At 60.9% G+C, this 56,164-nt stretch carries 59 protein-coding genes and 1 tRNA gene (2 of these 60 running past the window's edge); 37 read left to right on the forward strand and 23 right to left on the reverse strand.

Features of this window, described 5'->3' with window-relative positions; genetic code table 11:
• A protein-coding gene (locus tag JL474_RS17430; protein WP_123635924.1) for a TetR family transcriptional regulator crosses the window boundary here: on the reverse strand, positions 1-515 show its 5' portion. 127 nt of this gene lie to the left of the window's left edge; only the first 515 of its 642 coding nucleotides appear in the window; its start codon is at positions 513-515; the stop codon falls past the left edge of the window.
• Positions 516-823: 308 nt separating this feature from the next.
• Here JL474_RS17430 and JL474_RS17435 point away from each other — a divergent pair, with 308 nt between their 5' ends.
• Positions 824-1,927 (forward strand): ferredoxin reductase, encoded by a 1,104-nt coding sequence (locus JL474_RS17435; protein ID WP_203143085.1) that lies wholly within the window; start codon positions 824-826, stop codon positions 1,925-1,927.
• 66 nt (positions 1,928-1,993) lie between these two features.
• Positions 1,994-3,076, forward strand: a complete 1,083-nt coding sequence (locus JL474_RS17440) for a fatty acid desaturase family protein (RefSeq protein WP_203143086.1) — start codon at positions 1,994-1,996, stop codon at positions 3,074-3,076.
• A 150-nt stretch (positions 3,077-3,226) separates the two neighbouring features.
• On the opposite strand, the gene hemN is transcribed toward JL474_RS17440, so the two are convergent.
• A complete protein-coding gene (gene hemN, locus JL474_RS17445) occupies positions 3,227-4,648 on the reverse strand; it encodes an oxygen-independent coproporphyrinogen III oxidase (RefSeq protein ID WP_203143087.1) in 1,422 nt (473 codons plus the stop codon).
• A 124-nt stretch (positions 4,649-4,772) separates the two neighbouring features.
• Between hemN and JL474_RS17450 the strand changes: the two genes are divergently transcribed.
• On the forward strand, positions 4,773-6,305 hold the full coding sequence (locus tag JL474_RS17450; RefSeq protein ID WP_203143088.1) for a cryptochrome/photolyase family protein: 1,533 nt from the start codon (positions 4,773-4,775) through the stop codon (positions 6,303-6,305).
• Positions 6,306-6,406: 101 nt separating this feature from the next.
• Complete coding sequence (locus JL474_RS17455; protein ID WP_203143089.1) at positions 6,407-7,642, forward strand: transporter substrate-binding domain-containing protein; 1,236 nt, start codon at positions 6,407-6,409, stop codon at positions 7,640-7,642.
• A gap of 9 nt (positions 7,643-7,651) precedes the next feature.
• On the opposite strand, the gene JL474_RS17460 is transcribed toward JL474_RS17455, so the two are convergent.
• Positions 7,652-9,331: an HAD family hydrolase gene (locus JL474_RS17460; protein WP_131483276.1), complete on the reverse strand. Its 1,680-nt coding sequence runs from the start codon at positions 9,329-9,331 to the stop codon at positions 7,652-7,654.
• 65 nt (positions 9,332-9,396) lie between these two features.
• Positions 9,397-9,963 carry a DUF2845 domain-containing protein gene (locus tag JL474_RS17465; protein ID WP_203143090.1) on the reverse strand — a complete coding sequence of 189 codons (567 nt, stop codon included), beginning with the start codon at positions 9,961-9,963 and terminating at the stop codon, positions 9,397-9,399.
• Between the two features lie 117 nt (positions 9,964-10,080).
• Between JL474_RS17465 and JL474_RS17470 the strand changes: the two genes are divergently transcribed.
• Together JL474_RS17470 and JL474_RS17475 are read left to right on the forward strand one after the other, a co-directional pair.
• The gene (locus tag JL474_RS17470; RefSeq protein ID WP_123635402.1) at positions 10,081-10,239 is read left to right on the forward strand and encodes a DUF2256 domain-containing protein; all 159 of its coding nucleotides are present in this window, start codon (positions 10,081-10,083) and stop codon (positions 10,237-10,239) included.
• Complete coding sequence (locus JL474_RS17475; RefSeq protein ID WP_203143091.1) at positions 10,236-11,759, forward strand: FAD-binding domain-containing protein; 1,524 nt, start codon at positions 10,236-10,238, stop codon at positions 11,757-11,759. Before JL474_RS17470 ends, JL474_RS17475 begins: the two co-directional genes overlap by 4 nt.
• On the opposite strand, the gene JL474_RS17480 is transcribed toward JL474_RS17475, so the two are convergent.
• Positions 11,756-12,676: an AEC family transporter gene (locus JL474_RS17480; protein ID WP_203143092.1), complete on the reverse strand. Its 921-nt coding sequence runs from the start codon at positions 12,674-12,676 to the stop codon at positions 11,756-11,758. The genes JL474_RS17475 and JL474_RS17480 overlap by 4 nt on opposite strands.
• 112 nt (positions 12,677-12,788) lie before the next feature.
• On the opposite strand from JL474_RS17480, the gene JL474_RS17485 reads away from it, so the two are divergent.
• The 8 genes from JL474_RS17485 (at position 12,789) to JL474_RS17520 (ending at position 19,929) form a co-directional block, all read left to right on the forward strand.
• Entirely contained in the window at positions 12,789-13,229 is a 441-nt protein-coding gene (locus JL474_RS17485) for a hypothetical protein (protein ID WP_203143093.1), read from the forward strand.
• Positions 13,230-13,596: 367 nt separating this feature from the next.
• A complete protein-coding gene (gene sufB / locus JL474_RS17490) occupies positions 13,597-15,045 on the forward strand; it encodes a Fe-S cluster assembly protein SufB (protein ID WP_123635398.1) in 1,449 nt (482 codons plus the stop codon).
• 60 nt (positions 15,046-15,105) lie between these two features.
• The gene (gene sufC, locus JL474_RS17495; protein ID WP_123635397.1) at positions 15,106-15,873 is read left to right on the forward strand and encodes a Fe-S cluster assembly ATPase SufC; all 768 of its coding nucleotides are present in this window, start codon (positions 15,106-15,108) and stop codon (positions 15,871-15,873) included.
• A gap of 12 nt (positions 15,874-15,885) precedes the next feature.
• Positions 15,886-17,172, forward strand: a complete 1,287-nt coding sequence (gene sufD, locus JL474_RS17500; RefSeq protein WP_203143174.1) for a Fe-S cluster assembly protein SufD — start codon at positions 15,886-15,888, stop codon at positions 17,170-17,172.
• 5 nt (positions 17,173-17,177) lie between these two features.
• Positions 17,178-18,425 carry an aminotransferase class V-fold PLP-dependent enzyme gene (locus JL474_RS17505; protein ID WP_328797842.1) on the forward strand — a complete coding sequence of 416 codons (1,248 nt, stop codon included), beginning with the start codon at positions 17,178-17,180 and terminating at the stop codon, positions 18,423-18,425.
• A 40-nt stretch (positions 18,426-18,465) separates the two neighbouring features.
• Entirely contained in the window at positions 18,466-18,819 is a 354-nt protein-coding gene (locus JL474_RS17510; protein ID WP_123635395.1) for a HesB/IscA family protein, read from the forward strand.
• A gap of 29 nt (positions 18,820-18,848) precedes the next feature.
• Positions 18,849-19,391 carry a putative Fe-S cluster assembly protein SufT gene (gene sufT / locus JL474_RS17515; RefSeq protein WP_123635394.1) on the forward strand — a complete coding sequence of 181 codons (543 nt, stop codon included), beginning with the start codon at positions 18,849-18,851 and terminating at the stop codon, positions 19,389-19,391.
• Positions 19,392-19,464: 73 nt separating this feature from the next.
• Positions 19,465-19,929 carry a SufE family protein gene (locus JL474_RS17520; protein ID WP_203143094.1) on the forward strand — a complete coding sequence of 155 codons (465 nt, stop codon included), beginning with the start codon at positions 19,465-19,467 and terminating at the stop codon, positions 19,927-19,929.
• A gap of 206 nt (positions 19,930-20,135) precedes the next feature.
• On the opposite strand, the gene JL474_RS17525 is transcribed toward JL474_RS17520, so the two are convergent.
• Entirely contained in the window at positions 20,136-21,326 is a 1,191-nt protein-coding gene (locus tag JL474_RS17525) for a flagellar assembly protein T N-terminal domain-containing protein (RefSeq protein WP_203143095.1), read from the reverse strand.
• 5 nt (positions 21,327-21,331) lie between these two features.
• Positions 21,332-21,871, reverse strand: coding sequence for an LPP20 family lipoprotein (locus tag JL474_RS17530; RefSeq protein WP_203143096.1), 540 nt, complete (start codon positions 21,869-21,871; stop codon positions 21,332-21,334).
• Between the two features lie 274 nt (positions 21,872-22,145).
• Between JL474_RS17530 and JL474_RS17535 the strand changes: the two genes are divergently transcribed.
• The 5 genes from JL474_RS17535 to pntB all read left to right on the forward strand — a co-directional run bounded on the left by JL474_RS17535 (position 22,146) and on the right by pntB (position 29,222).
• Complete coding sequence (locus JL474_RS17535; RefSeq protein ID WP_203143097.1) at positions 22,146-23,378, forward strand: conjugal transfer protein TraF; 1,233 nt, start codon at positions 22,146-22,148, stop codon at positions 23,376-23,378.
• A gap of 99 nt (positions 23,379-23,477) precedes the next feature.
• Positions 23,478-24,623 carry a multifunctional CCA tRNA nucleotidyl transferase/2'3'-cyclic phosphodiesterase/2'nucleotidase/phosphatase gene (locus JL474_RS17540; RefSeq protein ID WP_123635389.1) on the forward strand — a complete coding sequence of 382 codons (1,146 nt, stop codon included), beginning with the start codon at positions 23,478-23,480 and terminating at the stop codon, positions 24,621-24,623.
• Between the two features lie 55 nt (positions 24,624-24,678).
• Positions 24,679-25,857 carry an acetyl-CoA C-acetyltransferase gene (locus tag JL474_RS17545; protein WP_123635388.1) on the forward strand — a complete coding sequence of 393 codons (1,179 nt, stop codon included), beginning with the start codon at positions 24,679-24,681 and terminating at the stop codon, positions 25,855-25,857.
• Between the two features lie 387 nt (positions 25,858-26,244).
• Positions 26,245-27,813: a Re/Si-specific NAD(P)(+) transhydrogenase subunit alpha gene (locus tag JL474_RS17550; protein ID WP_203143098.1), complete on the forward strand. Its 1,569-nt coding sequence runs from the start codon at positions 26,245-26,247 to the stop codon at positions 27,811-27,813.
• An 11-nt stretch (positions 27,814-27,824) separates the two neighbouring features.
• A complete protein-coding gene (gene pntB, locus JL474_RS17555; RefSeq protein WP_123635386.1) occupies positions 27,825-29,222 on the forward strand; it encodes a Re/Si-specific NAD(P)(+) transhydrogenase subunit beta in 1,398 nt (465 codons plus the stop codon).
• 63 nt (positions 29,223-29,285) lie between these two features.
• Here pntB and JL474_RS17560 read toward each other — a convergent pair whose 3' ends face one another.
• From JL474_RS17560 to JL474_RS17570, 3 genes are all read right to left on the reverse strand, one after another.
• On the reverse strand, positions 29,286-29,750 hold the full coding sequence (locus tag JL474_RS17560; protein ID WP_203143099.1) for a tRNA (cytidine(34)-2'-O)-methyltransferase: 465 nt from the start codon (positions 29,748-29,750) through the stop codon (positions 29,286-29,288).
• 175 nt (positions 29,751-29,925) lie between these two features.
• Entirely contained in the window at positions 29,926-30,429 is a 504-nt protein-coding gene (gene secB, locus JL474_RS17565) for a protein-export chaperone SecB (protein ID WP_123635384.1), read from the reverse strand.
• A gap of 165 nt (positions 30,430-30,594) precedes the next feature.
• A complete protein-coding gene (locus JL474_RS17570) occupies positions 30,595-31,017 on the reverse strand; it encodes a rhodanese-like domain-containing protein (RefSeq protein ID WP_123635414.1) in 423 nt (140 codons plus the stop codon).
• A gap of 152 nt (positions 31,018-31,169) precedes the next feature.
• Between JL474_RS17570 and gpmM the strand changes: the two genes are divergently transcribed.
• From gpmM to JL474_RS17590, 4 genes are all read left to right on the forward strand, one after another.
• Positions 31,170-32,717 (forward strand): 2,3-bisphosphoglycerate-independent phosphoglycerate mutase, encoded by a 1,548-nt coding sequence (gpmM, locus tag JL474_RS17575; protein WP_203143100.1) that lies wholly within the window; start codon positions 31,170-31,172, stop codon positions 32,715-32,717.
• An 8-nt stretch (positions 32,718-32,725) separates the two neighbouring features.
• Entirely contained in the window at positions 32,726-33,931 is a 1,206-nt protein-coding gene (locus JL474_RS17580) for a murein hydrolase activator EnvC family protein (RefSeq protein ID WP_203143101.1), read from the forward strand.
• A 92-nt stretch (positions 33,932-34,023) separates the two neighbouring features.
• Complete coding sequence (locus JL474_RS17585) at positions 34,024-35,400, forward strand: S41 family peptidase (protein WP_203143102.1); 1,377 nt, start codon at positions 34,024-34,026, stop codon at positions 35,398-35,400.
• A 2-nt stretch (positions 35,401-35,402) separates the two neighbouring features.
• On the forward strand, positions 35,403-36,242 hold the full coding sequence (locus JL474_RS17590; protein WP_407944069.1) for a divergent polysaccharide deacetylase family protein: 840 nt from the start codon (positions 35,403-35,405) through the stop codon (positions 36,240-36,242).
• Positions 36,243-36,317: 75 nt separating this feature from the next.
• Here JL474_RS17590 and hisF read toward each other — a convergent pair whose 3' ends face one another.
• The 5 genes from hisF to JL474_RS17615 form a co-directional block, all read right to left on the reverse strand.
• A complete protein-coding gene (hisF, locus tag JL474_RS17595) occupies positions 36,318-37,091 on the reverse strand; it encodes an imidazole glycerol phosphate synthase subunit HisF (protein WP_203143103.1) in 774 nt (257 codons plus the stop codon).
• Position 37,092: 1 nt separating this feature from the next.
• Complete coding sequence (gene hisA, locus JL474_RS17600; RefSeq protein ID WP_203143104.1) at positions 37,093-37,830, reverse strand: 1-(5-phosphoribosyl)-5-[(5-phosphoribosylamino)methylideneamino]imidazole-4-carboxamide isomerase; 738 nt, start codon at positions 37,828-37,830, stop codon at positions 37,093-37,095.
• A 36-nt stretch (positions 37,831-37,866) separates the two neighbouring features.
• The gene (hisH, locus tag JL474_RS17605; RefSeq protein WP_203143105.1) at positions 37,867-38,511 is read right to left on the reverse strand and encodes an imidazole glycerol phosphate synthase subunit HisH; all 645 of its coding nucleotides are present in this window, start codon (positions 38,509-38,511) and stop codon (positions 37,867-37,869) included.
• Between the two features lie 97 nt (positions 38,512-38,608).
• Positions 38,609-39,202, reverse strand: coding sequence for an imidazoleglycerol-phosphate dehydratase HisB (gene hisB / locus JL474_RS17610; RefSeq protein WP_123635377.1), 594 nt, complete (start codon positions 39,200-39,202; stop codon positions 38,609-38,611).
• 141 nt (positions 39,203-39,343) lie between these two features.
• Positions 39,344-39,805 carry an SRPBCC family protein gene (locus tag JL474_RS17615; RefSeq protein ID WP_123635376.1) on the reverse strand — a complete coding sequence of 154 codons (462 nt, stop codon included), beginning with the start codon at positions 39,803-39,805 and terminating at the stop codon, positions 39,344-39,346.
• Between the two features lie 411 nt (positions 39,806-40,216).
• Here JL474_RS17615 and JL474_RS17620 point away from each other — a divergent pair, with 411 nt between their 5' ends.
• The 6 genes from JL474_RS17620 (at position 40,217) to JL474_RS17645 (ending at position 45,895) form a co-directional block, all read left to right on the forward strand.
• Positions 40,217-42,427 carry an AsmA family protein gene (locus tag JL474_RS17620; protein WP_203143106.1) on the forward strand — a complete coding sequence of 737 codons (2,211 nt, stop codon included), beginning with the start codon at positions 40,217-40,219 and terminating at the stop codon, positions 42,425-42,427.
• Positions 42,427-43,491, forward strand: a complete 1,065-nt coding sequence (gene mutY, locus JL474_RS17625) for an A/G-specific adenine glycosylase (protein ID WP_203143107.1) — start codon at positions 42,427-42,429, stop codon at positions 43,489-43,491. The genes JL474_RS17620 and mutY overlap by 1 nt, the downstream gene beginning before the upstream one ends.
• Positions 43,492-43,537: 46 nt before the next feature.
• Complete coding sequence (locus tag JL474_RS17630; RefSeq protein ID WP_123635373.1) at positions 43,538-43,813, forward strand: oxidative damage protection protein; 276 nt, start codon at positions 43,538-43,540, stop codon at positions 43,811-43,813.
• 104 nt (positions 43,814-43,917) lie between these two features.
• Positions 43,918-43,993, forward strand: a tRNA-Phe gene (locus JL474_RS17635).
• A 145-nt stretch (positions 43,994-44,138) separates the two neighbouring features.
• Complete coding sequence (locus JL474_RS17640; RefSeq protein ID WP_203143108.1) at positions 44,139-45,326, forward strand: AAA family ATPase; 1,188 nt, start codon at positions 44,139-44,141, stop codon at positions 45,324-45,326.
• On the forward strand, positions 45,323-45,895 hold the full coding sequence (locus JL474_RS17645; protein WP_203143109.1) for a DUF4276 family protein: 573 nt from the start codon (positions 45,323-45,325) through the stop codon (positions 45,893-45,895). Before JL474_RS17640 ends, JL474_RS17645 begins: the two co-directional genes overlap by 4 nt.
• A gap of 208 nt (positions 45,896-46,103) precedes the next feature.
• Here the strand turns inward: JL474_RS17645 and JL474_RS17650 are convergent, their stop codons facing one another.
• From JL474_RS17650 to JL474_RS17670, 5 genes are all read right to left on the reverse strand, one after another.
• Entirely contained in the window at positions 46,104-46,283 is a 180-nt protein-coding gene (locus tag JL474_RS17650; RefSeq protein ID WP_203143110.1) for a hypothetical protein, read from the reverse strand.
• Positions 46,284-46,286: 3 nt separating this feature from the next.
• The gene (locus tag JL474_RS17655; protein WP_203143111.1) at positions 46,287-46,847 is read right to left on the reverse strand and encodes a hypothetical protein; all 561 of its coding nucleotides are present in this window, start codon (positions 46,845-46,847) and stop codon (positions 46,287-46,289) included.
• A gap of 107 nt (positions 46,848-46,954) precedes the next feature.
• Entirely contained in the window at positions 46,955-47,128 is a 174-nt protein-coding gene (locus JL474_RS17660; RefSeq protein ID WP_203143112.1) for a hypothetical protein, read from the reverse strand.
• Positions 47,129-47,269: 141 nt separating this feature from the next.
• Complete coding sequence (locus tag JL474_RS17665) at positions 47,270-47,551, reverse strand: hypothetical protein (protein WP_203143113.1); 282 nt, start codon at positions 47,549-47,551, stop codon at positions 47,270-47,272.
• A gap of 82 nt (positions 47,552-47,633) precedes the next feature.
• A complete protein-coding gene (locus tag JL474_RS17670) occupies positions 47,634-47,936 on the reverse strand; it encodes a hypothetical protein (RefSeq protein WP_203143114.1) in 303 nt (100 codons plus the stop codon).
• Positions 47,937-48,110: 174 nt separating this feature from the next.
• On the opposite strand from JL474_RS17670, the gene JL474_RS17675 reads away from it, so the two are divergent.
• A complete protein-coding gene (locus JL474_RS17675; protein ID WP_123635368.1) occupies positions 48,111-48,299 on the forward strand; it encodes a hypothetical protein in 189 nt (62 codons plus the stop codon).
• Positions 48,300-48,305: 6 nt separating this feature from the next.
• Positions 48,306-49,067: a hypothetical protein gene (locus JL474_RS17680; protein ID WP_203143115.1), complete on the forward strand. Its 762-nt coding sequence runs from the start codon at positions 48,306-48,308 to the stop codon at positions 49,065-49,067.
• A 16-nt stretch (positions 49,068-49,083) separates the two neighbouring features.
• On the opposite strand, the gene JL474_RS17685 is transcribed toward JL474_RS17680, so the two are convergent.
• Complete coding sequence (locus JL474_RS17685) at positions 49,084-49,707, reverse strand: DUF2959 domain-containing protein (protein WP_236012344.1); 624 nt, start codon at positions 49,705-49,707, stop codon at positions 49,084-49,086.
• A 244-nt stretch (positions 49,708-49,951) separates the two neighbouring features.
• Between JL474_RS17685 and JL474_RS17690 the strand changes: the two genes are divergently transcribed.
• Positions 49,952-50,185: a TIGR02647 family protein gene (locus JL474_RS17690; protein ID WP_123635365.1), complete on the forward strand. Its 234-nt coding sequence runs from the start codon at positions 49,952-49,954 to the stop codon at positions 50,183-50,185.
• 90 nt (positions 50,186-50,275) lie between these two features.
• On the opposite strand, the gene JL474_RS17695 is transcribed toward JL474_RS17690, so the two are convergent.
• Entirely contained in the window at positions 50,276-50,470 is a 195-nt protein-coding gene (locus tag JL474_RS17695) for a hypothetical protein (RefSeq protein WP_123635364.1), read from the reverse strand.
• A 721-nt stretch (positions 50,471-51,191) separates the two neighbouring features.
• Between JL474_RS17695 and JL474_RS17700 the strand changes: the two genes are divergently transcribed.
• The 5 genes from JL474_RS17700 to astE all read left to right on the forward strand — a co-directional run bounded on the left by JL474_RS17700 (position 51,192) and on the right by astE (position 55,353).
• Entirely contained in the window at positions 51,192-51,962 is a 771-nt protein-coding gene (locus tag JL474_RS17700) for an ABC transporter ATP-binding protein (protein WP_123635363.1), read from the forward strand.
• Between the two features lie 122 nt (positions 51,963-52,084).
• Complete coding sequence (locus JL474_RS17705; protein ID WP_123635362.1) at positions 52,085-52,840, forward strand: transporter substrate-binding domain-containing protein; 756 nt, start codon at positions 52,085-52,087, stop codon at positions 52,838-52,840.
• A gap of 57 nt (positions 52,841-52,897) precedes the next feature.
• Positions 52,898-53,602, forward strand: a complete 705-nt coding sequence (locus JL474_RS17710) for an ABC transporter permease (protein WP_123635361.1) — start codon at positions 52,898-52,900, stop codon at positions 53,600-53,602.
• Positions 53,603-53,606: 4 nt separating this feature from the next.
• Positions 53,607-54,326 carry an ABC transporter permease gene (locus JL474_RS17715; RefSeq protein ID WP_123635360.1) on the forward strand — a complete coding sequence of 240 codons (720 nt, stop codon included), beginning with the start codon at positions 53,607-53,609 and terminating at the stop codon, positions 54,324-54,326.
• 10 nt (positions 54,327-54,336) lie between these two features.
• Positions 54,337-55,353: a succinylglutamate desuccinylase gene (gene astE, locus JL474_RS17720; protein ID WP_203143117.1), complete on the forward strand. Its 1,017-nt coding sequence runs from the start codon at positions 54,337-54,339 to the stop codon at positions 55,351-55,353.
• A 485-nt stretch (positions 55,354-55,838) separates the two neighbouring features.
• Here the strand turns inward: astE and JL474_RS17725 are convergent, their stop codons facing one another.
• Positions 55,839-56,164, reverse strand: the final stretch of a protein-coding gene (locus tag JL474_RS17725; RefSeq protein WP_203143118.1) for an efflux RND transporter permease subunit. 2,707 nt of this gene lie beyond the right edge of the window; only the last 326 of its 3,033 coding nucleotides appear in the window; its start codon lies off the right edge, out of view — the gene reads right to left on this strand; its stop codon occupies positions 55,839-55,841.

Consider the following 56,164-nt stretch of genomic DNA (forward strand, 5'->3'; position numbering starts at 1 on the left):
AGGTCGGTCAGGGTGAAGGCGACCGTGCGTACCACCAGATCGCAGGTCAGCTCCAGATCGCCGTCACTCAGATGCTCCGCCAGGCGCATGCGGCGCAGGTCGTTGGCCAGTTCGCTGGCGAAGAAGCGCATCTCGCTGCGGATGGCATCCTGTACGGCGCGGCTTTCTCCGGCCAACCCCTGGGCCATGAAAAAGAAGAAGCTGCGGTTGGCTTCCACGTGGCTGATGAAGATGGTCACCGACTCCTCGATCAGCTTGTCCGCCTGCAGCACGTTGCCCCGCGCCTCGCGCATCATGCGGCGCAGCACCAAACCCAACTGGTCCACCAGCTGCAAACCCAGATCGTCCATATTGCGGAAATGGCGATAGAACGACGTCGGCACCACACCAGCCTGGCGGGTGACTTCGCGGATACCGAGACTGGCGAAGTGCCGGCCCTTGCCCACCAGGGTGAGGGCCGCCTCCATCAGTTTGTCCCGGGTTTCGCCGGGTTTGCGTCGCTGTCGCTGGGTCATCGTGTGCGTCCTGACTACGGGCCTGACTGCCGGACCGCTCTCGGCCCGCAATGGACAACGAGTGTACACAAATCACCAGGCCTGCGGAAATAAAGGCTGTCATTACGGGCCAAACGCCAATCACCCACCGATCGCACCCACCGCGGTACGGCCCTGAGGCCGCTTGCCACAAGGCATCGGGCGACATCCCGGTTGCGCCCGCACGGACCCCATTCCCCGTTGACACCCGGAATCATCAATGTGTACAGTCGTTCACATCTTGTGAACACTTGTACACACCACCATACATCGGTGAGGAGAAACACATCATGCTGTCGACACGAAACACACACGCATCCCTGCGCTGGCTCGGCAAGCAACTGTTTAACCGTGAGGATCCCGGCGCCTTTTTCGACCCGCTGCTGGCCGTCCTCAATCCCATGTGGGTACGCGGCTTCGTGCCGGCCCGCCTGCTGGAAGTGACCGACGAAACGGCCGACACCCGCAGCTTTCGTCTGCGGCCGTCGCCCCGCTGGAAAGGCTTCCGGGCCGGCCAGCACATCAACATCATCCTGGAAGCGGACGGCGTGCGGCATCACCGGACCTTCACGGTCGCCAGCGCGCCGCGTCAGTGGGACACCGACGGCACGATCACCCTGACGGTGAAACGCCACCCGGGTGGCCGCATGACCAACTGGATGCACGATCACCTGACGCCCGGCACCATCGTCGGCATCAGCCAGGCGTTCGGTGATTTCGAGTTGCCGGAAGCGGACGTCCCGCTGCTCTACATCGCCGGCGGTAGCGGCATCACGCCGGTGCTGAGTCACCTGATGACCCTGGCCGACCGGGACTTCCGGGCACCGGTCACCCTGCTCTACTACGTGCGGACCCAGGCGGACGTGATCGGCGCAGAGATCCTGTACGCCCTGGCGTCCCGCTGGCCGGCGTTGACCCTGCACGTCTACCGCACGGAAGAGGAAGGCAAAACCGCCTTCCTGAACGAAAGCCACCTGGACACCGTGCCGGGCCTGCGTGCCCGCCAGGTGTACCTGTGCGGCCCGAAAGGCCTGATGGATCTGGCCGGTGACCTGCTACATTCATTCGGCATCAAGGACGACCAGATCCAGACCACCTTCTTCAGCGCGCCGTCTGCCGTCCCGGCGGACACCCCGCTGGGGGGCGCCGTCACCTTCGGCCGCAGCGACAAGACCGTCGACGCCGAAGGCGACGCGCCGCTGCTGGAGATCGCCGAGGCTGCCGACCTGAAACCGGCCTTCGGCTGTCGCATGGGCATCTGCCATCAGTGCAGCTGCCGCAAGACGGAGGGCACCGTCGTCAATCGCCTCACCGGCAAGGCTTCCGGCCCCGGCGAGGAAACCATACAGCTGTGCATCTCCGTGCCCCAGGGTCCGGTCACCGTGGACCTTTGATCATTACCCGCACAGCCCCCTGAACAGATGAGATGGCCGGCAGACCGCTGGCCTGAGGAGAGAGACATGACACAGCAACTGACGCAACAACAGTTGGACGAACTGGCAAAAGACCTGGACGCCATCCGCGATGAAGTCCGGGCCGACCTGGGCGAGCGCGATGCGCGCTATATCCGTCGCATCATCCGCCTGCACCGGACACTGGAAGTCGGCGGTCGGGTGCTGATGCCGTTCGGTTTCATCCCGCCGGTGTTCGTCGCCGGGGTGGCCTCGCTGGGCCTTGCCAAGATCATCGAGAACATGGAAATCGGCCATAACGTGATGCACGGCCAGTACGACTGGATGAACGACCCGTCCCTTCACTCGCAGACCTACGAGTGGGACACGGTCTGCACCGGCGATTCCTGGCGCCAGACCCACAACTACGAGCACCACACCTACACCAACGTCATCGGCAAGGACCGGGACTACGGCTACGCGGTACTGCGCCTGAGCGACGACGAGAAGTGGCACCCGCTGCACCTGCTGCAGTTCATCAACTACGTCATGCTGACAGTGTTTTTCCAGTGGGGCGTGGGTCTGCACGAACTGGAAAGCGAGCGGATCCGCCGCCGCGAGATCAAGCTGTCGGACAAGAAGGGCTTCCTGAAAGACTTCTTCCGCAAGGGCGGCCGTCAGGCGTTCAAGGATTATGTGTTCTTCCCGCTGCTGACCTTCCCGGTCTTCCCCATCGTGCTGGCCGGCAACGTCTGCGCGAACCTGATCCGCAACCTGTGGTCGTCCACCGTGATCTTCTGCGGCCACTTCACCGAGGATGCGGAGACGTTCACAGAGGCGTCCATCGAAGGCGAATCCCGGGGCCACTGGTACCTGCGTCAGTTGACCGGTTCCAGTAACTTCACCGGCAGCAAGTGGGTGCACATCCTGAGTGGCCACCTGAGCCACCAGATCGAACACCACGTGTTTCCGGACATCCCGGCCCACCGCTATCGCGAGATCGCGCCGCGGGTGGAAGCGATCTGTCACAAGTACGGGCTGAAGTACAACACGGGCAGCTTCGGCAAGCAGTACTGGACCGTGCTCAAGCGGATCGGGCACTACTCGCTGCCGGACCGGGTGCGGATGAAGCTGGAGGCTCAGGCAACTTAATTCGCCTGAATCCCCGGGGGCATTTCTCCCCCTCTCCCCCGGCCCCTCTCCCGCCAGGGGCGAGGGGAGCTCATGCCGCTAACTCGGGGTAAGAACGCCCTCTCCCCTGGCGGGAGAGGGTCGGGGAGAGGGGCTGGAGCTTCAGGCCACCTAAATAATCCGCGAAAACCGCTGCCCCACCCCTTTCGCCCGATAGGCGTCGAACACCTGGCAGATGGCCCGGATCAGCAGCCGTCCCGGCTCGTGCACCACCAGCTTTTTCTCACCAATGCTCACCAATCCATCCAGCTCCATCACGCAAAGCCGTTGCAATTCCTCTTCGAAATAGGTGCCAAACGAATGGTGCCAGTTGGATTCAAACCGGGCGTATTCCAACTCGAACTGGCAAATCAGTTGACCAATGACCCAACGGCGAATCCGGTCGTCTTCCGTCAGCGCCACGCCCCGAATGGTCGCCAGCTCGCCCGCGTCGATCCGGGCCTCCCACGCCTCCAGGTCGTGAGCGTTCTGGAAATAGGCGTGCCCGGTCTGACCGATAGCGGATACCCCCAGTGCGACCAGGTCGCAGTCGGCGTGGGTGGTGTAGCCCTGGAAATTACGATGCAGGCGTCCTTCCCGCTGGGCAACCGCCAGGGAATCGTCCGGCAGCGCAAAATGGTCCATGCCGATGTACTGGTAACCGGCGTCCAGCAGCCGGTCGATGGTCTGGTGCAGGATCGTCAGTTTGTCGGCCGGTGACGGCAGCGTCTCATCCTTGATACGGGTTTGTGGAAAAAACCGCTCCGGCAGATGGGCATAACTGAAAACCGACAGGCGATCGGGGCGCATTTCGATCACCGAATCCACCGTCTCGGCAAACGATGCCGGCGTCTGGTAGGGCAAACCGTAGATCAGGTCCAGGTTGATGGAGCCGAATCCCCGCTTCCGGGCCTCTACCATCACCTCCTCGACCATACGCTGGGGCTGCAGTCGGTTGACCGCTTTTTGCACCTGCGGATTGAAATCCTGCACGCCCAGACTGATGCGGTTGAAACCGAGTTCGGCCAGTTGGGCCAACGTCTCTTCAGCCAGCTCGCGAGGGTCGATTTCGATACTGAAATCCCGGATTTCACCGGTCTCCAAATTGAATATCTCACGATAGCCCGCCATCAGGTGCTGCATCGCCTGACGTGGCAGGAAGGTCGGGGTGCCTCCGCCCCAGTGCAATTGACTGACGGTTCGTTTCGCACCAAACAGGTCGGCCTGCAACCGCGCCTCTCGCAGTAGCCGTTCGACGTAGGGCATCGCCAGATCGCGCTTGCGGGTGACCACTTTGTTGCAGGCGCAGTAGTAGCAAAGCCGGGCGCAGAACGGCACGTGCGTGTACAGGGACAGGTCCCGTCCGCTTGCCGCGCTGGACCGGGCTGACTCGGCCATGTCGGCGGCCGTGAACCGGTCGGTGAACTCCACAGCCGTGGGATAGGACGTATAGCGCGGGCCGCTCAGGTCATAGCGCCGGATCAGCGATTCGTTCCAGAAAGCGGTGGACGGGGACACAGGGGATTCTTGGCAAAAGGCGGACTGGACGGGCATGGCTCATTCCACATCAATGATTGGCACGATGCAGTCTACGCCGCTGGACGGATGTCACATTGACTTGGATCAGCATGAACCGGGAAAGGCCTGACGGCGTATCTTCGTCCCAAAGGAGATTCCGATGCGCCACCTGATCCTGATCCTCGGCGACCAGCTGACACCGGACATCAGCGCCCTGCGGGAGGCCGATCCCGAACAGGACGCCATCGTGATGGCGGAAGTCAGCGACGAGGCGAGCTACACCAATCACCACAAAAAGAAGATCGTCCTGCTTTTCAGCGCCATGCGGCATTTCGCCCGGGAACTGGAAAACAACGGCTGGACCGTGCATTACCACGCCTACGATCCCGACAGCCCGCATCACAGTCTGCTGGATGTGATCCGCGAACGGGTCGGGCAAGATCAACCGGAGAAGGTCATCACCACCGAATGCGGCGAGTACCGCCTGGACGCCGCCATTCGCCAATGGCACGAGTCGCTGAACGTCCCGGTCGAGATCCGTCCCGACGACCGCTTTATCGCAACCAAGAGAGAATTTGCCCGCTGGGCCGAGGGCCGCAAACAATTGCGCATGGAATTTTTCTACCGGGAAATGCGCAGGAAGACCGGCCTGCTGATGACGCCCGACGGCAACCCCGAAGGCGGCGAATGGAATTACGATGCGGACAACCGCAAGAAGTGGACAGGCAAACCACCGGCGCCGGCCTCGTTCCGGGTGGAACCGGACGCCATCACTCGCGACGTGATCGAGCTTGTGGACGACACCTTTTCCGATCATTTCGGCACCACCGACGACTTTCATTTCGCCGTCACGGCCGGGGATGCCGAAGCCGCCCTCGCCCACTTCCTCGACTTTGCCCTGCCCTGCTTCGGCGACTACCAGGATGCCATGTCGGACCAGGAAGACTGGCTGTTCCACTCGATCCTGTCGCCCTACATCAACTGCGGCCTGCTGGACCCATTGGGCGTATGCGAGGCGGCCGCCCGGCATTACTATAGCGGCCAGGCACCGCTGAACGCGGTGGAAGGTTTTATCCGCCAGATTATTGGCTGGCGGGAATTCGTGCGCGGCATCTATTGGCTGCTGATGCCGGAATACGCCAAGGAAAACCGGCTGGGCAATGACCGCGACCTGCCCTGGTTCTACTGGACCGGCGAGACCGGCATGCGCTGTATGCACAAAGCCATCGACGCCACCCGACGCAACGGCTACGCCCATCATATTCAACGTCTGATGGTGACCGGCAACTTCGCCCTGCTGGCCGGCGTCAAACCGGAAGAGATCTGCGATTGGTACCTGGCGGTCTACGCCGACGCCTACGACTGGGTGGAACTGCCCAACACCCTGGGCATGGTGATGCACGCCGATGGCGGCTACCTGGGTTCCAAACCCTACGCCGCCAGCGGCAAATACATCCAGCGCATGTCGGACTACTGCAGTCACTGCCGCTACAACGTCAGCGAGGCAACCACCGAAGACGCCTGCCCGTTTAACGCCCTGTACTGGCACTTTATCCACAGGCATCGGCGCGATTTCGAGGGCAATCCGCGCATGGGCATGATGTACCGCAACTGGGACCGGCAGAAGCCCGAGCGGCGGGACGCCCTGCTGGCCCGGGCGGAATGGCTGCTGGAGAATCTGAACACACTGTAATGCAGTGATGATCCCGATACGCTCACAAATTCATTGCAGGTGCTAAACTTTCGGGCACAAGAAAAACGACTTTTGACGCGTTTTGAATCCACGGATCGGGTATGAAGTTCTGCGCTCCCTACATTCTGCTCTTGGGCTGTCTGGCGGCGACATCCGCGCTGGCCACGCAGCCGTTGCAAATTTATGCCCCCGAAGCCGCCCCCTATCAATATGAAATGGCCGGCGAAGTTCACGGCACCACGGTGGAAGCCCTGCGCTGCGCCCTGAATGAAACCAGCTGGCGCCCCGAAGTTCATATTGTGCCGCAACGGCGCGGCATCCATTCCCTGCGAACCGGCGTGATTGATGGCTACATGGCCATTACGCCCTCCGACGACATCGACCAGTTTGCGACGTTAAGCGCGCCGCTGGCGCTGGAGAAGTGGTACCTGTACTCCCGGGAACCCGTCAGCCTGAGCAAGGCCCGCCTGGGCGCCATTGCCGGCAGCAACGAGTCGATCTGGCTCCACAAGAAGGGACTGACACCCCGCATGCAGGTGTCGTCGCTGGGGCAACTGGTCGCCCTGATCGAGCGTGACCGTATTGACGCCATGGTCGTCGACCAGCGCGTGATGGAGCGTTACCTGAAAGACGCCCGCGACAACCGCTCCGCACCGCGCGTTCAACTGCAACGCCAGTTCATCCGGTTTGCGCCATTGGGCCTGTATGTGGGGAAGAATTTCCTGGCGGCGCACCCCCGTTTCCTGGCGCGGTTCAACGACAACCTCGACGACTGCGTCAGCTCGGGATTCCAACTGGAGGACAGCGAGCGCCAACTCATCCAGCGGCAGTCCACTACCCTGCTGGACCAGGCGATCAGCGAACTGGCGATCCAGGACACCCTGAGCAACCCGCCCCCACCCAGCACCCTGGCCGACATCCTGATGATCGACGAACTCTGGCAGGCCTCCACGGCCGACGCGCCCAGTGAGGAGGCGCAGCACGTCCTGGAGCGCCCCCTGTCCAAGGCACTGCGCCAATGGCAGGAACAGCAACATGGCCGGGTGACGGAAACCATGGTGATGGACGCCCAGGGCTCCCTGGTGGCCTCCAGCCAGATGACCAGCGATTACTGGCAGGGGGATGAAGACAAATTCCGCGTGGTCGCTGCCGATCCGGGCGACGGTTTCTACATCGGCCCGGTCCGCTACGATGCGTCGGCGCAACACTTCCAGGTGATCGCCTCCCGCGCCCTGCACGATCCCCGCAGCGGCGAGCTGATCGGCGCCGTGGCACTCGGGATCGATATCGAGAAGGCCTTAAGTGGCCAGGTCCTGGCAGACGTCACGTCGCCTTAATCCTACCGGTCAGGGGGGACCCACTTCGCAGGCCAGCACCAGCGCCCAGAATTCCGAGAAATCATTAACCACCACGTCCGGCTTGTGGGGGTGACGATGGGTGCCCGGGAAAATATTGTGCAGCCACGGCAGATCCCACAGGGCGCCGTTGAAAAAGACGCCCGTCATCCCCGCACGCTTGGCGGCAATGATGTCGGTGGTGCTGTCACCGACATACCAGACGCGGGGCCCCACCGGATAATCCAGTTTTTCCGCGGCCAGGATCAATTGATCCGGATGCGGTTTGCGCAGGGGGGTGTCGTCGCCACACACCTCGGTATCGAACAGATGCTGCCAACCGGTGCCCTCCACCGCTGCCAGTTCGTGCTCGAAGAACTCCCGGTCCCGGTTGGTGATCACGCCCACCCGGATGCCCAGGTTACGGATGCCACGCAGCATCTGGCTGACCTTGGGTTCGAACGCCGTGACCGTCCCGTAGTGATTGCGGTAGTGCCGGTTGAATGCGGTGTGAGCGATGGCCTTGGCATCCTGATCGTCGCCGAACAGCACCTCGAAAATGTCCGTGCGTGAGATCTTGCGGTCTGCCCGCACCTTGGGATGCAGTTGGGCGTATTCGCGTACATAGGCGACCAGGCGGGCGTCCTCCGGTGTCTTGCTGTCCTCCGGTTCCAGCAGGCGCTCCATCAGTCCCAGCTGACGAAACTCCGGCAGCATGTCGTCCACGGCGTGGTACATGGCATCCAGCGTGTCCACCAATGTGGCGTGCCAGTCGAAGAGAATGGCCTCCGGCCGGACCAGTTTCGCCACCGCGGGATGCCAATCCGGCTCGACCCTTGGCTGGGGCGTCACAGGCGGCGGATAGGCCGCTGGCCGCACATCGGCAACCGCCCGCCGGAACGCACCGCCAGGGAACGCCGCCAGCTCGTCCATCAGGCTTTCGAAACTCTCGAGCACCAGGGACGGCCGATCCTGTTTGCGGAACCAGCTGTCGATCTTCTGCGGGTCCCAGCCCGAGCCGTTATAGAACACCGCGGTGATGCCGGCGTTATTGGCCGTAACCATGTCGGTGTAACCGTCGCCGACGTACCAGACATGAGCATCCACCGGCAGGCCGACCTTATCGGCCGCGCTCTGAATCATCTCCGGATCCGGCTTGTAATGCACCACATCGTCGGCGCAGACGGTGGCATCGAACAACTCAAGCCAGCGACCGTCTTCCAGGGTGCTCAGCTCGGTGTCGAGGAATTCCCGGTTGCGGTTGGTGGCCACCACGAGCTTGATGCCCAGTTCGCGGCAGGCCAGAAGGTAGTCCACGATGCCCTCCTGGAAGGGCTTCACCTGACCGAAGTATTTGCGATAACAGGCGTTGTAGGCCTCGTGCGCAATGGCCTTGGCTTCGCGGTCGTCGCCAAAGATGGCGTTGAAGATATCGGTTCTCGACACCCGACGCTCCGCCAGGATGCGCGGATGCAGTCGCCGGAAGATACGGATGTAGCGCACCAGCCGGGCATCCTCCGGCGTATTGCATTGGTCTTCGGGCAGCAAATGCTCGACCAGCCCGAGATCTTCAAGCTGGGGCAGCATTTCCTCCATCGCGCTGAACATGGCGTCGTGGGTGTCCACCAGGGTGCCGTGCCAGTCGAACAGCAGGGCGTCGGGCACGGCGAGTCCGTCATCACGGGTCCGCAACGGCGTATCTCCTCTTGAATGATCCCCGGGGCCGAAGGCACCCGGGTTTCCTGGAAAGATAGTGTCTATCGCGCCGGTTTGCCGGTGCTCTCCACCCGGGTAATCCGGCCATTTCGGAAAGTCACAACCCGGCGAAACTCGTTGCGCCCGAATTCGTACAGCCACTCTTCCTGCGGATAGGCGGCGGTCAGCCCGCCGTCGTTCCGGTTGTCCTGGTAGGGCACGATCCACTCCACGTGCCTGGACAGTGGATCGCCACAACGGCGCACAATCTCGAATTCGTTCATGCCCTCGCGCAGATCGTTGGGTTTGCAATCACCGGCAGCACCGGGCAGGAACCCATACCCCATGCTTTCTTCCTTGGTGAGCTTGCCGTTGCGGAACACCAGCCGTCTGACGAACCCACTGGGACCGGGGTTGTAGTACCAGTGCTCCACCGTCTGGACAATGCCAATGCCGGGCAACGACGCCTCGGGATACACCGCCACGTAGTCCGGTTGGCCGCAACGTTCTTCGACCTCCACCGGCCAGTCGCCCACATCCACGAGGCCGGTGCCACAACGGAATGCCGCCTGGGACAGCGCTGGCCAGATCGCCAGCAGAGCCAGTGTGAAGGTTATCGTCAGTCGCATGATGCCTCCCCGGACATACTCATCTCTTTTCGGAGTGTGGCACGGTCGGACCGCCCGGTCATCCGTCGACCGGAACACCACGTAGCTTTGACAGAATACGCACAGGATCGTCGCCCGATGCACCGCAAAAACCATCTCCCCGAAAAGCACTGCGCCGTCTGCGGCCGCCCCTTTGCCTGGCGTCGCAAATGGGCCCGCGACTGGGATCAGGTGCGTTACTGCAGCGAGCGTTGCCGACGCCATAAGCATCAAGCCGGCGAGGCAAACGCCCGATGACCACCGTCGTCTGGTTCAAACGCGACCTGCGCGTGGCGGACCACGCCCCCTTGTTGGCGGCCGTCGAACGGGGCGAGCCGGTTATCCCGCTCTACGTGGTCGAGCCGGAATACTGGCAACGTCCGGATACCAGCGAGCGGCACTGGGCGTTTATCGCGGACAGCCTGTCTGAACTGGACACGGCATTGCGCAAGCGGGGCAGCCAGCTGAGGGTGCAAACCGGAGCCGTGGTCGACGTGCTGCACTTATTGAAACAGGCCACCGGGTTCACCCACCTGTACGCCCATGAGGAAACCGGCAACGACTGGACCTTCCAGCGGGACCGGGCGGTCATCGAATGGTGTGCCGGGAACGGCGTCCAGTTTCAGGAGTGGCGGCAGTTCGGCGTGGTCCGCCGTTTGGCCGACAGGGACCTGTGGGACGATGCCTGGCAGCAGCTGATGCGACAACCCGTGCTGGAAGCACCGGCGCAAATTCCGGCGCCGCCCGGTGTTCCAGGCGCTTGTGACCTGACGACACCGACACTGGCGGATACCCTCGCCTGCCCCGGCCGACAGAAAGGTGGCATGTCCGCGGGCGAAAAACTGCTGGACAGCTTCCTGGCCCGGCGCTGCATTGGCTACCAGTACAACATTTCCAGCCCCAACTCGGCGGTCAAAGGGTGCTCGCGGCTGAGCCCGCACATCGCCTACGGCACGGTCAGCCTGCGATCCATCTATCAGCAGACCAAAGCCAACGGCGATCATCCGTCCAGCTTACCGAGGCGACAGACCAGCCTGCGCAGCTTTCGCTCCCGCTTGCACTGGCACTGCCATTTCATCCAGAAACTGGAAGACGAACCCAACCTCGAATTCCGTGCCATTCACCGGGAATTGGAAACGCTCAAGCAGGGCCCCAACGATGGCGAACGGCTGGCGCGATGGGCGGAGGGGCAAACCGGCTGGCCGCTGGTGGATGCGGCCATGCGGGCTCTGCGGGAGACCGGCTGGATCAACTTCCGCATGCGCGCCATGCTGATGGCCGTGGCCAGCTACCAGCTCTGGCTGCACTGGCGCGATCCGGCCCTGCACCTGGCCCGCCTGTTCACCGACTTCGAGCCGGGCATCCATTACCCCCAGGCCCAGATGCAGAGCGGCCTGACCGGCATCAACGCCCTGCGCATCTACAACCCGGAGCTGCAGTCCCGCAAGCTGGATGCGAATGGCACCTTCATCCGCCGCTGGATTCCCGAGCTGGAAGGCGTGCCGGATGAGTTTATCCACAGCCCCTGGCACATGACCCGGGACCAGCACGCACTTTATGGTGGACAGTTATACACAACGCCGATCTGTGACCATGAACAGGCCGCCCGCGAAGCCCGTCAGGCGGTGAGCGAGTTTCGCAAGAATCACGTCACACGGGCGGAAACCGACCGGGTCCTCAAGCGCCACGGCAGCCGCAAGGGCCCGCGCCAGAATCGGCCGAAGGTGCGAGGCAAGCAGCAGGACGACAGCAACCAGCTGTCACTGTTCGGTGATTAGGCCAGGAAGATGGCGACCATCACCGGGATATACGCCAGCGCAAACAGCGTGCTCAGCAGCGTGGTGCCCGCCGCCTGGCGCGGTGACGCCTCCAGCAGCGTGGCGATGACCACGGTATTGGCAGCAATCGGAGTGATGGAGACCAGGAAAATGGCCCGGTAGACCGCCTCGTCGTAGAAGCCGAACCAGTGACTGTCGGCCCACCAGAACAGCAGAGCCGCGACAGGCCAGACCACGAACTTGCCGAAGAAGGCGAGCCCGGTGAAGCGCACATTCCCCAACAGGCCCCGGAAATTCAGGATACTCATGCCCACGATCATCATCCCGAGAATACTGTAGGCCCCACGCAGGTTGTCGAACAGGGGCTGGAACACGGCCGGTATGGCCACGTCACTGAGATTGAGCACGACACCCAGCAGGAACGCGTAAATGGCCGGCAGGCGGACCACCCGGGCCAGACAGTCCCGGGCGCTGTAGCGCCCTCGCCCGGCCAGGTAATAGCCCACGGAGTTCTCGAACAGCGTGGTGCCCAGCATGCAGACGATGTAGAGCGCCACACCCTCCTCACCGAACAGCAACAGCGCCACGGGAATGCCGAAGTAGCCGGTGTTCCCCGTGCCCACCGCCAGCGGGATGATGCTGGCCGTGCCGTCCGAAAGGATGCGCTTGCCGATGGCCAGGTGCAAAAGACTCACGCCGGTACAGAAACCGAACACGATCACCGGCATCAGCAGCACTTCCGGCGTCAGCGGCGCGGCCATGACCCCGGAGAAAATCACCGACGGCGTCACGATGTAGAGCATGATGCCGGCAATATGGCGACCACTGGCCTCCAGATAGCGCCCTGCAACCCAGCCCAGTGCCACGGTGATGTACAGCGGCAATAGCTTCACAAACAGGGACAGGACAACGGCCATGGGGCGGAACAACCTCTGGAAAACGGATTGAGTCACAGCGTGACGGGCAAAGGAGGACTAGCATAGAGTATTCAGACGACTGAGCCACCCCCGTTTACCCTGGACACTGTTCATGCTGTTAAAGATCGCCCGCGTTGCCAGCCTCCTGCTTTTCGCTCTCACTCTCCCCGCTGCCGCCGATACCCTGGCCAGCCCCGACGCCATCAAGACCCAGACCCAGGCCTTCATGACGCAGGTGAAACAGGGCGAAGTGGCGGAAGCCTATGCGGGCCTTGCCCCCTACCTCGGCGTGCCCCGAAAGCCGTTCGATGCCTCCGCCAAGGAAGCCGACACCTACTTCCAGAAAGTCTTCGATCGCGCCGGCAGGACGGTGGGCACATCTCGGGTCAAACGCGAAGCCATTGCCGACGACTTCTACCGGGAAACCTGGCTGCAGAAATTCACCGAGGCCGCCATGGCGTGGCAGTTCACCTTCTATCAGGCGGATCAGGGCTGGAAACTGGTGGGCATCAGTTACACCACGGACATTGAATCGCTCTATGCGCCTTATTAGCGCCGGCCGTTCCGATCACGACAGACAGTAACCAAACGCCCCCGGATGCGTTATAATGCGCGGCTTTCCGGGTGGCTCCGGCAACCCGAAAGTCCGGCGAAGGCCCTGCCCGCAGAGACCTCAGGTACGACCATTTAATACCTGACTATTTTACTCTGATATTGTACAATCCTCCCCCAGAAGACCCACCATAAGAACGACAAGGGCGTCAGCATCGACCGGGGAACCGATCACCGGCCGGTAACGTAACGCCTGTAGAAAACGGGGAAGGCAGATTTCCGGGCATGGCAACGGCCATGGCCAACACGCAAATAGAGCCTGCAGGCCATCCAACGTGCCTGCATCTGAGAGAGACGGAGCGACGATCATGGCGAACACCGACAAACAGGTGAACGAGCTGATCAAACGGGAATACGAACACGGGTTCGTGACCGAAATCGAAGCCGAAACGTTTGAGCCCGGCCTGAACGAAGACATCATCGGGCGCCTTTCCGCCATCAAGAAAGAGCCCCAGTTCATGCTGGACTGGCGCCTGAAAGCCTACCGTCGCTGGCTGGAAATGGACGAGCCGAACTGGGCGCATGTCGGCTATCCGAAAATCGATTACAACGCGATTTCCTATTACTCGGCGCCCAAGCGTAAAGAGGACATGCCCCAGAGCCTCGACGACGTCGATCCGGAACTCCTGAAAACCTACGAAAAACTGGGCATCCCCCTGCACGAGCGTGAAAAGCTCGCGGGCGTTGCCGTTGATGCGGTGTTCGACTCGGTTTCTGTCGCGACGACGTTCAAGGAGCCGCTGGCCAAGGCCGGTGTCATCTTCTGCTCGATTTCCGAGGCGATCCAGGACTATCCGGAACTGGTGCAGAAATACCTGGGCTCCGTGGTACCGGCGGGCGACAACTTCTTCGCCGGTCTCAACTCGGCCGTGTTCTCCGACGGCACCTTCGTCTACGTGCCCAAGGGCGTGCGCTGCCCCATGGAGCTGTCGACCTATTTCCGCATCAACGCGGCCAATACCGGGCAGTTCGAGCGGACCCTGATCATTGCCGACGAAGGCAGCTACGTCAGCTATCTGGAAGGCTGCACCGCCCCCATGCGGGACGAAAACCAGCTGCACGCCGCCGTGGTGGAACTGGTCGCCCTGGACGATGCGCAGATCAAGTATTCGACCGTCCAGAACTGGTACCCGGGGGACGAGAACGGCAAAGGCGGGATCTTCAACTTCGTCACCAAGCGCGGCGCCTGCATTGGCAAGAACTCCAAGATCTCCTGGACGCAGGTCGAGACCGGCTCTGCCGTCACCTGGAAATACCCGAGCTGCGTGCTGCGCGGCGAGAACAGCGTGGGCGAGTTCTACTCCGTGGCGCTGACCAACAACTACCAGCAGGCGGATACCGGCACCAAGATGGTCCACCTGGGCAAGAACACGTCCAGCACCATCATCTCCAAGGGGATTTCCGCCGGCCGCTCCAGCAACGCCTACCGCGGGCTGGTCAAGTTCGGACCCGGCGCGGAAGGCGCGCGCAACTTTACCCAGTGCGACTCGCTGCTGATCGGCGATCAGTGCGCGGCCCACACGTTCCCGTACATCGAGAGCAAGAACAAGGGCGCCATTGTCGAGCACGAGGCGACCACGTCCAAGGTGAGCGACGAGCAGATGTTCCTGTGCCGCCAGCGCGGTATCGATCCGGAACAGGCGGTCTCCATGATCGTCAACGGCTTCTGTAAGGAAGTCTTCAAGGAGCTGCCGATGGAATTTGCGGTCGAGGCCGGCAAGTTGCTGGAAGTCAGCCTCGAAGGGTCCGTAGGTTAATCAACGCCTGCTATCGCACACGCACACAGAATTCAGGAATTCAGAGAGAGACCATCATCCATGCTGAGCATTCGTAACCTGCACGCCGCCGTCGATGGCAAGGAAATCCTCAAGGGGATCGACCTGGAGATCAAACCGGGCGAAGTCCACGCCATCATGGGTCCGAACGGCTCCGGCAAGAGCACCCTGTCTGCGGTCCTGGCCGGCAACGAAGCCTACGAGGTGACCGAAGGTGAGGTCCTGCTCGACGGCGAGAACCTGCTGGACAAGGAAACCGAAGAGCGCGCCCGCGATGGCATCTTCCTGGCATTCCAGTACCCGGTGGAAATTCCCGGCGTCAGCAACCTGCAGTTCCTGCGCACCGCGGTGAACGCCATGCGCGTGCATCGCGGCCTGGAAGAGCTCAGTGCGGTGGACTTCATGAAGCTGGCCAAGGAAACCACCAAACAGGTGGACCTGGACCCGGCCTTCCTCAAGCGCGGCGTCAACGAAGGCTTCTCCGGCGGTGAGAAGAAGCGCAACGAGATCCTGCAGGCCCTGCTGCTGGAACCGCGTCTGGCGATCCTGGACGAGACCGACTCCGGTCTGGACATCGACGCCCTGAAGGTCGTGGCCGACGGCGTCAACGCCCTGCGCTCCCCGGAGCGCGCCGTGCTGATGGTCACCCACTACCAACGCCTGCTGAACCACATCGTACCGGACTACGTGCACGTACTGGCCGGCGGCAAGATCGTCAAATCCGGCGGCCGCGAACTGGCTCTGGAACTGGAAGAGCGCGGCTACGGCTGGCTCGGCATCAAGGACAGCGACGAAGTCGAGGCTGGCTAAGGGGTAGTTATGATGAAAGCAGCACCGACCCTGTCCAGCGCTTTCCTCGAAGCGGCAGGCAGCAAACTGCCGGCACCGCTGCAGGCTTTGCGCGAACAGCGCGGCAAGGCCCTGGCGGACATGCCGCTGCCCACGCGCAAGACGGAAAACTGGAAATACTCCAGCCGCTACCTGAAGCTGACGGACGAACTGGCCGCCAGCCTGCCGGCCGGTCGCAACTGTGGCCCGGGCCTGGCGGTGGACGGCTACCACATCGTGATCCATAACGGTGTGCTGGTCCCGGAAGCCAGCGACTTCCCGGACGTGGACGGCATCGAGATCCGCAGCTTTGTCGATCTGGACGACGAGACCGCCCAGCAACTGGCCGATCGCCTGGACAACACGCTGGACAACAACGCCGTGCAGATGGCGCGCCTGAATACCGCGCGCTTTGAAGACGGCCTGTACATCCGGCTGCGCCAGGACGCGGTCCTGGATCGCCCGCTGTTCGTCATCTTTGAAGCGGACGCGGAAGCGGCCGGCTCGGTCTATCCCCGCATCTACGTGGACGCGGGCGCGAACAGTCAGATGACCCTGGTGGAAGAATACATCTCCACCGGCGACCAGACAGCCCTGGTGGATGCGGTTACCGAATTCAGCCTGGCGGATGGTGCCAACGTCACCAACGTGCGCCTGTCGCTGGAGGGCGAGAACATCCATCACATCGGCGCCACTGGCGCCCGCCTGCTGGGCCACGCCCGACTGGACAGCCATTGCGTCGGCTTTGGCGGCCCGCTGCGCCGTCACGACCTGCAGGTGCGCCTGGAAGCCCCGGGCGCCAACTGCCGCCTCAACGGCGTCGCCGTCACCCAGGACAAACAGCATTTCGACAACCACACCACCGTTGAGCACGTGGCGCCGCACTGCGACAGCGAGGAAACCTATCGCAACATTGCCGCGGACGAGTCCCACGCGATCTTCAATGGCCGTATCCACATCCATAAGGATGCGCAGAAGTCGAATGCCAACATGAGCAACAAGAACCTGCTGCTCTCCACCGGTGCGGAAATCGACACCAAGCCGGAACTGGAAATCTACGCCGACGACGTCAAGTGCGCCCACGGCGCCACCGTTGGTCAACTCGACGAGACTGCCCTGTTCTACCTGGTCTCCCGCGGCATCGACCGCCGTGAAGCCAACACGCTGCTGAGCATGGCGTTCATCAACGAGCTGATCGAGCAGATTCCGGTGGAAGCCGTACGGGAAACCGTACAAGCGCGCCTGAACCGGTTTATCGAACAAGCGTTCGAAGGAGCCTGAACACCATGACGGATCTTGCGGCAGCCCAAAAAACCCTGGACGTAAACGCCGTTCGCAGGGACTTCCCGATCCTGGCCGAAACGGTCAATGGGAAGCCCCTGGTATATCTGGACAACGGCGCCTCGGCCCAGAAGCCCATCGCGGTCCTGGACGCCATGGAGCGCTATTATCGCGAGTGCCATTCCAACGTGCACCGCGGCGCCCACACCCTGGGTGACCGCGCCACGGCGGCGTTCGAGGGCGCCCGCGAGACCGTCCGTCACTTTATCAACGCGGCCAGCACCCGTCAGGTGATCTGGACCCGCGGCACCACCGAAGCCATCAACACCATCGCCAACGGCCTGGCCGACCGGCTGCAACCAGGTGACGAAATCCTCGTCAGCACCATGGAGCATCACGCCAACATCGTGCCCTGGCAGATGGTGGCCCAGCGCACCGGCGCCAAGGTGCTGCCGATCCAGGTCACGCCTCAGGGCGAATTGGACATGGACGCACTGGACGGCCTGCTGCAAAGCAACCGCGCCCGCATTCTTGCCGTGACGCATGTGTCCAACGTGCTGGGCACCGTGAACCCGGTTCGCGAACTGATCGCCAAGGCGAAAGCGAAAGGCGTGCTGACCGTGATTGATGGCGCCCAGGCCGTGCCGCACTACCGGCCCGACGTCCAGGCGCTGGACTGCGACTTCTATGCCTTCTCCGGCCACAAGCTGTTCGGCCCGACCGGCATCGGCGTGCTCTATGGCCGCGAGGCGCTGCTGGAAGAGATGGAGCCCTTCATGGGAGGGGGCGAGATGATCGAACGGGTCTCCTTCGAGCGGACCACCTGGAACACCCTGCCCTACAAGTTCGAAGCGGGCACACCACCGATCGCCGAGGCGGTCGGACTGGGCGCGGCCATCGACTATGTCGAGGGCCTGGGCCGCAACGCCCTGGAGACCGCCGAACAGGCCCTGCTGCAGCGGGCCAACGAATTGGTGGAGACCGTACCGGGCATGACCGTGATCGGCACCGCGAAAGAAAAAGTGCCGGTGCTGTCCTTTAAAATCGACGGTCTGCACCCCAGTGACATAGGGACCCTGCTCGACCAGCAGGGCATTGCAATCCGTACCGGCCATCACTGCGCCATGCCGCTGATGGAGTTCTTCTGTGTGCCGGGCACCGCTCGCGCGTCCTTTGCGTTCTACAACACGCTGGACGAAGTGGAGCAGTTCTTTGCGGCCCTGCAGAAGATCCAGCGACTGTTCGCAGAGTAAAACCAGATTGATTGCGGATTGAGACATCGGGAGGCGAAACATGACGGCTGAAACCTTTACCCCCAGCGTTGGCGTGACCCTGACACCGGCCGCCATCGCCCACGTGCGCAAGCAGCTCGCCAGCAAACCGGAAGCCCGCGGCATTCGCCTGGCCATCCGCAAGAGCGGCTGCTCCGGCTTCATGTACGAGACCGAGTGGGTGACCGAACAGGGCGACGACGATGCGATCTTCAATTTCGAGGACGTCGACGTCTATGTGGCCCGCAAGGATCTGCCCGTCGTCAACGGCACCGAAATCGACTTCATTCGGGAGGGCCTGAACTCCATGTTCCACTTCCGCAACCCGAATGCGACAGCCGAGTGCGGTTGCGGCGAAAGCTTCTCCATTTCCTGATTCACTGATTAGCGAGGCGTATCCGATCCATGGCCGAACGCGAAGTTGTCCTGACCAAGCGCGAAGTGGAAGCCCGGCTGGTGCCCTCCGGCACTGAAATCATGATCCCGGCCGACACCTTCGTCACCATCACCCAGTCCCTGGGCGGCACCTTTACCGTGGCCGTCAACGGGAATCTGGCGCGGGTGGAAGGCCATGACGCGGACGCCCTGGGCAAGGAACCGCCCCAGAGCAGCTACGACACGCCGGAAGACGGCACCGTCAACGAGAACCAGGTCTGGGAGGCCATGCGCAGCTGCTACGACCCGGAAATCCCGGTCAACGTGGTGGAGCTGGGGCTGATCTACGACTGCCAGATCACCAACGACACACCCGACGGCAACCAGGTCTACATCCTGATGACCCTGACCGCCGCCGGTTGCGGCATGGGTCCGGTGATTACCGACGACGTCAAGCGCAAGGTGGAGCATGTACCGAACGTGGACAAGGTCACCGTGGAACTGACCTTCGACCCGCCCTGGAACAACGACATGCTGTCGGACGAAGCCAAGCTCGAGCTGGGGATGCTGTAGGCATTCCCTTGCACCACCGCCGCCGATGCGGTTCACTGCTCACCAAACCCGACCAACAATTCCCTGATCCGTTATGACTGCAGCCGCCCAACAATTCCTCGACAACCCGCTCGGCCAGGGCGTTACCCTCGACGACGTCAACGAAGCCTTCGAATTCCTGGACGACTGGGAAGAGCGCTACGCCTACATCATCGACCTGGGCAAGCAACTACCGGCCTTCCCGGACGATGAAAAGGTGGAAGAGAACTACGTGCACGGCTGTCAGAGCCAGGTGTGGCTGATCCACTACCTGGACCCGGACAGCGGTCGCCTGTTCCTGATGATCGACAGCGACGCCATGATCGTGCGCGGTCTGGCCGCGATCATTCTGATCGCCCTGAACGGCAAACTGCCGAGGGATCTGCTGTCCGTGGATGTGGACGAGCTGTTCGAGCGCCTGGACCTGTTCCGTCACATCTCCCCGACGCGTGGCAACGGCCTGCGGGCAATGGTCGGGAAGATTCGGGATATTGCGGCTAAAGAGGAAACCGGGGCCTAAGTCGAGCCACCAGGCCTGGCACCTCTCCGCAGGTTGGGCTGACGCAGGAAGCCCAACAATACCAGACTCACGCAGCATGTGCTGCCGAACCGACTGCTCGTTGCCTGCCACAACGGCTCGTATCGGGGGCATTTGAGGCCTCCCGTGTTGGGCTTCCTGCGTCAGCCCAACCTACCAGCGTCACAACACCGAGCGCTGGCTACGGGTCACCAGATAATCGCAATATCGTCCCGCTGCAAATTCTTGATCCCGCCCTGCTCCGGCATCAGACCGCTGCTGAAGTCCGGGTGGACGTGATTGACGGTCATGGTGACCTCGGCATCGCGCAGCTCCGGTGTGGTGCCCGGCGAATCGAAGAACTGGTAACTGCGATAGAGTTGCAGCTTGTCGCCCGGCCGCAGGCCCGCCGTGGCACCGGAGCGCAGGTAGACCTGCTGGCCGTCGACGCGGCTGATCCGGGTAATGAACGGCTGACAGGCCAGGGCCTGATTGACCGCCTGCTCCATGTCACCCATCACCTTGCCCACCGCCTTGCCATAGTCCGTGTCATTGAACGCCGGCGAGCCGAACCCGACGGACGCCGTCATATCCTCATTCCAGGTGCCGCTGGTCACAAACCGCTTCTGATAGACCGGTGAACCACTGAAGCCGTCATACACCATCAGGTCCGCCACGAACTGACGTTCCTGGTTTTTCAAGCCCAGCCCCCGGGACATCCGATCCAGAATCGACGTACCCCAGGCGGTCGGGTCCGCCAGCGACATGTCCCGGATCACGCCGGTGACGACAAACTGCACGTCCAGCTCCTTGGCCAGTTGAATCACGTTCGTCAGACTGTTGTCGAAACGCTGCTGCGTCGGCGCATTGCCAATATCCGGGAAAAGCTGCACCTGGGTGGCACCGAACACCTGAACGGCGCCATCGCCCTGCAAACGGCCCAGTAGCTGCTGCGGCAATACTTCGCCGGCATCGCTGATACGCCCCATTCGGGCGTCGCCGGGATTCAGCATCGGGAAACCGGTAATCGCCACTCTTTTTCGCAGGCGCGCCGCGTCCCGGGCGGCACACTGCTGGCCGCGGGACATGTCCGCCTCCACCGTCAGGCGCAGCAGGTTACCGCGACGCTGCTCCTCAATGATCCGAACCTGGCGTGCCTGAGCCCGGGAGGCCACGGTCAGGCGCGAATCCGTGAGCACGCCGTTTTCCATCGTATCCTGGCTGGACACCTGCGCCTCGTACTGCAGAGCGGCGTCCCGCAAAGCGGCATTTCGAGCCTCTTCCCGCGCGGCATTCATATCACCGTTAACAATCACTGCCTGACCGGTACCCTGCACCCACGCCGCCGAGACAGCGCCACTGAGCAACAAGCCAACCAGTAACAGAATCCCTCGCCTCATGCCGATCACTCCAGGTAATAGAGGGAGTCGACGTTGTCGGCGGCCACATCGCCCCGGCGGTCATTGCCGGACGGCATGGGAATCGCGCAGCGCTCGGCCACCTCACGGTCGTCAGACATGGCCACGCAGGCCCGGAAGCGCGGTTCCAGCTTGAGCTCCATCACCGACTCAATCACACCGTCACTATGCTCGTTGACGGCGACCAGCTTGGCGCCGCGGATGTAGCTGTCGACATAAGCCCGGAAGTTGTCGTTGTGCAGCACGAAGTCGTTGACCGTGGAGCTGCCATAGACCACCGTCCCGTATACCCGCTCGGCCAGGGCGCGATAGGCATCGAGCTTGGAAGCACGGCGAGCCAGCAGGCGCTTGCGGGTGTCGAGGCGATCATCCGCACTGTTTTCATAGGTGCCGAACCCACTGACTCGAACCACTATCGGCTCCAGTCGCTCTGGATCGATGTTCCTGCCCTGAGTGCCCGAGCCTGACGTGGCGCAACCGGCCAGACCAACCGCGGCAAGACTCAGGATCATCAAAAAACGCTTCATCTTTTTCTCCGGCGAAAATGCAGCTTTGCCACCCACCATGAAAAAATCACGCCAGAAGCGCCAAGCCGCTGACAGCACTGGAATAAACCCGTCAAACCTGGAACCCGTTGGCGGCAAGCGGCAAGAGCTGTCCGCCCGGAGAACCCGGCCACAGGATCGCAAAAAGCCACGTCCCGTAACCGTCTGGTCACACAACCGGCGGGCCGCTTGAACTATAGTGCGGGACACTTCCGGGAGGAAGCTCGACAACCAGAACAATGGGAGAAGTCACCCAATGAAGCACGCACGCCTTGTCCTGGCGATTGGCCTCGCGGCCACCACCGGGACTGCAATTGCCGGGCCGCAGAGCTTTACCACGGCCCGTTCCTTTGCCATGGGAGGCACCGGTGTCGCCGTGGCGCAACCCGCGTCCGCCAACACCGCCAACCCGGCCATGATGGCCATGCAACAACACGACTGGGCCAATGATTTTGGCCTGATCCTGCCGTCGGTGAACGCCCGCATGGCAGACGATGAGAAAGTCGTCGACCAGATTGACGACATCCAGGACACCATCGACCTCCTGAACCAGCAAGTGGATGCCGCCAACTTCACCGGCGTACAACAGAGCGCCGGGCGCCTGCAGAACCAGCTGGTGGAACTCGACCGCGATACCGTGCGGGCCGACGCCGGCGTGGGTATCAGCGTGGCGGTTCCCAGCTCGTCGATTTCCGTCGGCGTGTTTACCGACGCCACCCTGCGCGCCACCGGCCGCGGCAACGTGGCCGACAGCGACATCGCCCTGCTGGAAGCCATCAAGAACAACCCGGCCCTGGCCGCCGGTATCGATGACATCGGCGATCAGCTCAATTCGGACGGTACGGTGATTGCCGCCGCCCAGGGCGAAGTCGGGCTCAGCCTGGCCAAGGCGTTTACACTGGCGAACGACAACACGCTGTCGATCGGCGTGTCCCCCAAGTACGTGCAGCTGCGCACCTTCGAGTACGTGCAGGAAGTCAGCGACTTTGACGACAGCGACTTCAACGCCAGTGAATACGAGACCAAGAAAAACGGTTTCAACGCCGATCTGGGCACGGCCTATCGCTTCGGTAAAAACCAACACTGGACCGCCGGACTGAGCGTGCGCAACATCATCCCCATGGAGCTGGATTCGAAGTCCGGCCGCACCTACGAACTGGATCCGAAAGCCACCGTAGGCATCGCCCATCGCGGCGACATGCACGTCCTGACCGCTGAAGCGGACCTGACCAAGAACAAGGCATTCGGTTACGGGGATGACACCCAGTGGATTGCCCTGGGCGCCGAGTTCGACGCGTTCCGGGCCGTGCAGCTGCGTGCCGGTGTCCGCCATAACCTGGCCAGCAACGACAACAACGACGGCATCGAGGAGACCACCCAGTACACCTTCGGTCTGGGCTTCTCGCCGTTTGGCGCCCACCTGGAAGTGGCCGGCCTGTTCAGCGACACCGAAGTCGGTGGCGCTGTGGAGCTTGGCGCGGCTTTCTGACGACCGCCATAATCCGCCACACCGGTCCCGCAGCGGGCCGGTGTTGCTCACGCCCCCGTTGATCCTGATAATCCCGTTGACGCAACGACAGGATCACGCATGAATATCTATCTCGTAGGTGGCGCGGTACGCGATGCCTTATTGGGCCGCCCGGTCAAGGACCGGGACTGGGTCGTGGTCGGCGCCACGCCGGAGGACATGATCCGCCAAGGCTTCCGACAGGTCGGCGCGGACTTCCCCGTCTTCCTTCATCCGCAGAGCAACGAGGAATATGCCCTGGCCCGCACCGAACGCAAGCGCGGCCACGGCTATCACGGCTTCGTGGTCCACAGCGCGCCCGACGTGACCCTGGAAGACGATCTGCGCCGCCGCGATCTCACCATCAACGCCATGGCCCAGGCCGAGGACGGCTCCATTGTCGACCCTTTCAACGGCCAGGCCGATCTGGAAAAGCGCCTGCTGCGGCACGTGTCCCCCGCGTTCGCCGAAGATCCCCTGCGCATCCTGCGGGTAGCGCGCTTCGCCGCCCGTTTTGCACCGCTGGGTTTCTGCATTGCCGAAGAGACCCGGGCACTGATGCGCACGATGGTAGAAGCCGGCGAAGTGGAGCACCTGGTGCCGGAGCGCATCTGGCAGGAAATGCAGCGCGCGCTGCTGGAAGCCTCGCCGACGGTCTTTTTCAGTGTGCTGCAGGACTGCGGCGCGCTGGCAATCCTGATGCCGTCACTGGCCACCGCCATGGAACAGGAACCGGCACCCAACGCGTTGCGCGCCCTGCAATTTGCCAGTGAACTGAGCGAGTCGCTCACCATCCGCTTCGCCGCGTTGACCGGTAGCCTGCAGGATGCGGCCGGCGTCGACAGCCTGTGCGACCGGTTAAAAGCGCCGAACGATTGCCGTGCCCTGGCCACGCATCTGGCGGCCAACGCCGATGACCTGCTGGGCGAGGCCCGTAACGATCCCGGCCTGTTGCTGGCCATCCTCGACCGATGCGATGCCTGGCGGCGGCCGGAGCGTTTCGATGAGCTGCTGGTCGCCATCCGGGCTGTGGGTCTGGCGCGTCGTATCGACTTCAACCCATTGCCTATCCAGGATGCGGTGAGAGCCGCCAAGGCCGTCGATCCCCGTACCCTGATGGATGAAGGGTATCAGGGCAAGGAACTGGGGCTGGCCATCCGGCGTCGACGCCACCAGATCATCAGTGACAGCCTGGATCTGACACGTTCCGGCGGCATGGAACCTTAGTGCCCCGGAATTCAGTTACAATGCCGGGATAAATCTTATAACGGGAGAAAGCATCATGCGTGACGTTGTCATTGCGGCGGCCCGCCGAACGGCCATTGGCACCTTCGGTGGTGGCCTGTCGAGCCTGCGTGCTGACCAGCTTGGGTCAGCCGTGATCAAGGCCCTGCTTGAGGAAACCGGTATTGCTGGCGAACAGGTCGACGAAGTGGTCCTCGGCCAGGTCCTGACCGCGGGCTGCGGCCAAAACCCGGCCCGCCAGGCGGCCATCAACGCCGGTCTGCCCGCGGGCGTTCCGGCACTGACCATCAACAAGGTCTGCGGTTCCGGCCTGAAAGCCGTTCACATGGCCGTCCAGTCCATTCGCTGCGGCGACGCCGACCTGATCATCGCCGGCGGCCAGGAAAGCATGAGCCAGGCACCCCACGTGCTGCCCAACAGCCGCAACGGCCAGCGCATGGGCGACTGGAAGCTGGTCGACACCATGGTCAACGACGGCCTTTGGGACGCCTTCAACGGCTACCATATGGGCATTACCGCCGAAAACATCGTGGAAAAATACGGCATCTCCCGGGAAGAGCAGGACAATTTTGCCGCAGCGTCCCAGCAAAAAGCCGCTGCCGCCCGTGAAGCCGGTTACTTCGACGGCCAGATCGTGCCGGTCACGATCCCGCAACGCAAAGGCGATCCGCTGGTCGTGGACAAGGACGAAGGCCCGCGCGCCGGCGTGACCGGCGAAAGCCTGGCCAAACTGAAGCCGGCCTTCAAGAAAGACGGCTCCGTGACGGCGGGCAACGCGTCGTCCATTAATGATGGCGCCGCTGCGGTCGTGGTCTGCAGCGCTGAAAAAGCCCAGGCCCTGGGACTGACGCCATTGGCCACCATCCGCGCCCATGCCAGCGCCGGCGTGGACCCGCAGATCATGGGCACCGGCCCGATTCCCGCCACCCGTCGCTGCCTGGAGCGCGCCGGCTGGTCCGTCGACGACCTCGACCTGATCGAAGCCAACGAGGCCTTCGCCGCTCAGGCCATCTCCGTCAACCGGGACCTGGGCTGGAATACCGACAACGTGAACGTCAACGGCGGCGCCATCGCCCTGGGCCACCCGATTGGTGCGTCAGGTTGTCGCATCCTCGTGACCCTGCTGCATGAAATGCAACGCCGGGACGCCAAAAAAGGTCTGGCTACCCTCTGTATCGGTGGCGGCATGGGCGTCGCGCTGGCCGTCGAACGCTAACCTTTTGAGGTGCCAACAGGCCGGTAGCACTCTCGCTGCCGGCCCTGCTTACTCCGCTTGTCCCGATTAACCGCCTCCCCACGTCAGACCGGCTATCCACGCGCGTCAGACAATGATTCATAATCGCCATTCTGTCTAAAAAACACCCAAAGCGGTCAATTAATGTCTATACGTATTTACCGACTTATGGTACAACCGCACCCCCTCGCCAGATGAGCGATTCCGGCGAGTAACGGTGATGTCCGAAACTGCCGGATCGACTCAGGGAATGAAAAACTCGGAAAAAGAATAATTTGGATAGACAGATATCCTGGCCCGCTTCGTGTAGGCTATGCGGCCAAATAAAAAACGGACACCCGTAACAGACGTCAATAGAGAGATTTGCACATGAAAATTGGCATCCCCAAGGAATGCCATCCCGGCGAAAACCGGGTGGCAGCAACGCCGGCGTCCGTCGGCAAGCTGATCAAGCTTGGCCATACGGTCGTTGTCGAAACTGGTGCAGGTGACGCCGCGAAGTATCATGACGATGCCTATCGCGAAGCCGGCGCCGAGATTGCGGAAAACGCACGCGACCTCTGGTCCGCTGCAGAATTCATCCTGAAAGTCCGCGGCCCTGGCTACAACAAAGAGGCCGATCTGGACGAGACCAGCCTGATCAAGGACGACAGCTATCTGCTGAGCTTCCTGTGGCCGGCACAGAATCCTGAAATGCTGGAGACACTGGCGTCCAAGAACGTCACCGCCTTCTCCATCGACGCCCTGCCCCGCATCAGTCGCGCCCAGAAAATGGACGCCCTGAGCGCCATGGGCAACATCGCCGGCTACCGCGCGGTGGTTGAAGCCTCCAACCGCTTCGGCCGCTTTTTCACCGGTCAGGTTACCGCGGCCGGTAAAGTACCGCCCGCCAAGGTCATGGTCATCGGTGCCGGTGTCGCCGGTCTGGCGGCCATCGGTGCAGCCCGCAGCATGGGCGCCATCGTGCGCGCCTTCGATACCCGCCTGGAAGTGAAAGAACAGGTGGAAAGCATGGGCGCCGACTTCCTGGAGCTGGACTTCGAGGAAGACGGCAGCGGCAGCGGCGGCTACGCCAAGCAGATGAGCAAAGAGTTCATCGAGGCGGAAATGGCCCTGTTCATGGAACAGGCCAAGGAAGTCGACATCATCATCACCACCGCCCTGATCCCGGGCAAGCCGGCCCCGCGCCTGATTACCGCCGACATGGTTCGCGCCATGAAGCCGGGCGGCGTGGTCGTGGATCTGGCCGCCGAACAGGGTGGCAACTGCGAGCTGACCCAGCCGGGTGAAGTCGCGGTCGAGAACGGCGTCAGCATCGTCGGCTACACCGACCTGCCAAGCCGGATGGCGAGCGTGTCCTCCGACCTGTACGCCACCAACCTGTGGCACCTGCTGGGCGAACTCACGCCGGAGAAAGACGGCGAGATCAAGGTCAACATGGAAGACACCGTCATCCGTGGCGTGACCGTGACCCACGAAGGCAAGGTCACCTGGCCGGCCCCGCAGCCGGAGAAGCCTGCGCCCAAACCGGCCCAGCCAAAGCCGGCCGCACAACCGGCCAGCGACGAGGCCGAAGACGGCAAATCCGGCGCCAAGGCGTTCTGGAAAGGTGCCCTGCTGGTCGCCACCGTCGCCGCCCTGTACGGCATCGGTGCCTACGCACCGACGTCCTTCCTGTCCCACTTCACGGTTTTCGTGCTGGCCTGTTTTGTCGGCTGGCAGGTGATCTGGAACGTGACAGCATCACTCCATACCCCTCTCATGAGTGTGACCAACGCCATCAGCGGCATCATCGTGATCGGCGCCGTCCTGCACCTGGCCCAGGCGCAGAACCTGGTGATCGGTATTCTCGCGTTCTTCGCGGTGCTGATTGCCTGTATCAACATCGGCGGGGGCTTCCGGGTCACCTACCGCATGCTCAAGATGTTCCATAGGTAAGGAGAGCGACCATGTCACAAGGATTAATTACAGTCGCCTACGTGGCCGCTAGTGTCCTGTTTATTCTGAGCCTGGGCGGCCTGAGCCACCAGGAAACCGCCCGTCGCGGTAACGTCTACGGCATCGCCGGCATTCTCATCGCCATCGCCGCCACCATGGCCGGCATGGGTGCGGGCTGGATGATGACCCTGGTGGCCATCGCCATCGGTGGCGCTATCGGTATCGTCATCGCCAACAAGGTGGAAATGACCCAGATGCCCCAGCTGGTGGCCCTGCTGCACAGCTTCGTGGGTCTGGCTGCGGTGCTGGTCGGCTTTGCCGGCTTCGTCGAGCCGCTGGTCGACACCCACGGTGCGGAGCACACCATCAAGCTGGTGGAAGTGTTCGTCGGCATCTTCATCGGTGCGGTGACCTTCACCGGCTCCCTGATTGCCTGCGGCAAGCTGGACGGCCGTATCGCCAGCAAGGCACTGACCCTGCCGGGTCGCCACCTGATGAACCTGATCATCATCGCGGCCTGCATCGGCCTGGGTGGCTGGTTCCTGACCACCGACAGCATGGTCGAAGGCCTGCTGGCCCTGGCCATCATGACCGCCCTGGCGTGCATTCTGGGTATCCACCTGATCATGGCGATCGGTGGTGCGGACATGCCGGTTGTGGTGTCCATGCTCAACAGTTATTCCGGTTGGGCGGCGTCCGCCATCGGCTTCATGCTGGGCAACGACCTGCTGATCGTGACCGGCGCCCTGGTGGGCAGTAGCGGTGCGATCCTGAGCTACATCATGTGTAAGGCGATGAACCGCTCCTTCGTGAGCGTCATCCTGGGCGGCTTCGGTCAGACCAGTTCCAGCTCCGCTGCGGTGGACGGCGACCTGACCATCAACGAAACCTCCATCGATGAAGTGGCCGACGAGCTGCGCAACGCGGACTCCGTGATCATCGCACCGGGTTACGGCATGGCCGTCGCCCAAGCCCAGAACGCGGTCAGCGAGATCACCCAGTTCCTGCGCAAGCGGGGCGTCAACGTACGCTTCGCGATCCATCCGGTGGCCGGTCGTCTGCCGGGGCACATGAACGTGCTGCTGGCCGAGGCCCACGTGCCGTATGACATCGTGCTGGAAATGGATGAGATCAACGAAGACTTCCCCGAGACCGACGTGGTCCTGGTGATCGGTGCCAACGACACCGTCAACCCGAGCGCCGCGGAAGACCCGGGCAGCCCGATTGCCGGTATGCCGGTTCTGGAAGTCTGGAAAGCGCGCCAGGTCGTGGTCCTCAAGCGGGGCATGTCCGCCGGTTACTCCGGTGTGGAAAACCCGCTGTTCTTCAAGGAGAACACCCACATGCTGTTCGGCGATGCTCACGAGAGCACCAGCCGCCTGCTCAGCAACCTGACCTCAGGCGACTGATAGAGCCGCCTCAGAGAGACCGTGTGGGAACGTCGCGAACGCGGCGGTTCTCACACGGTCTTCTCAGATACCCCCTTTAAACCCGACCTGACGCCAGGCCTCGTAACACACGACAGCCACCGCGTTGGAAAGGTTCAGACTCCGGGAGGTGTCACACATCGGCAGGCGCAACGCCTGCTCGATAGCAGAGCCGCCGCGGATGTCCGCGGGCAGACCGGCGGTTTCGCTACCAAACAGCAGGCAATCCCCCGCCTCGAATGCCACCTCACTGTAATGCGTGCTCGCCTTTGTGGTCATGGCGTAGATCCGCTTGCCCGGCTGCTTCGCCAGGAAGTCCTCGAAATCCCGGTAACGGCTCACGTTCGCCAGGTCGTGATAGTCCAGCCCCGCCCGACGGAGCTTGCGCTCCTCGAAATCGAAACCCAGCGGTTCGATCAGATGCAACTGGAAGCCGGTATTGGCGGCCAGACGGATAATGTTGCCGGTATTGGGGGCAATCTGGGGTTCATGCAGGATGATATGGAACATGGCGACTCTGGAGCGTTAACAGACGGCCCTAATGGCCCAGGTTTACAGGAGAGCCCAAAGATACGCCAACGGCCGCGTGTTGGGAAACGGGACAGTCAGTCTGGCAGAGAGGAACCGGGAGGTTTCGGGGATGAAGGGGCGGGACCGGCCGGAAAGCCGGTCCCGGGAGGCAAGATCAGTGCTTCTGCTCTTCGGTGGCCTGACCGGCCGCTTCTTCCTGCTGACGCTTGAGCGCCTGGGCGTAGATCGCGTCGAAGTTCACCGGCGCCAGCATCAGGCCCGGATAGCTGCCCTTGTTGACGATGGTATCGATGGACTCGCGGGCGTACGGGAACAGGATGGTCGGGCAGTAGGCGCCCAGCATCTGGCCCAGCTGCGGCCCTTCGATGCCCTTGACCATGAACACGCCGGCCTGCTGGATTTCGACGATATAGGCCACCTTCTCTTCGATCTTGGCGGTAATCGTCATGGACAGGACCACTTCGTACTGGTTGTCGCTGACCTTGGTGTGCGAAGTGTTCAGATCCAGGTTGACCTGGGGCTGCCACTGTTCCTGGAAAATGGTCGGCGAGTTCGGGGACTCGAAGGACAGGTCCTTGATGTAGATACGCTGCAGCGCAAACTGGGGCTGGTCCGGGTTTGCGTTTTCGTTGCCTGCTGCCTGCTGATTCTCAGCCATTTTCTTTCCTTCCGGTTCTTGTCTGGGAGCGCACCGGGAGTGCCCTCCGGTCTGATTATTGTGAGCGGGTACTGTGAGAGGGCCTCACTATACCCGCTGTCAGGGGATATCGATGTGAAACAGTGCGCCAAGTGGGCGGGGAATTCAACTGGCGCACTTGAAGGATTATTTCTTCTTGCGCTTCAGCGGCAGGTTGCTGCCCTGCCACTCGGAAATGCCGCCGGCCAGGCGCACCACATTGCTGTAACCCGCCTCGTTCAGCTGCTTGACCGCCGTTGCGGAATGCTGGCCCATCTTGTCCGCGACGATGATCTGCTTGTCCTCGTATTTCTTGAGTTCATCCATCCGCTCTTTCAGGGAATTGAGCGGAATGTGCAGGGAACCGACGATATGACCCGTGCCGTATTCCTTCTTCTCGCGGATGTCGACCACCACGGCTTCGTCCTTGTTCAGCAGGCCGATCGCCGACTGGGCGGTAATCTTCTTGCCCCCACGACGCATCTCCAGCAGGGCCAGCGCCACCAGCATGAGAATGAAAAGCGTGGCGAGCACGTAATGATTGGCAACAAATTCAGGGAGCTTTTCCAGAAAGTTCATCAGTACAACCTGCGGGGCCTGCAAACGAAATTGATGCGCGATTATACACATCCGTAACGCTTGACAGAAGGCGGCCCACATAGCCTGAGTCGTTCAAAAAAGGTAGACTCGGCACTCCATTCCCATTTCCATCGGACCAGGCAATGACCGCAATGCGAAAGACGACTGCACTGATAATTCTCGACGGCTGGGGTTATCGCGACCCTTCTGACGACAATGCCATCAGCAATGCCAACACCCCGTTCTGGGACAAGCTCTGGCAAGAGCAGCCGAAAACGCTGATCAACACCTCCGGCATGTTCGTTGGCCTTCCCAAGGGCCAGATGGGCAACTCCGAGGTCGGTCACATGAACCTGGGCGCGGGTCGCATCGTCTACCAGAGCCTGACCCGCATCGATAAAGACATCGCCGATGGCGCCTTCGCCGACAACCCGGTGATCACCCGTGCCATCGACAAGGCCGTAGAGAAAGGCAAGGCCGTTCACCTGATGGGCCTGCTGTCTCCGGGCGGCGTCCATGCCCACGAAGACCATATCCTGGCGGCCGCCGAAGTGGCCCGCTCACGGGGCGCCAAGGCCGTCTACGTTCATGCCTTCCTGGACGGCCGTGACATGCCGCCGCGCAGCGCCGAGCCTTCACTGAAAAAAGTGGACGGCAAACTGCGGGAAATGGGCGTGGGCCGCATTGCCTCCCTCGTTGGCCGCTACTTCGCGATGGACCGCGACAACCGCTGGGACCGCGTCGAAGCCGCCTACAACCTGCTTACCGCCGGCAAAGGTGAATTCACCGCGGACACACCGGTCGAAGGCCTGCATGAAGCCTACGAGCGTGGCGAGAACGACGAGTTCGTCAAGGCCACCCGCATCCAGGCCGCCGGCGAGCCGGACGCCTTCGTGCAGGACGGCGACAGCATGATCTTCATGAACTTCCGCGCCGACCGCGCCCGGGAAATGACCCGCGCCTTCGTCGAGGACGATTTCGACGGCTTCGAGCGTGAGCACCGCCCGGCCCTGTCGGATTTCGTCATGCTCACCGAGTATTCCGCCGACATCAAGACGTCTTGCGCCTACCCGCCCGAAAAGCTGGTCAACAGCCTGGGCGAGTACATGGAAAAGCTGGACAAGACGCAGCTGCGCATCGCCGAGACCGAAAAATACGCCCATGTGACGTTCTTCTTCTCGGGCGGCCGCGAGGAGCCGTATAAAGGCGAAGATCGCATCCTGGTGCCCTCGCCCAACGTGGCCACCTACGACCTGCAGCCGGAGATGAGCGCGCCGGAAGTGACCGACAAGCTGTGCGACGCGATTCGCAGCGGCAAGTACGACCTGGTGGTATGCAACTACGCCAACGGCGACATGGTCGGCCACACCGGCAGCTTCGAAGCCGCAGTCAAGGCGGCCGAGTGCCTTGACCAGTGCCTGGCGAAGATCGATGCCGCGCTGAAGGACGTGGACGGCCAGGCCCTGGTCACCGCGGACCACGGCAACTGCGAACAGATGACCGACCCGGAATCCGGCCAGATGCACACCGCCCACACCACCGGGCCGGTGCCGTTGGTGTACATGGGCAGCCGCAAGATCCACCTCAAGGACGACGGCGCCCTGAGTGATGTGGCCCCGTCTCTGCTGACCCTGATGCAGCTGGAACAGCCGGCTGAAATGACCGGTCATTCACTGATCGAACAAGACTAGGACTCAGTGTGACCCACGCGGCCATCCGGCAGTGCCGCCCCGACTCCCGATCCAGCCTCCCGACGCGCGTCCTGCGCGCCGGGTTGCTGCTGATCGCCCTGCTGTCTCCCCTCCCTGCGACAACCTACGCGCAGGACGCCGACTCCGTTTCTCCGGAGCAGATTGAAGCGCTCAAGGAACAGATCGCCGACATCGACGACTGGCTGAAAGACGCCGAAGCCGACCGCGGCGAACTGGAACAGACCCTGGCCAGCACCGAGCGCAAGATCGGCCAGCTCAAGAAGGAACGCCGCTCCCTGCGTCAGCAGGCGGCCGAGCAACAGACCGAAATCGACAAGCTCAAGGATCGCGAGCGGAAACTGGAGAAGGAGCTTGCCGCCAAGCGCGAGGCGCTCAAAGCCCAGATCCGGACCGCCTGGATGGCCGGCGACGCGCCCGCCCTGAAAGTCCTGCTCAACGAGATCGATCCGCAGAAGCTGTCACGGATCATGACCTACCACGAGTACCTGAGCAAAGACACCGTCAGCCGGCTGGAAGCCTTCAACCGCACCCTGGACGATCTCAAAACCACGCGCGAACAAAGCATCGCCGCCCAGCTCAAACTCAAGAAAACCGAAGCCGCCGTCGCCGAACGCCAGGACAAGCTGGAGGACCAGCACAAAACCCGCGAACGCACCCTGGCCCTGCTGAAATCGGACATCTCCGACAAGAAAGGCAAGCGCCAGGATCTGGTGGCCGACCGGGAACGCCTGGAAAAACTCCTGAAGGAAGTGGAAGCCGCGATTGCCGACATTCCCACGCCCAAAGAATCACAACCTTTCTCAAGTTTGCGCGCTAAACTCCCGTGGCCAACCCGTGGTAAGGTAATTATCGGCTATGGCGAGAGCCTGCATAATGGGCGCCTGCGCCACAACGGCCTGCTCATCGCCGCCCAGCCCGAGGCCGAGGTTAAAGCCGTCCATTACGGACGCGTCGTTTTCGCCAACTGGTTGCGCGGCTTCGGACTTCTGACCATTATTGACCACGGGGATGGTTACATGAGCCTCTACGGTCGTAATTCGAGCCTGCTCAAGAGCCCCGGAGAATGGGTCAGGGCCGGTGAGACCATCGCTATCGCGGGCGAGGGCGACAAGGATTCGAGCGCCCGGCTCTATTTCGAGATTCGGCATAACGGCAAGCCACAGAACCCAATGAGGTGGCTGGCCCATAAATAAGGTGAGGGATGCGCCGTGAGAACACACTGTATTGCTGTCTTCCATTGCCTACCCACCGTGACAATAAAACACCGCGAGTACAGGAACACTGCATGAAACTGGCCAGACGTACCGCCGCTACCGCTCTTCTCTGCGCTTACAGCCTGTTGACCCTACCGGCGCTGGCGCTGGCAGACACCGATCCCGAAACTGGCGAAACCATTCTCAAGGGCGAAGCCAACGGCAAGGATGTGACCGTTCGCCTGCCCAACCCGGAAAAGCAGCTGCCGCTGGATGAACTGCGCAAGTTCACCGAAGTGTTTGGCCGCATCCGCGAAGCCTACGTCGAGGAAGTGGACGATACCACGCTGCTTGAGAACGCCATCAAGGGCATGCTGTCCGGCCTCGACCCTCACTCTGCCTACCTGGAGCCCCAGGCCTACGAAGAGCTGGAGGAAAGCACCAGCGGCGAATTCGGCGGCCTGGGCATTGAAGTGGGTATGGAAGACGGCTTTGTCCGCGTCATCTCTCCCATCGACGACACCCCGGCCCAGAAAGCCGGCGTGCAGGCCGGTGACATGATCATCAAGCTGGGTGACCAGCCCGTCAAAGGCATGAGCCTGGAAGAAGCCGTCAACCTGATGCGCGGCAAGCCCGGCTCGACCCTCAAGTTGACCATCGTGCGGGACGAACAGAGTGCGCCCATCGAGATCGACGTCAAGCGCGACGTGATCAAAGTGGCCAGCGTTAAATCCCGCATGCTGGAGCCGGGCTACGCCTACCTGCGCCTGACCCAGTTCCAGGCCGAAACCGGTCGTGAATTCGTCGAAGCCATCGACAAGCTGGAACAGGACAACGGCGGCAAGCTCAGCGGCCTCATCATTGACCTGCGCAACAACCCGGGTGGCGTGCTGCAGGCGGCCGTGGAGTCCGCGGATGCGGTGCTGGATGAAGGCCTGATTGTCTACACCGACGGCCGTATCCAGAGCTCCAAGCTGCGTTTCAGCGCCCAGCCGGGCGACGAGACCGATGGCGCGCCGATCGTCGTGCTGATCAACGGCGGCTCCGCGTCGGCGTCCGAGATCCTGGCCGGCGCCCTGCAGGATCACCACCGCGCCGTGATCATGGGCACCGAATCCTTCGGCAAGGGCTCGGTCCAGACCGTCATCCCGCTGGACGAGACCCACGCCATCAAGCTCACGACTGCCCGTTATTACACCCCCAGCGGCCGCTCCATCCAGGCCAAGGGCATCCACCCGGACATCGTGGTCAAACAGGCCCGCCTGACCGAGGTGGACAACCAGCCGTTCTTCACCGAAGCGGACCTGAGCGGCCACCTGGAAAACGGCACGGAAGACGGCAAGACCGACGACAAGACCGCGAAAGCGGCGAAAGACGAACTGGTGGCCAAGGACTACCAGCTACGCACAGCCCTGAACCTGTTGAAAGGGCTGGGAATTCTCGGCAAGAGCAAAGAGAGCGCCCAGTGAGATTGAGCCGTACCTGCCGGGCGCTTCTGGCGCCCGCGTTGCTGTGTATCGCCCCGGTGCTGGCAACGCCGATCCAGGCTGCACCGCGCGGCGAACAGCCGCCGCCCACCATCGCCATCATTATCGATGACATGGGCCACGACAAAGTTCAGGGCGAACGCCTGATCCAGCTGTCCCAGCCGATCACCCTCGCCTTCCTGCCGTTCCGGCCCCATACCACGTCGCTGGCCCGGGATGCCCATGCCAACGGCAAGGAAATCATGCTGCACGCGCCCATGGCGAACACCCATCACATCGGCCTCGGCGCCGGTGGCCTGGACGCCAGCATGGACGAACGCGCCACCACCATGAGCCTGCGCCATTCCCTGCAATCCATCCCCTACGTGCAGGGCGTGAATAATCACATGGGTAGCCTGCTCACCCAGAACCGCCAGCACATGGACTGGGTCATGAAGGAGCTGTTCCACTACCCGCTCTACTTCGTGGACAGCCGCACCATTGCCGGCACCGTGGCGGCCAAAAGCGCCAGCGATCACGACGTGCCCAACATGAGCCGTGACGTGTTCCTCGACAATGAACAGACCGAGGAAGCGGTGGATCGGCAGTTCAAACTGCTGGTGGAAACCGCCAAGCGCAACGGCACCGCGATTGGCATCGGCCATCCGCACAAGGTGACGGTGGATTATCTGGTGAAGCACCTGCCGGAGCTGGATGCGCAGGGCATCGCCGTGGCCACGGTCAGCGGCCTGTGGGCCATGCGGCACAACAATGCGCCGATGTTTGTGGATGTGAAGCAGCCGGTGCAGACGTCGCTGGCTAAAGGCCGGGCTTCGGACAACTAGTCAAGGCTGGAAAACACAGAAAAGCGGGTTGTGCTTGATGCGGCTCGCTTGGCAAGCCGCATCCATGGAGCGGACTTAAAGCCGAACCTCAATCCCTTGCTCATGCATGAACTGCTTCGCTTCGGGAATCGTGTGCTGACCGAAGTGGAAGATCGACGCCGCCAGCACCGCATCGGCACCGCCCTGGGTCACGCCGTCCGCCAGATGCTGCAGCTCGCCCACACCGCCTGAGGCAATCACCGGCACCACCACCGCATCGCTGATCGCGCGCGTCAGGCCCAGATCGAAACCGATCTTGGTGCCGTCACGGTCCATGCTGGTGAGCAGCAACTCGCCGGCGCCCATCTCGACCATCTTCTTCGCCCATTCAACGGCGTCCAGCCCCGTCGGCTTGCGGCCACCGTGGGTAAAGATCTCCCATCGCGGCGTTTCGCCTTCGGCACTGATCCGCTTGGCGTCGATGGCGACCACGATGCACTGGCTGCCGAACCGCTCGGCGGCCTCGCGCACGAACTCCGGGTTGAAGACCGCCGCCGTGTTGATGCTGACCTTGTCCGCGCCGGCATTGAGCAGCTTGCGGATGTCTTCCACGGTGCGTACGCCGCCACCGACGGTCAGCGGGATAAAGACCTGGCTGGCCATCCGCTCGACGGTTTCGTAGGTCGTATCGCGGCTTTCGTGACTGGCGGTGATGTCCAGGAAGGTGATCTCGTCCGCGCCCTGCTCGTTGTACTTGCGGGCCACCTCTACCGGGTCGCCGGCGTCGCGGATATCGACGAAGTTGACGCCCTTGACCACCCGGCCCTTATCGACGTCCAGACAGGGAATGATGCGTTTGGCCAGGGTCATCTCATTTCTCCTGCTGATCGCACCAGGCCTGGGCTTCTGCCACATCCAGGGTGCCTTCGTAGATGGCCCGGCCGGTGATCGCGCCGAGGATGCCACGATCCGCTTCCGCGGACAGGCGCTGGATGTCGTCCATGTTGGTGACGCCGCCGGAGGCGATCACCGGAATCCCGCAGGACTCCGCCAGGTGCGCGGTCTGCTCGACGTTCACGCCCTGCATCATGCCGTCGCGGCTGATGTCGGTGTAGACGATGCTGTCCACGCCGTCGTTGGCGAACTGCTTCGCCAGATCCGTCGCCTTCACTTCGGAGACTTCCGCCCAGCCGTCCGTCGCCACCAGACCGTCTTTGGCGTCCAGGCCCACGATGATGTGGCCCGGGAACCGCTTGCACATCTCGGTGACGAACTCCGGCTCCTTCACGGCCTTGGTGCCAATGATCACCCAATGCACGCCCGCCTTCAGGTAGGCCTCGATGGTCTCAGCGGAACGGATGCCGCCGCCGATCTGGATCGGCAGGTCCGGGAAGCGCTTGGCGATGGCATTGACGATCTCACCGTTCACCGGTTCACCGGCGAAGGCGCCGTTCAGGTCCACCAGATGCAGGCGACGGGCGCCGGCGTCGACCCAGCGGGCCGCAACGTCGACCGGATTCTCGGAGAACACGGTGGAATCATCCATCCGGCCCTGGCGCAGGCGCACACATTTTCCGTCTTTGAGGTCGATGGCGGGAATTATCAGCATGGTGTTATCAATCCAGTTCGGTGTGGAGGTCAGCGCTTACTGACCCGACCATTGTACGAAGTTTTTCAGCAGCTGCAGACCGGCCCGGTGGCTCTTCTCCGGGTGGAACTGCGTGGCGAAGACGTTGTTGCGGGCGACGGCCGCCGCCAGATCCACGCCGTAGTGCGTGCGACCGGCAATGTCCGGATTGCCTTCGGCTTCGGCGTAGTAGCTGTGAACAAAGTAGAAGCGCTCACCGTCGTCGATGTCGTGCCACATCGGGTGATCCTGGGTCTGCCAGACCTGGTTCCAGCCCATATGCGGGACTTTCAGGCGCTCGCCCTGCTCGTCCTTCAGGTGGGTGCCGAAGAAGCGGACTTCCGACGGGAACAGGCCGATGCCGTCCACGCCATTGTTCTCTTCACTGCGGGCCATCAGCGCCTGCATGCCGACGCAAATGCCCAGCAGCGGGCGGCCTTCGACGACCAGGTCTTTCACCAGCGCATCCACACCCTGGCGGCGGATCTCGGCCATGCAGTCGCGCATCGCGCCGACGCCCGGCAGGATCACGCGATCGGCCTCGCGGATGATGGCTTCGTTGTCGGTGACGTGGACGCGCATGTCCGGCGCCACGTGCTCGACCGCCTTGCTGGCCGAATGGAGGTTACCCATGCCGTAATCGATGATGGCAACGGACTTCATAGTCAGGACAACTCCGGAAAGCAGCGGCCGGCTGGGTTGCCCTCAGCCGGCCGGGATAACAGATAGGGTGACAGAACCCGCGTCAGTACGGCCCGCCTCAGAGCGAGCCTTTGGTGGACGCGATCACACCCGCCATGCGCTCATCCGGCTCGATGGCCATGCGCAGCGCGCGACCGAAGGCCTTGAACACCGTCTCGATCTGGTGGTGCGTGTTCTTGCCCTTCAGGTTATCGATGTGCAGCGTCACCATGGAGTGGTTCACGAACCCGTGGAAGAACTCCTCGAACAGGTCCACATCGAACCCGCCGACCGTGGCACGGGTGTAAGGCACCTCCATGCTCAGACCAGGGCGGCCCGACAGGTCGATCACGACCCGCGACAGGGCTTCATCCAGCGGTACATACGCATGACCGTATCGACGGATGCCTTTCTTGTCGCCCACAGCCTTGACGAACGCCTGGCCCAGCGTAATGCCGATGTCCTCAACCGTGTGGTGGTCGTCGATGTGCAGGTCGCCCTTGGACACGATATCCAGATCCACCAGCCCGTGACGGGCGATCTGATCCATCATGTGCTCCAGGAAGGGCACGCCGGTATCGAAGTGGGACTCGCCGGTGCCGTCGAGATTAATCGACACCGTAATCTGGGTTTCGAGGGTATTGCGTTCTACCCGCGCCTTGCGTTCGGCCATGGGGACTCCAGTGAATAAAGCCGGAAATTGTGACAGCGCAGAGTATACCGCGTTATGTCGTCTTTCTCACTTTATTGAGGCGATAGCGTGGAATGGCGAGAACCGGCGCAGCAGGGCGCCACGCCGGTCGGAGAAGGCCGCCTAGAAGGCCTTCTTCAGGTTGTTCATATACGTGTCCACCATGCCGTTGAACTCGTGCTTAACCACCGGGCTGATGGCCAGCTTGAGCAGGCTCGGCAGCGGCAGGGTCAGCTCCGCCGTGGTCTGGAAACTGGCGCGGGTCACGTCATCGCCCTTGGCAGACAGGTTCCAGGAGCCGCGCACAACACCGTTGCCCTCGCCCTTCACCGGCTCCCAGGTGATCTTGCCGGCGTCTTTGTCGGCGACGTACTTGCTGGCATAGACGGACTGGATGGAGTGCTTGTCCACACCGATCTTTTCCATTTCCCAGCGGTAGACGTTGTCGCCCAGATCCACCAGTTTATCCACTTTGGGGAAGTAACTGGCCGACTTCGGCACGTCTGCCAGCAGGTCGAACACCTCGTCGTAACTGCCTGGAATATCGATTTCCCGATTCAACTCAATAGCAATCGTGATGGCCACCCGAAACTCCTTAACTTGCGTTGTCTTTATTGTGTCGGGCGCTCTGGCCCTGGATACGTGATGCGCGGCATTCTGACGAAAAGTCGTACGCCGTCAATCGTTATTTTGTTACCTAATCATTTCAGGGCGATGCTTTCTGCCCCGATGTCGCTCTCTGCAGAGTGTACCGGGATTGGTGGTCAAATGAACATTCTGAAAGATTGTCGGTATACACGGCCTGATCGGTGGGCTGATTGAATCCTGTGTCGTATGCTAATCGTAATACGACGTTGTAAAACTGTTGTGCTTACGCGGTGTTGAGACACTCCGCGCTCACATTCAATGATTGGCCGGCCCTGCCTGCACCGAATGACCGGCGCCCGCGAGCCGCTCCGGGCCAGCCATCAACATAGCCGTAAGGATACTGCTGCCATGAAAGCGCTTCGCTACCTGCTGATTGCCGTCGTCGCCGTCATCGTCCTGATCGCTGCCGCGGTCGTGATCGCCACGATGGTGCTGGACCCGAACGACTACAAACCCCAGATCGAGAAAATCGTCGAGAAGAAAACCAACCTCGACCTGTCGCTGAACGGCGACATCAGCTGGTCGTTCATCCCCATCGGGCTGGAAGTGAACGACGTGGATGCCAAGCTTGACGGCGATCAGTTCGTGAAGCTCAACCTGCTGCGGGCGGAAGTGGACTTCTGGTCGCTGATCAGCATGTCGCCGGCGGTCGACACCTTCACACTCGACGGCCTGGACGCCCGTCTGGTCAAGAACAAGCAGGGCCAGGGCAACTGGGAACGCATCATGCCGGAGGGCGAAGCGAAACCGGCTGACGAACAGACCGCCCAGAAAGAAGAACCGGCTCCGGCAGAAACACCGGCGGCGGATCAAGGCGGCAGCGAACCGCTCAAGTTCAACGTCGAGGAAATCGCCATCACCAACGCCCAGGTGCACTACTCGGATCAGGGCACCGGCCAGTCCGTCACGCTCGACGACTTCTCGCTCAACGCCAGTGACATCACCTTGGGCCAGACCTTCCCGCTCAGCCTCGGCTTCCATTTCGCCACCAACGAACCAGAGTTGGACGTGGTCGCGCAGATCAAGGCGCAACTGAACGCCAACGAAGCCCTCAACCAGTTCCAGATGCAGGACCTGGACAGCAGCTTTGAGCTCAAAGGCGCGGCCGTCGGCGGCAAGACCGTCAACGCCAGTTTCACCGGTAACGCCGCCGCCAACCTGGAACAGGAAACCGCGTCCCTCTCCGACTTCGTTGCCAAACTGGCCGGCCTGGAGCTGAGCGCGGACCTCAATGTGGCCGGCTTCGGCGACAAGCCCAAGCTGGACGGCAAGCTGTCCGTCGCTGAATTCTCCATCCGCGACCTGATGGACACGCTCGGCCAGGCGCCGATCGAAACCAGTGATCCGGACGTGCTCAAGAAAGCGTCCTTCTCCGCCGACATCGGTGGCAAGCCGGGCCAGATCGACCTGAACAACCTGCAGCTCAAGCTGGACGACACCACCTTCAAGGGCAGCTTCGGACTGGGTCTGGCCAACACCGCCATCGACCTGAAACTGAAAGGCGACAAGATCAACGTCGACCGTTACCTGCCGCCGAAGTCCGACCAGCCGGCCGCCGAAACCGCCAGCAGCGACAACAGCGGCGCCCCGGCGCCGGGCAGCACCAAGGCCCCACCGGAATCCGACCTGCTGCCGCTGGACACCCTGCGCGGCCTCGACCTGGACGTGGATCTGGGCCTGGGCGAACTGGTTGCCAGCAACCTGACCATCACCGATATTCAGTCAAAAATCTCCGCCAAGAACGGCCTGATCAAGGTCGACCCCTTCGCCGGCAAGCTGTATGAAGGCGACTTCAACGTGCAGGCCACGCTGGATGCGCGCAAGGACAACCCGACGTGGAAGATCACCGAGCGGGCCAACAACATCCAGACCCTGTCGCTGCTCACCGACCTGGCGGACATGAAGCTGCTTTCCGGCGCCGCCAACCTGACCGCCGACATCACCACCCAGGGCAATCGCCTATCCGCCCTGCGCAGCAACGCCAAGGGCGACATCAAGTTCAACCTGGACAAGGGCAGCTTCAACAAGATGAACCTGACGAAGATGGCCTGTCAGGGCATCGCGCTGGCCAACCAGGAGAGCCTGACCACGACCGACTGGGGCGACTCCACACCGTTCAACGACATGCACGGCGTGCTCAAGATCGACGGCAACACCGTCAAGAACACCGACCTGACGGCCGCCCTGGCCGGCATGGAGCTAAAGGGCGGCGGCACCGTCGACCTTGCCAAGAGCGACCTGGATTACGAGGCCGGCCTGCGCGTTGTCGGTGAGATCCACCGCGACGAAGCCTGCCGCGTCACCAAGTACGTCGAAAACGTGGTGATTCCTGTAGAATGCCGCGGCGACATTTCCGGCGATCCGGCCAAGCTGTGCTCCTTCGACGGCTCGCGCTTCCGCGACACCCTCAAGGACATGGCCGCCAACGCCGCCAAGAAAAAGGCAACGGAAGAAGTGAACAAGGCCATCGACGAAAAACTGGGCGACAAGCTGAACGAGAAGCTGGACAAGGACACCAGCGACAAGGTGAAGGGCGCGCTCAAGGGGCTGTTCAAGTAATGGCCGACAGCGTCGCCGACCGGCTGCTGGCGTGGTATGACCAGCACGGCCGCAAAAACCTGCCCTGGCACGAAGAGCGGACACCCTACCACGTGTGGGTGTCCGAGATCATGCTGCAGCAGACGCAGGTGACCACCGTCATCCCCTACTACGAGGCCTTCATGGCCCGCTTCCCGGACGTGAAGAGCCTGGCCGAAGCGCCGGTGGATGACGTGCTCCAGCACTGGTCGGGCCTGGGCTACTACGCCCGCGCCCGCAACCTGCAAAAAGCCGCCAAGGCGGTGATGGCCGACCACGGCGGCGAATTCCCGAAAGACCAGGAACAGCTCGAAGCCCTCACCGGCATCGGCCGCTCCACCGCCGCCGCCATCCTGGCCCAGGCCCACGGCATCCGCGCCAGCATCCTCGACGGCAACGTCAAACGCGTGCTCGCCCGCTACCATGCCGTCCACGGCTGGCCGGGCCAGACCGCCGTCCTGCGCGCGCTGTGGGAGCACGCCGAGCAGCACACGCCCCACGAGCGCGTGCGGGACTACACCCAGGCCATCATGGACCTGGGCGCCATGGTCTGTACCCGCCGCAAACCGGACTGCGACCACTGCCCCTTGGCCGACGACTGCGAAGCCAGGGCCCAGGGCCTGACCACTACCCTGCCCGAGTCCAAACCGAAGAAAGCCAAGCCGGAAAAGGAAACCTGGCTGCTGATGATCGAGGACGACGCCGGCAATCTGCTGATGGAACGTCGCCCGCCCAGTGGCATCTGGGGCGGCCTCTGGAGCCTGCCAGAGCTGGACACCGCCATCACCCTGGACGAACTGCCGGAAGTGGCCGAACGCGAACTGGGCATCGCCTGCGACGACGCCCAGCCCCTGAGCGCCTTCCGCCACACCTTCAGCCACTACCACCTGCACATCCACCCGGTGCGCCTGCGCCACGCCGGCACTGCCGCCGAGATGGACAACGCCGACCTGGCCTGGCAGCCGCGGGAAGACGCGCCCACGCTGGGCATCCCCAGCCCGATCCGCAAGCTGTTAACCCAGCCCGAGCAAACCACCCTGCTCTGATTCTGTTACCATCGCCGGAATTGAAGACACCCCGAAAGGAGCCGACATGAGCCGCACCGTATTCTGCCGCAAGTACCAGAAAGAGATGGAAGGCCTCGACATGCCGCCCATGCCCGGCGCCAAGGGCCAGGAACTCTACGAGACCGTCTCCAAGCAGGCCTGGCAGGAGTGGCAGAACCAGCAGACCATGCTGATCAACGAAAAGCACCTGAACATGATGGACCCGTTCGCGCGGAAGTACCTCAAGGCCCAGATGGAGAAGTTCCTGGACAACGAGGAATTCGAACAGGCCGAGGGCTTCGTGCCGCCGGAAGAGCGTTGAAACGCCTCACTGAACAGGGATTGATCAACTCCCGGAAAGACGAGAAATTTTCTCTGAAACGGCCTTGACTCCGTCAACCTAAACCGGTTTAATACCGCCCCGTTGCCCGGATAGCTCAGTCGGTAGAGCAGGGGATTGAAAATCCCCGTGTCGGTGGTTCGATTCCGCCTCCGGGCACCATTATTCTGAAAAGCCGCTCACTCGAGCGGCTTTTTTCGTTTCTGGCCCTTCACTTTTTCCTTTCTGGAATGCAGTCTTTAGCTCAGCACATCATTTTTCGCCGCCACCTATACTTTTATATACCAATCACGTGAACGTAAAAATTATGAAATTGGAAACCTTGAAGGTTAAGAATTATCGAGCTCTTCAAAACATTACAATTAGGAATATACCCGGTTTGTGCGTGTTCATAGGTGCAAACGGCTCAGGGAAAAGCACCATTTTTGATATTTTCGGCTTTCTCAAAGATGCATTAAGCGGCAATGTTCGAGTAGCTCTACAAAAGAGAGGTGGCTTTCGTGAGGTAGTCACTAGAGGGCATGAGACTGAAGCCATTGAGTTAACTCTACAATTTCGCCTACCAATTGGAGGAGTTGAGCGTCTTGTAACCTATCAACTGGAAATTTCATCAGAGAATGGTCGTCCAGTAGTTCAGCGAGAGATTCTTAGATACAAGCGTAAAAGTTATGGCTCCCCTTTCCATTTTTTAGATTTTAGGAAAGGTGTAGGTTACGCGATAGTGAACGAGGAGGACTTTAACCGCGCTGATGAAGAACTCGAACGTGAAGAACAACAGCTAGATAGCCCTGATATATTGGCAGTTAAAGGATTAGGTCAGTTTCAGCGATTCAAAGCTGCTAACGCATTTCGGCAGTTGATAGAGAACTGGCATGTATCTGATTTCCATATAAGTGAGGCTCGGCCATCACAGGATGCAGGTTATGCCGAACATTTAACGCCACAGGGCAACAACACGGCGCTAGTTGCGCAATATCTTTACGAACAATTCCCCGAAGTTTTTAGTTCAATTCTCGAAAAGATGCAGCAACGTGTACCTGGCATAGAGAATGTAGAGGCAGTGGAAACGGATGACGGCAGGATTGTACTCAAATTCCAAGATGGAAGCTTTAAAGACCCATTTATAGCAAGATATGTTTCCGATGGGACAATTAAAATGTTTGCCTATCTACTACTACTCAATGACCCATCGCCTCACCCTCTGCTGTGCATCGAAGAGCCGGAGAACCAACTTTACCCAGGCTTAATGGCTGAGCTTGCTGAAGAATTTCGAGAGTATGCAGATCATGGCGGGCAGGTCATGGTATCAACACACTCCCCAGACATGCTTAACAGCGTGGAGCTAGATGAGATATTTTGGCTAAAAAAGGATCAGGGAATTACGATCATCAAGAGAGCATCAGATAGTGATCTTCTGAGGAGCCTAGTCGGGGAGGGTGATTTACCAGGAGCACTTTGGAAGCAAGGTCTTTTCGAAGGAATCGACCCACAATGAAACATCTAGTTTTTCTTCTTGAGGAGCCTTCAGCCAAGAATGTGCTAGACCACGTTTTACCTCAGTGCCTACCAGATACAGTAACCTATCAGTGCATACCGCATGAAGGCAAGCAAGACCTTGAAAAATCCATACCCAGGAAGCTAAGGGGTTGGAGGCAACCCGGCACCTACTTTGTTGTTATACGCGACAAAGACCAAAGTGACTTTGAAACAGTTATTAATCGACTGTCTAATCTTTGCCATAGCGGTGGAAGACCGGAAACACTCATTCGGATAGCGATTCATGAGTTAGAAAGTTGGTTTATTGGCGATCTCGATGCTGTTGCTGCTGCTTTTGGCGAACCTAAAATCACTAAATTGAAAAGAACCGCCAAGTATCGTGACCCCGACTCTTTAGCCAACGCAGCTGACGAACTTAAGCAAATCATTTCAAAATATCAAAAATTGAAGGGATCGAGAGAAATTGCGGCTCATATGAATGTGGATCGTAACACTTCACCAAGCTTTAGAGACTTAATAATGGGTCTCAGCAGCTTTACCGATGACATTCAAGAAGGTCGCATATAACGTATAACAAAGTCTTAATAAGAAACCGAAGAAACCGGGACAGAACTATTTTCTATCCCGGTTCTCAAACTCTTCTCAATACACCGACATAATCACCGCATTCCGCCAATTGCTCACCGTTACCACCCGACACCCCAACCCATCAAACTGAATCCGCCCGGATGAAAGCTCCATCCGCAGCTTGCTGATGATGTCCCGGAGCCAACCTTTAACCATCACGTTGGCGCATGTTGTCATTGCAACGAACCAGCGTCTGCAATGCATCCTCGACAGCAGCGACGGTGCGGTCGTTGAAATTGCTGACCTGGGAGGCGATGGCGGGGTCGTTGCCAAAGACGATTTCGATGATATCGAGCAGGTCTTCCTTTTCCTGCATGGATAGCGACATGACTTAAATCACTCCTTTGATAATGTCCTTGATTCGGGCCTCCGACATGCCGGAGACATTGATCATGATGAGCTGGGAGGTGTCGTGCTCATCCGTGAGAACGATCAAGGATTTTTCGGGGCCCAACGCCCAGTAACCTTTGCCGTTGTGTGTCGGGAACACCCGGATCTCCGTGGGTGCGATTTCTTCGTCCACGACATAGCGCTTGGATTTCATCGCTTCCTGCACGAAAGCGTCACTTCCCTCCCCCGATTCCAGTCCGAAGAGATAGAGCGGCCAGTCATGCAGGTTGGCGTCGGGGAAGCCCATGGAGCGGGCCATAACAGTCTGGAAATAGATATTAGAGCCATCGGGGTAGATGAAGGTCAGTCCTTGCCCGCCAATGACTTTGACGCCGTTTAAGTCCTCGGTAGCGATTCGCAAAGTCGCAACGGGGCTCAGGCTGAACTGGGCCGTGTGTTCGGCGGTAAGTGCGTCGTATTGGGTGTTTTTGACCGGCGGTGAGCTGCACGCAGCGGCGCTGAATAGCAGGCTCAAAAGCAGGAGGGCGCAACTTTTTTTCACTGTACATCCTTGTTGTACGACTCGGAGGGCGATGCCCCGACTCCGTTCGGGGAGGCTCTACGCTATCGAATAATTGGGTCATTATCAAAACGACAGCAGCATAAAGGCTACGAACAAAACCGGCACCGCACCAACTTCTTCGCCAGCTTGTCCCGCTTTTTCTGAATCCGCCGCATTTCCCGCAGGTTCTGAAACGTCCGCTCAAATGCGTACCGCGCTTCGGCCTGGTTGGCTTCGTCGCAGAGTTCCAGCCAGTGTTTGGTGAGGCATTCCGATGTCATGGGTGCTCCTGATGGGATCAAGGTTCAGGAGCAAGACTATCGTCGGATGCAGATGACGATCTCAGTACCTTTAAGGACGGATTGTGGCGAATCGTGACACCGCCGGTTCAATGCCTTTCCAGGGGCCTGGAAATCCGTCGCTCAGAATACGGGCTCGGTGCTACCCCATGGGGACGGCTCGCCGTCGTCCCGGCCCAGTCCATCTGACCGGACCAGGCCGAACTGCCAGGCCCGGGCACAGTAGAAACAGGGATGAGCGCGTATGTAAAACCGACGGGCGTCGTTCAATGCGCTGCGCGGCGTGTCATGGAAACCGAGATTGAGACGGTGGTCCTCATCAGGCACCAGGGTGCAACCATCGGCATGCACGGTGTGCAAGCCGTCCTCCTGGGGATATCGATCAACAAAATAGAGATTGGCCATGATGGGCACCTTCTATGCCCCAAGCCGGACCGGTTCAGCAGCGGGTCTGCCTATGATCAGCCTGGAGGGCGAGCGCCCCTACTCAGCGAGGCGGCTCCAGATGACGAAAGCCGGCCGGCACGTCCGCCGGCAGCGGTGTGATATGGCTGAAAATCGATGCCGGAATGGCATCGGAGCGATCGTCCCAGAAATCCTCATTGCAGTAAAAGCAGGCACAGGCTCCTGAGAACAATGTCGAAGCATCGGCGACGGCATCCTTGTGCGAGGCATGCCTGCCAAGAAATCGGCACTGGTCACGTTCCGGCATAAGCATGCAGCCATTCACATGCACCAGATGCGACCCATCCCTTCTGGATTCAAGATCAACAAAGAACTGTCTCATCATGACGGTGTCCTTGACATCTCCAAAGGGTGTCTAATCATCAGATACCCTATTACCCGGATTAGCAATGCATTTCGAAGATGATTTGTAAGCGATCGCACCGGGGTCTGACAGAGCCGATGGACAAGGACTGATCAAATTCGCTACTCTTAACCCGAAAGCGAGGAGAAGGCTCTTATGTCCGTGGGATTCTTCGGATTTTGGAAAAAAGGGAAAGACGACGCCGGGAAGGACTCGGCCGGTCGCTATCGTGTGGACAAGGACGGCAACGCCAAGCTGAACCTCGAAAATGAAGAGGTGATCCGCTCCATTCGCGCCCAACTCCAGAGCCTCAAGGATTTCGAACCCGACCGCAAGACTGCCTGACACCACATGGGCGTACTTTACGTCGCATTCGTGCTGGTCTGTGGTTTTATCTTCACCTCCCTGCACCTGCCCGCACGCTACCAGCAGAAACGCTCCTCCGGCTGGGAAAGCTATTTCTCCGTTGCGTTCTACGGTTTCGTCTTTGTCATCCTGGCGACGCTGATCGTCATGCTGATCGACGGCTTCGATCTGCCGTCACACGCCCTGCCCCATCTCGATACCACGCTCGGCCGACTCAACGCGCACATCGGCGATTACACCAGCCAGGCGGTGACGCCCCGGGAGCTGTTGATTGCCCTGCTCGCCTTTCTACTGGCCGGCGTCAGTGGCGGTTTCAGCAAGTGGCGGACGAAGAATCCGGGGGTTCGCCTGCGCAAACTGCGCAAGGCCTGCCTGGGCGATGAGCTGGAAGGCATTTTCCTGGACGCGCTGCGCAGCGAGCAGTGGGTGTCGCTGACGCTGGATACCCGCAAGTGCTACATCGGCATCGTGACCCACGTGCACACCGAGGCGGCGCTGCTGGATTCCATTTCGATCATCCCGACGCTCAGCGGTTACCGGAACGATGACGACCTGGAGCTCAAGCTGCTGCGGAACTACTACCACCACTACGAAGAGAAAGGGCTGCTGGAAGAAGGCGCCCAGCTGGACCGGCTGTCCGAATTCCGGATCGTGATCCCGACCAAACACATCGTGCACGTGTCGTTCTTCGACCTGAACGCCTACAAGAGTCTGCGGGAGAGCCAGGCGATCCCGACGACCGCCTGACCCAACGTTTGAACGGTCAGTTCTGCGACTTGAAGCGCTGGATAAAGGCTTCGGATTCGGCAATCGACGCTTCCATATTCTGGATTAAAGCGTCCACATCCTGTTGGATACGGCCCAACTCACCCTGCAGTGAACCGATCGCCTGGGCATTGAGATTGTGCTTGAGAAACAGCACCTGATCCTCGAAGGCTTCCAGCACCGGATCCATGCGCTCCTCGGCCTGGTGCATGCGGGTGATCATCTGGTCGTAGTGCTGTCGGGTGTCTTTCAGTTTCTGCGCGCTGGCCTGGCGCAGGGAATCGCTCTGGTAACGATCCAGCTCGTCGTCCCATTCGTCGAACAGGGCTTCGGAGACATCCTCGACGGCATCGATCCGGTCACGCACGTTGTCGGCGGCATCCTGGCTCTCTTCGTAGGCATCGCGAATCTCTTCGTACTTGGCCTTCAGTTCGGAGTCCGGCGTGTTCACGACACTCTGAAAATGCTCCAGCGAGGAACGAAAGGTTTCCTGGGCTTCGCTCTGGGCATCCCGGGCATCGGCCACGCGATCGACCATGATGTCGCGTTTCTCGATACCGAGCTCTTCCATGGCGTCGTAGTAGAGGGAGCTGCAGCCGCCCAGAGTGATCAGCGACAGCATCCACAATCCAACCCATCTCAACCCGAAGGGCGATCCTGCCCTGCTAACCCCAGCCATAGCTTTATTTCCTCGTTGATTACCGTGTTTCCGTAAAGAAGGCATCCGTCGAGACGCCGCCAATGGCGCCACCTTGCCCCGATCCGGCGACCAAGACAACTTGTTATCGGCGATAAAGGCCCTTGCGAAACCCGCCCAATACGATACAAATTAGACAATACACAACAACAAGCGAGCGAGCCCAACGATGACGTTTACCAAAGACCAGATTGCTGAACTGAACCTGCTGACGCTTTTCAACCTGCACTCCACCCAGGAGGGCATCAAGGTGCATGGCCACAGCGCCGACCTGGATGCGGTGGACGCGGCGCAGCGGCTTTTCGATAAGGGCCTGACCACCCAGAAAGACGGCGGTTACCTGACGCAATTGGGCATTGAGGCCGCCGAGCACGCCCAACGGGTGCTATCGATTCTGAAGTAAATCAGGTGGCGCGCCTCGTCGAGCCGATCACCGTTCGAGGCGCGCTACTCATATTCGGTATTCAGAGTCTGCTTGTAGGGTGCAACGGCACTAGTCGTCGTTCGGCGCGACCATGTCGACAAACTGGCGGGCTTCATCGAAGGTGGGGAAACTCTGGAGGATTTCCTGACCGACGATTTCCACGTCATAGGTCAGGCTGTCGGGAGACGGCAGTTCCTCACAGGGGCGTGCGGTCACCCGCAGGAGCCCTCGTTCCAGTAGTACATTGTTTTGCGTGACAGCCATGCAACGCGTTCCTGTTGTTATTGTTCATGCCGTGATCCATCACGCGGTTTCGTCCGTGCCGGGATTCCAGAACCCCGATGAGCAACCTGTTCACCCTAACAAAATAACTCGGCAGCGAAGGTTAAAACCGTTTCTTTTTGTGACCCGCGTTGTATTCGGGCCGGATTTGCAGGATAGCCGTAACTCGCTCTGCAAGCGCCTTTTTTTGACATATCTATAACCGATAATCAACGCCATCGAGTTGGCCGGGAGTGTCGTCACTATTGATTTTTAGGCCAACAGTCCGTAAAACATAACGCTATCCAACCGCATTCCCGGTGCCGATATCGTGTTGGAAGTGCCCCAAAAGAGGCAAAACGACGGCATACGGGGTAAGACGGTCCAAAAAAAGAGAAGGGCAATGCAGCCGGCCGGTGATCCCGGTGACGGTAGCAGGTAAAAGCACAATGCAAAGCCTTCAGATGATGACATACCTATCATTTATTCCCACGGTGAGCCGTCCGCGCCTGCAGCCGGCAGCGCTGATTGGCCAATCTCCCGTGGCTAAGCTCGTTCTCGCCAAGGTCCTCGACGAGTAGATCTCCCCTCTTCCCAATTGCAGCGGATGCACCACACTCCCGACGGCACACGGATTGCTGTATCAAGGGGTTAGTGTACCTGCACGTTTGCGACTATCTTTTACTCAGATACCGACTGTTATCGACAGGCTCAGGAGTCATTCATGGCGGAAAATGCGCCCTTGATCTGTAAAGACATCCACAAAACCTTCAATGAGAATGAAGTGCTCAAGGGCATTTCCCTGGAAACCCGCAAAGGCGATGTGGTGTCGCTGATCGGCAGCTCCGGCTCAGGCAAGAGTACGTTCCTGCGTTGCATCAACCTGCTGGAAACGCCCACTGCCGGTGAGGTGATCGTTCACGGTGAACCAATTCGGTTCAAACAGAACCGCAAGGGCATCCGGGTGCCGGCCGATAACAAACAGGTCGAACTGATGCGCGCCAAGCTGTCCATGGTCTTCCAGGGGTTCAACCTCTGGTCCCACATGACCGTGATGGAGAACATCATCGAAGCCCCCATGCATGTGCTCAAGGTGCCCAAGAAGGAGGCCATCGAGCGCGCCGAAGCCTACCTGCACAAAGTCGGTATCTACGAACGCAAGGACTACTATCCTTCCCACATGTCCGGTGGCCAGCAGCAGCGCGCGGCCATTGCCCGGGCCCTGGCGATGGAGCCGGAAGTCATGTTGTTCGATGAACCGACTTCGGCACTCGACCCCGAGCTGGTAGGCGAAGTTCTGCGGGTCATGCAGAGCCTGGCCGAAGAAGGTCGAACCATGATCGTGGTGACCCACGAGATGGCGTTTGCACGGGATGTGTCGAGTCAGGTCCTGTTCTTGCATCAGGGCCGGATTGAAGAACAGGGGACGCCGGAAAAAGTCTTCGACAATCCGGATTCGGAGCGTATGAAGCAGTTCCTGGCGCCCAAGTTCTGATTAACGGATCGGATCAGTCCGCGACGCCGCACCATCGGGGGTCGGGAAAGGTTCAGAAAAACAGTGATGGCAACGTCACTGGATAAAAAAAGCCAAAAGGCAAAACAATGGAGAAGCGACTCATGAAAAAGCTGATTGTTGCAGCAACCTGTGCCCTGGCCGTGATGACCGGCTCAGTGCAGGCGAAAGAATGGAAAGACATCCGCATCGCTTTCGACGTGCCGTACGAGCCGTTCGAATACAAGAAGCCGGATGGCTCCCTGACCGGTTTCGAGGTCGAGCTGGCCGAAGCCATGTGTAAAGAGCTGCAAGCCAACTGTGACTTCGTCATCCAGTCCTGGGACGGCATGATTCCGGGCCTGCTGGCGCGCAAGTTCGACGCCATCATGTCTTCCATGTCCATCACCCCGGAGCGTCAGGAAAAAGTCCTGTTCTCCAAGCCTTACTACAACACCCCGGGTGGCTGGTTCGCCAAGGATAACGTCAACACCGACCCGACCGACATGGACGCCATGAAGGGCAAGATCGTCGGCGTTCAGCGCGGCACCACCATGGACACCTACGTCACCGAGAACATGAGTGGCACGGTTGAAATCAAGCGCTACACCACCGCTGACGACATGGTCCTGGACCTGGAAGGCGAGCGTCTGGACATGGTCTTCGTTGACTACCCGGTAGGCGAGCAAACCCTGCTGAACCGCGACGGTTTCCACGAAATCGGCCAGCCGGTGAAGCTGGGTGAAGGCGTTGGCGTGGCCATGCGCAAGCGTGACCAGGATCTGGCCGACCAGATCAACAAGGCGCTGGAGAAGCTGAAAAATGATGGCACCTACGACACCATCATGAAGAAATACTTCACTTACGACGTCAAGATGTAAACCCCGGCACGGCCGCCGGCATCCCGCCGGCGGCCTGTCCTCAACACGGACCTATCCATGCTTGATCTGCACGGCTACGGCCCTTCAATCATGAAAGGCGCGGTGGTAACCGTTGAGCTGGCATTGCTGTCGCTCCTGCTCGCGGTCGTCCTTGGTTTGATTGGCGCCTCGTCAAAGCTTTCCGGTAACCGCGGGCTCTACGCCGGCGCCACCGCCTATACGACCCTGATCCGTGGTGTTCCGGATCTGGTCATGATGCTGCTGCTTTATTACGGCGGGCAGGTTCTGGTGAACAAGCTCTCCGACTTTTTGTACTACCAGTTCGATATCGACTGGTTCCTGCAGTTCGACCCGTTTATTTCCGGCGTGCTGACGATCGGCCTGATCTTCGGTGCGTACATGACGGAAACCTTCCGTGGGGCGTTCCTCGCGGTCGACAGCGGCCAGATCGAAGCCGGCAAGGCTTACGGTTTCACCCGCTGGCATACTTTCCGTCGCATCATGTTCCCGCAGATGCTGCGCCATGCCCTGCCCGGCGTGGGCAACAACTGGCAGGTACTGCTCAAGACCACCGCACTGGTGTCCATCATCGGTCTGACCGACATGGTTCGCGTCGCCGAACAGGCCAGTAAGGCCGAACACGCACCGTTCAAATATTTCGTGCCGGTGGCCGTGGTTTATCTCCTCCTCACAGCCGGATCCGAATTGTTCATCCGCTGGGTCAACAGCCGCGTTAGCGTCGGCGTCGTGAAGGGAGACTGAAGCCATGCCTGATTTTATTATTCAATGGCTGAACACCCACGATGTGTTCACCGCCACCACCATGCTGCACTACTGGGATGGTCTGGTGACGACCGTGCAGTTGGTGTTCCTCTCGCTGCTGATCGGCCTGATTCTCTCCGTGCCGCTGGCGATCCTGCGCACCGTGCGCAATCCGTTCGTTTCCGGCCCGGTGTGGCTGTACACCTATATCTTCCGGGGCACACCGCTGCTGATCCAGCTGTACATCATCTACTACGGCATTGCCCAGATCGAAGGCATCCAGGAAACTTTCTGGTGGACGATCTTCAAGGATCCGTTCTACCCGGCCCTGCTGGCTTTCGTGCTCAATACCGCGGCCTACACCACGGAAATCATCCGCGGCGCCCTCGAGGCGACCCCGCATGGTGAAGTGGAAGCGGCCAAGGCCTATGGCATGTCCTGGTTCATGCGCACCCGTCGGATCATCCTGCCCAGCGCGGCCCGCCGTGCCCTGCAGGCCTATTCCAACGAGGTGATCTTCATGCTGCACGCCAGCGCCATCGCCAGCGTGGTGACCATTGTCGACCTGACCGGCGCGGCCCGGGATATCTATTCCCGTTTCTACGCCCCGTTCGACGCTTTCATCGCCGTCGCGCTGATGTACATGGCCCTGACGTTCACCATCATCTTCGTCTTCCGCCAGCTGGAAAAGCGAATGCTGCGACACCTCAAACCGCTGAGCTGAGTACGCCCTCATGTCAGTGCGCAACACCCTGTTCGACGGCGAGCCGGACTGGCTCGCCCATACTCTTTCCCGGGCCGGCCAGACGTCAGTCCCTGTGACCACCCGCCTGCCGGACGGTGCCGAAATCCGGCGTCTGGACACCGGTATTCTGGAGCTGGTCCCGGCTGCGGCGGATGACCGCCGGCTGATCATCTCCGCCGGCGTTCACGGCAACGAAACCGCCCCGATCGAAGTGGTCAATGGTCTGCTGAATGAGCTGATCAGCGGCCACTGGACCATCGGGCGCCGGACGTTGCTGATCCTGGGGAACCCACTGTCGATGGTCGCCGGTGACCGGTTTGTGGACCACAACATGAACCGGCTTTTCAGCGGCGCCCACGCCAAGGCACCCTACGCGGGGTCGCCCGAGGCGGAGCGCGCTGCCCTGCTCGAACAGACCTGCCGGGACTTCGTGGGTGATGCCGACACCGTTACCCACTACGACCTGCACACGGCGATTCGCCCCTCACTGCGGGAGAAGTTCGCGCTCTACCCGTTTGTGGAAGGCCGCGAGGTGCCGCAGGAGCAGTGCGATTTCCTGCTGGAAGCGGACGTGCATACCCTGCTGCTGCAGCACAAGTCGGGTACGACCTTCTCGTCCTTTTCGTCCAGCCATCTGGGTGCCGAGAGCTTCACCATCGAGTTGGGCAAGGTCCGGCCGTTTGGCCAGAACGACCTGCTGCGCTTCAAAGGCATCGAAAGCGCCCTGCGCCGCCTGTTCCGGGACGAACCCGCGCCCACACCGCCAAACGCCGACGAGCTGGCCGTGTTCGAAGTGGTGTATGAGATCCTGAATACCGGGGACGATTTCCAGTTCCACGTACCGGACGACATCGCCAACTTTACGCCGTACCAGCCCGGTACCGTCATCTGGGAGGATAGCGAGACCCAGTACAAGGTGGGTGACGTGCCAGAGGCGATCATCTTCCCGAATCGGAATGTGCCTGTGGGGCAGCGGGTTGGGTTGTTGGTGCGGGAGAAGTCCTGACTTCAGTCTGCCGATACCTTCTGGGGCCTGTCGGCCCCATCGAGGCGAAAGCGTCGGCTACATTGTCCCTATAACTCGAGCGTGTAGCAGACGCTTCAGCTTCTGAGGCGCCCCGGCCTCAACACCGGGCCTCCTGAAGCCTCACCATTGAACGCCAGCAGCCCTACAGGCTGCTCCGAAGCTAAAGCGTCGGCTACATTTTTCCTCTAACTCGAGCATGTAGCAGACGCTTCAGCTTCTGAGGCGCCGAAGGTGCCCTGGACTCAACACCGAGCCTCCTGAAACCTCATCATTGAACGCCAGCCCGTAGGTTGGGCTGACGCAGGAAGCCCAACAACCCAGTCTTGCAACCAATTTCTCCCATTCCAAAGGAGCCCGAACTACTGTTTGAGAGCCTATGCATCAAGCAGATTCCGCGATAGCGCAAACATCCGGCGCATGCTCATTGTTGGGCTTCCTGCGTCAGCCCAACCTACGCCTCAGCGCTATCCCGGAATTCTCGCCTCTTCCATCGCCACCACCGGCCCACGAATCACCTTCACACACAGCGCCGGCACCACCAGCAACGTCAGCACCGTGGAGGCCAGCAGGCCGGAGATGATCGCCCAGGCCATCGGCGGCCAGAGCGTGGAGCTGGAGAACGCCAACGGCAGCAAACCCGCTACCGTCGTCGCGGTGGTGAGCAGGATCGGCCGGGTGCGCTGCTCCACCGCCAGCCTTACCGCATCGCGAATCGGCTGCCCGGCTTCCAGTTGCCGGTCCATCACATCCAGCAGCACGATGGCGTTGTTCACCACAATCCCCACCAGCG

This window comes from Marinobacter mangrovi (assembly GCF_016798325.1).
Lineage (GTDB): Bacteria > Pseudomonadota > Gammaproteobacteria > Pseudomonadales > Oleiphilaceae > Marinobacter_A > Marinobacter_A mangrovi.

Excerpts from the sequence above, each read along its gene's own strand:
- JL474_RS17435 (WP_203143085.1), top strand. The coding sequence starts at position 824 with ATGCTGTCGACACGAAACACACACGCATCCCTGCGCTGGCTCGGCAAG.
- JL474_RS17440 (WP_203143086.1), top strand. The coding sequence starts at position 1,994 with ATGACACAGCAACTGACGCAACAACAGTTGGACGAACTGGCAAAAGAC.
- hemN (WP_203143087.1), bottom strand. The coding sequence starts at position 4,648 with ATGCCCGTCCAGTCCGCCTTTTGCCAAGAATCCCCTGTGTCCCCGTCC.
- JL474_RS17450 (WP_203143088.1), top strand. The coding sequence starts at position 4,773 with ATGCGCCACCTGATCCTGATCCTCGGCGACCAGCTGACACCGGACATC.
- JL474_RS17455 (WP_203143089.1), top strand. The coding sequence starts at position 6,407 with ATGAAGTTCTGCGCTCCCTACATTCTGCTCTTGGGCTGTCTGGCGGCG.
- JL474_RS17465 (WP_203143090.1), bottom strand. The coding sequence starts at position 9,963 with ATGCGACTGACGATAACCTTCACACTGGCTCTGCTGGCGATCTGGCCA.
- JL474_RS17470 (WP_123635402.1), top strand. The coding sequence starts at position 10,081 with ATGCACCGCAAAAACCATCTCCCCGAAAAGCACTGCGCCGTCTGCGGC.
- JL474_RS17475 (WP_203143091.1), top strand. The coding sequence starts at position 10,236 with ATGACCACCGTCGTCTGGTTCAAACGCGACCTGCGCGTGGCGGACCAC.
- JL474_RS17480 (WP_203143092.1), bottom strand. The coding sequence starts at position 12,676 with ATGGCCGTTGTCCTGTCCCTGTTTGTGAAGCTATTGCCGCTGTACATC.
- JL474_RS17485 (WP_203143093.1), top strand. The coding sequence starts at position 12,789 with ATGCTGTTAAAGATCGCCCGCGTTGCCAGCCTCCTGCTTTTCGCTCTC.
- sufB (WP_123635398.1), top strand. The coding sequence starts at position 13,597 with ATGGCGAACACCGACAAACAGGTGAACGAGCTGATCAAACGGGAATAC.
- sufC (WP_123635397.1), top strand. The coding sequence starts at position 15,106 with ATGCTGAGCATTCGTAACCTGCACGCCGCCGTCGATGGCAAGGAAATC.
- sufD (WP_203143174.1), top strand. The coding sequence starts at position 15,886 with ATGAAAGCAGCACCGACCCTGTCCAGCGCTTTCCTCGAAGCGGCAGGC.
- JL474_RS17505 (WP_328797842.1), top strand. The coding sequence starts at position 17,178 with ATGACGGATCTTGCGGCAGCCCAAAAAACCCTGGACGTAAACGCCGTT.
- JL474_RS17510 (WP_123635395.1), top strand. The coding sequence starts at position 18,466 with ATGACGGCTGAAACCTTTACCCCCAGCGTTGGCGTGACCCTGACACCG.
- sufT (WP_123635394.1), top strand. The coding sequence starts at position 18,849 with ATGGCCGAACGCGAAGTTGTCCTGACCAAGCGCGAAGTGGAAGCCCGG.
- JL474_RS17520 (WP_203143094.1), top strand. The coding sequence starts at position 19,465 with ATGACTGCAGCCGCCCAACAATTCCTCGACAACCCGCTCGGCCAGGGC.
- JL474_RS17525 (WP_203143095.1), bottom strand. The coding sequence starts at position 21,326 with ATGAGGCGAGGGATTCTGTTACTGGTTGGCTTGTTGCTCAGTGGCGCT.
- JL474_RS17530 (WP_203143096.1), bottom strand. The coding sequence starts at position 21,871 with ATGAAGCGTTTTTTGATGATCCTGAGTCTTGCCGCGGTTGGTCTGGCC.
- JL474_RS17535 (WP_203143097.1), top strand. The coding sequence starts at position 22,146 with ATGAAGCACGCACGCCTTGTCCTGGCGATTGGCCTCGCGGCCACCACC.
- JL474_RS17540 (WP_123635389.1), top strand. The coding sequence starts at position 23,478 with ATGAATATCTATCTCGTAGGTGGCGCGGTACGCGATGCCTTATTGGGC.
- JL474_RS17545 (WP_123635388.1), top strand. The coding sequence starts at position 24,679 with ATGCGTGACGTTGTCATTGCGGCGGCCCGCCGAACGGCCATTGGCACC.
- JL474_RS17550 (WP_203143098.1), top strand. The coding sequence starts at position 26,245 with ATGAAAATTGGCATCCCCAAGGAATGCCATCCCGGCGAAAACCGGGTG.
- pntB (WP_123635386.1), top strand. The coding sequence starts at position 27,825 with ATGTCACAAGGATTAATTACAGTCGCCTACGTGGCCGCTAGTGTCCTG.
- JL474_RS17560 (WP_203143099.1), bottom strand. The coding sequence starts at position 29,750 with ATGTTCCATATCATCCTGCATGAACCCCAGATTGCCCCCAATACCGGC.
- secB (WP_123635384.1), bottom strand. The coding sequence starts at position 30,429 with ATGGCTGAGAATCAGCAGGCAGCAGGCAACGAAAACGCAAACCCGGAC.
- gpmM (WP_203143100.1), top strand. The coding sequence starts at position 31,170 with ATGACCGCAATGCGAAAGACGACTGCACTGATAATTCTCGACGGCTGG.
- JL474_RS17585 (WP_203143102.1), top strand. The coding sequence starts at position 34,024 with ATGAAACTGGCCAGACGTACCGCCGCTACCGCTCTTCTCTGCGCTTAC.
- hisF (WP_203143103.1), bottom strand. The coding sequence starts at position 37,091 with ATGACCCTGGCCAAACGCATCATTCCCTGTCTGGACGTCGATAAGGGC.
- hisA (WP_203143104.1), bottom strand. The coding sequence starts at position 37,830 with ATGCTGATAATTCCCGCCATCGACCTCAAAGACGGAAAATGTGTGCGC.
- hisH (WP_203143105.1), bottom strand. The coding sequence starts at position 38,511 with ATGAAGTCCGTTGCCATCATCGATTACGGCATGGGTAACCTCCATTCG.
- hisB (WP_123635377.1), bottom strand. The coding sequence starts at position 39,202 with ATGGCCGAACGCAAGGCGCGGGTAGAACGCAATACCCTCGAAACCCAG.
- JL474_RS17620 (WP_203143106.1), top strand. The coding sequence starts at position 40,217 with ATGAAAGCGCTTCGCTACCTGCTGATTGCCGTCGTCGCCGTCATCGTC.
- mutY (WP_203143107.1), top strand. The coding sequence starts at position 42,427 with ATGGCCGACAGCGTCGCCGACCGGCTGCTGGCGTGGTATGACCAGCAC.
- JL474_RS17630 (WP_123635373.1), top strand. The coding sequence starts at position 43,538 with ATGAGCCGCACCGTATTCTGCCGCAAGTACCAGAAAGAGATGGAAGGC.
- JL474_RS17640 (WP_203143108.1), top strand. The coding sequence starts at position 44,139 with ATGAAATTGGAAACCTTGAAGGTTAAGAATTATCGAGCTCTTCAAAAC.
- JL474_RS17645 (WP_203143109.1), top strand. The coding sequence starts at position 45,323 with ATGAAACATCTAGTTTTTCTTCTTGAGGAGCCTTCAGCCAAGAATGTG.
- JL474_RS17650 (WP_203143110.1), bottom strand. The coding sequence starts at position 46,283 with ATGTCGCTATCCATGCAGGAAAAGGAAGACCTGCTCGATATCATCGAA.
- JL474_RS17660 (WP_203143112.1), bottom strand. The coding sequence starts at position 47,128 with ATGACATCGGAATGCCTCACCAAACACTGGCTGGAACTCTGCGACGAA.
- JL474_RS17665 (WP_203143113.1), bottom strand. The coding sequence starts at position 47,551 with ATGGCCAATCTCTATTTTGTTGATCGATATCCCCAGGAGGACGGCTTG.
- JL474_RS17670 (WP_203143114.1), bottom strand. The coding sequence starts at position 47,936 with ATGATGAGACAGTTCTTTGTTGATCTTGAATCCAGAAGGGATGGGTCG.
- JL474_RS17675 (WP_123635368.1), top strand. The coding sequence starts at position 48,111 with ATGTCCGTGGGATTCTTCGGATTTTGGAAAAAAGGGAAAGACGACGCC.
- JL474_RS17680 (WP_203143115.1), top strand. The coding sequence starts at position 48,306 with ATGGGCGTACTTTACGTCGCATTCGTGCTGGTCTGTGGTTTTATCTTC.
- JL474_RS17685 (WP_236012344.1), bottom strand. The coding sequence starts at position 49,707 with ATGCTGTCGCTGATCACTCTGGGCGGCTGCAGCTCCCTCTACTACGAC.
- JL474_RS17690 (WP_123635365.1), top strand. The coding sequence starts at position 49,952 with ATGACGTTTACCAAAGACCAGATTGCTGAACTGAACCTGCTGACGCTT.
- JL474_RS17695 (WP_123635364.1), bottom strand. The coding sequence starts at position 50,470 with ATGGCTGTCACGCAAAACAATGTACTACTGGAACGAGGGCTCCTGCGG.
- JL474_RS17700 (WP_123635363.1), top strand. The coding sequence starts at position 51,192 with ATGGCGGAAAATGCGCCCTTGATCTGTAAAGACATCCACAAAACCTTC.
- JL474_RS17705 (WP_123635362.1), top strand. The coding sequence starts at position 52,085 with ATGAAAAAGCTGATTGTTGCAGCAACCTGTGCCCTGGCCGTGATGACC.
- JL474_RS17710 (WP_123635361.1), top strand. The coding sequence starts at position 52,898 with ATGCTTGATCTGCACGGCTACGGCCCTTCAATCATGAAAGGCGCGGTG.
- JL474_RS17715 (WP_123635360.1), top strand. The coding sequence starts at position 53,607 with ATGCCTGATTTTATTATTCAATGGCTGAACACCCACGATGTGTTCACC.
- astE (WP_203143117.1), top strand. The coding sequence starts at position 54,337 with ATGTCAGTGCGCAACACCCTGTTCGACGGCGAGCCGGACTGGCTCGCC.